Origin of the sequence: Microvirga sp. TS319 (genome assembly GCF_041276405.1) — a bacterium.
Lineage (GTDB): Bacteria > Pseudomonadota > Alphaproteobacteria > Rhizobiales > Beijerinckiaceae > Microvirga.
Genome location: NZ_JBGGGT010000002.1, coordinates 1,328,703 through 1,386,373 on the forward strand (window position 1 = coordinate 1,328,703; position 57,671 = coordinate 1,386,373).

The 57,671-nt window shown below is 61.9% G+C and carries 44 protein-coding genes and 2 tRNA genes (1 of these 46 only partly in view); 19 read left to right on the forward strand and 27 right to left on the reverse strand.

Features of this window, described 5'->3' with window-relative positions:
- Positions 1 to 300: 300 nt before the first annotated feature.
- The gene (locus tag AB8841_RS15810) at positions 301 to 1,863 is read left to right on the forward strand and encodes a 2-isopropylmalate synthase (RefSeq protein ID WP_370436782.1); all 1,563 of its coding nucleotides are present in this window, start codon (positions 301 to 303) and stop codon (positions 1,861 to 1,863) included.
- Between the two features lie 710 nt (positions 1,864 to 2,573).
- Here the strand turns inward: AB8841_RS15810 and AB8841_RS15815 are convergent.
- Positions 2,574 to 2,649, reverse strand: a tRNA-Lys gene (locus AB8841_RS15815).
- 97 nt (positions 2,650 to 2,746) lie between these two features.
- A complete protein-coding gene (gene phhA, locus AB8841_RS15820; RefSeq protein ID WP_370436783.1) occupies positions 2,747 to 3,604 on the reverse strand; it encodes a phenylalanine 4-monooxygenase in 858 nt (285 codons plus the stop codon).
- Positions 3,605 to 3,731: 127 nt separating this feature from the next.
- On the opposite strand from phhA, the gene AB8841_RS15825 reads away from it, so the two are divergent.
- Entirely contained in the window at positions 3,732 to 4,202 is a 471-nt protein-coding gene (locus tag AB8841_RS15825; protein ID WP_370436784.1) for an Lrp/AsnC family transcriptional regulator, read from the forward strand.
- A gap of 840 nt (positions 4,203 to 5,042) precedes the next feature.
- Positions 5,043 to 6,158: a GNAT family N-acetyltransferase gene (locus AB8841_RS15830; protein WP_370436785.1), complete on the forward strand. Its 1,116-nt coding sequence runs from the start codon at positions 5,043 to 5,045 to the stop codon at positions 6,156 to 6,158.
- A 1,199-nt stretch (positions 6,159 to 7,357) separates the two neighbouring features.
- Here the strand turns inward: AB8841_RS15830 and AB8841_RS15835 are convergent.
- Positions 7,358 to 8,623 carry a hypothetical protein gene (locus tag AB8841_RS15835; protein WP_370436786.1) on the reverse strand — a complete coding sequence of 422 codons (1,266 nt, stop codon included), beginning with the start codon at positions 8,621 to 8,623 and terminating at the stop codon, positions 7,358 to 7,360.
- A gap of 68 nt (positions 8,624 to 8,691) precedes the next feature.
- Positions 8,692 to 9,885, reverse strand: a complete 1,194-nt coding sequence (locus AB8841_RS15840) for an NAD(P)-binding domain-containing protein (RefSeq protein WP_370436787.1) — start codon at positions 9,883 to 9,885, stop codon at positions 8,692 to 8,694.
- A gap of 937 nt (positions 9,886 to 10,822) precedes the next feature.
- On the opposite strand from AB8841_RS15840, the gene AB8841_RS15845 reads away from it, so the two are divergent.
- The 4 genes from AB8841_RS15845 (at position 10,823) to AB8841_RS15860 (ending at position 13,164) form a co-directional block, all read left to right on the forward strand.
- A complete protein-coding gene (locus AB8841_RS15845) occupies positions 10,823 to 11,158 on the forward strand; it encodes an ArsR/SmtB family transcription factor (RefSeq protein ID WP_370436788.1) in 336 nt (111 codons plus the stop codon).
- 119 nt (positions 11,159 to 11,277) lie between these two features.
- The gene (locus AB8841_RS15850; protein ID WP_370436789.1) at positions 11,278 to 11,703 is read left to right on the forward strand and encodes a YeeE/YedE family protein; all 426 of its coding nucleotides are present in this window, start codon (positions 11,278 to 11,280) and stop codon (positions 11,701 to 11,703) included.
- 3 nt (positions 11,704 to 11,706) lie between these two features.
- Positions 11,707 to 12,165, forward strand: a complete 459-nt coding sequence (locus tag AB8841_RS15855; RefSeq protein WP_370436790.1) for a DUF6691 family protein — start codon at positions 11,707 to 11,709, stop codon at positions 12,163 to 12,165.
- Between the two features lie 75 nt (positions 12,166 to 12,240).
- Positions 12,241 to 13,164, forward strand: a complete 924-nt coding sequence (locus tag AB8841_RS15860) for an MBL fold metallo-hydrolase (protein WP_370436791.1) — start codon at positions 12,241 to 12,243, stop codon at positions 13,162 to 13,164.
- 129 nt (positions 13,165 to 13,293) lie between these two features.
- On the opposite strand, the gene AB8841_RS15865 is transcribed toward AB8841_RS15860, so the two are convergent.
- From AB8841_RS15865 to AB8841_RS15890, 6 genes are all read right to left on the reverse strand, one after another.
- The gene (locus tag AB8841_RS15865) at positions 13,294 to 15,354 is read right to left on the reverse strand and encodes an NAD(+) synthase (protein WP_370436792.1); all 2,061 of its coding nucleotides are present in this window, start codon (positions 15,352 to 15,354) and stop codon (positions 13,294 to 13,296) included.
- Positions 15,355 to 15,700: 346 nt separating this feature from the next.
- Complete coding sequence (locus tag AB8841_RS15870) at positions 15,701 to 16,615, reverse strand: LysR substrate-binding domain-containing protein (RefSeq protein WP_370436793.1); 915 nt, start codon at positions 16,613 to 16,615, stop codon at positions 15,701 to 15,703.
- 134 nt (positions 16,616 to 16,749) lie between these two features.
- Positions 16,750 to 17,985: a peptidase T gene (gene pepT / locus AB8841_RS15875; RefSeq protein WP_370436794.1), complete on the reverse strand. Its 1,236-nt coding sequence runs from the start codon at positions 17,983 to 17,985 to the stop codon at positions 16,750 to 16,752.
- A gap of 189 nt (positions 17,986 to 18,174) precedes the next feature.
- The gene (locus AB8841_RS15880; protein ID WP_370436795.1) at positions 18,175 to 20,451 is read right to left on the reverse strand and encodes a CDC48 family AAA ATPase; all 2,277 of its coding nucleotides are present in this window, start codon (positions 20,449 to 20,451) and stop codon (positions 18,175 to 18,177) included.
- Between the two features lie 186 nt (positions 20,452 to 20,637).
- Positions 20,638 to 21,429 (reverse strand): SDR family NAD(P)-dependent oxidoreductase, encoded by a 792-nt coding sequence (locus AB8841_RS15885; protein ID WP_370436796.1) that lies wholly within the window; start codon positions 21,427 to 21,429, stop codon positions 20,638 to 20,640.
- Positions 21,430 to 21,836: 407 nt separating this feature from the next.
- Positions 21,837 to 22,157, reverse strand: a complete 321-nt coding sequence (locus AB8841_RS15890; RefSeq protein WP_370436797.1) for a hypothetical protein — start codon at positions 22,155 to 22,157, stop codon at positions 21,837 to 21,839.
- Positions 22,158 to 22,186: 29 nt separating this feature from the next.
- Between AB8841_RS15890 and AB8841_RS15895 the strand changes: the two genes are divergently transcribed.
- The 8 genes from AB8841_RS15895 (at position 22,187) to AB8841_RS15930 (ending at position 31,138) form a co-directional block, all read left to right on the forward strand.
- A complete protein-coding gene (locus AB8841_RS15895; protein WP_370436798.1) occupies positions 22,187 to 23,011 on the forward strand; it encodes a transporter substrate-binding domain-containing protein in 825 nt (274 codons plus the stop codon).
- A gap of 52 nt (positions 23,012 to 23,063) precedes the next feature.
- Positions 23,064 to 24,350: an NAD(P)/FAD-dependent oxidoreductase gene (locus AB8841_RS15900; protein ID WP_370436799.1), complete on the forward strand. Its 1,287-nt coding sequence runs from the start codon at positions 23,064 to 23,066 to the stop codon at positions 24,348 to 24,350.
- Between the two features lie 229 nt (positions 24,351 to 24,579).
- Complete coding sequence (locus AB8841_RS15905) at positions 24,580 to 25,554, forward strand: amino acid ABC transporter permease (RefSeq protein WP_370436800.1); 975 nt, start codon at positions 24,580 to 24,582, stop codon at positions 25,552 to 25,554.
- A 46-nt stretch (positions 25,555 to 25,600) separates the two neighbouring features.
- On the forward strand, positions 25,601 to 26,389 hold the full coding sequence (locus AB8841_RS15910; RefSeq protein WP_370436801.1) for an amino acid ABC transporter ATP-binding protein: 789 nt from the start codon (positions 25,601 to 25,603) through the stop codon (positions 26,387 to 26,389).
- Between the two features lie 44 nt (positions 26,390 to 26,433).
- Entirely contained in the window at positions 26,434 to 28,041 is a 1,608-nt protein-coding gene (locus tag AB8841_RS15915) for a phytoene desaturase family protein (protein ID WP_370436802.1), read from the forward strand.
- A 200-nt stretch (positions 28,042 to 28,241) separates the two neighbouring features.
- On the forward strand, positions 28,242 to 29,309 hold the full coding sequence (locus AB8841_RS15920; protein ID WP_370436803.1) for a patatin-like phospholipase family protein: 1,068 nt from the start codon (positions 28,242 to 28,244) through the stop codon (positions 29,307 to 29,309).
- A 55-nt stretch (positions 29,310 to 29,364) separates the two neighbouring features.
- Positions 29,365 to 30,600 (forward strand): DUF763 domain-containing protein, encoded by a 1,236-nt coding sequence (locus tag AB8841_RS15925; protein ID WP_370436804.1) that lies wholly within the window; start codon positions 29,365 to 29,367, stop codon positions 30,598 to 30,600.
- A gap of 268 nt (positions 30,601 to 30,868) precedes the next feature.
- Positions 30,869 to 31,138, forward strand: coding sequence for a hypothetical protein (locus tag AB8841_RS15930; RefSeq protein WP_370436805.1), 270 nt, complete (start codon positions 30,869 to 30,871; stop codon positions 31,136 to 31,138).
- A 201-nt stretch (positions 31,139 to 31,339) separates the two neighbouring features.
- On the opposite strand, the gene AB8841_RS15935 is transcribed toward AB8841_RS15930, so the two are convergent.
- Complete coding sequence (locus tag AB8841_RS15935) at positions 31,340 to 32,500, reverse strand: cystathionine gamma-synthase (RefSeq protein WP_370436806.1); 1,161 nt, start codon at positions 32,498 to 32,500, stop codon at positions 31,340 to 31,342.
- On the reverse strand, positions 32,500 to 33,873 hold the full coding sequence (locus AB8841_RS15940; protein WP_370436807.1) for a pyridoxal-phosphate dependent enzyme: 1,374 nt from the start codon (positions 33,871 to 33,873) through the stop codon (positions 32,500 to 32,502). Before AB8841_RS15940 ends, AB8841_RS15935 begins: the two co-directional genes overlap by 1 nt.
- A 226-nt stretch (positions 33,874 to 34,099) precedes the next feature.
- On the opposite strand from AB8841_RS15940, the gene AB8841_RS15945 reads away from it, so the two are divergent.
- From AB8841_RS15945 to AB8841_RS15960, 4 genes are all read left to right on the forward strand, one after another.
- Positions 34,100 to 35,026, forward strand: a complete 927-nt coding sequence (locus AB8841_RS15945; protein WP_370436808.1) for a LysR family transcriptional regulator — start codon at positions 34,100 to 34,102, stop codon at positions 35,024 to 35,026.
- A 227-nt stretch (positions 35,027 to 35,253) separates the two neighbouring features.
- Positions 35,254 to 40,824 carry a HAMP domain-containing protein gene (locus AB8841_RS15950; protein WP_370436809.1) on the forward strand — a complete coding sequence of 1,857 codons (5,571 nt, stop codon included), beginning with the start codon at positions 35,254 to 35,256 and terminating at the stop codon, positions 40,822 to 40,824.
- Entirely contained in the window at positions 40,821 to 42,920 is a 2,100-nt protein-coding gene (locus AB8841_RS15955; RefSeq protein WP_370436810.1) for a response regulator, read from the forward strand. Before AB8841_RS15950 ends, AB8841_RS15955 begins: the two co-directional genes overlap by 4 nt.
- A gap of 100 nt (positions 42,921 to 43,020) precedes the next feature.
- Positions 43,021 to 43,605: a transcriptional regulator gene (locus tag AB8841_RS15960; RefSeq protein ID WP_370436811.1), complete on the forward strand. Its 585-nt coding sequence runs from the start codon at positions 43,021 to 43,023 to the stop codon at positions 43,603 to 43,605.
- 20 nt (positions 43,606 to 43,625) lie between these two features.
- On the opposite strand, the gene AB8841_RS15965 is transcribed toward AB8841_RS15960, so the two are convergent.
- The 15 genes from AB8841_RS15965 to hemN form a co-directional block, all read right to left on the reverse strand.
- Positions 43,626 to 44,303 carry a helix-turn-helix domain-containing protein gene (locus tag AB8841_RS15965; RefSeq protein WP_370436812.1) on the reverse strand — a complete coding sequence of 226 codons (678 nt, stop codon included), beginning with the start codon at positions 44,301 to 44,303 and terminating at the stop codon, positions 43,626 to 43,628.
- 110 nt (positions 44,304 to 44,413) lie between these two features.
- Positions 44,414 to 44,791 (reverse strand): response regulator transcription factor, encoded by a 378-nt coding sequence (locus tag AB8841_RS15970; protein WP_370436813.1) that lies wholly within the window; start codon positions 44,789 to 44,791, stop codon positions 44,414 to 44,416.
- Between the two features lie 238 nt (positions 44,792 to 45,029).
- On the reverse strand, positions 45,030 to 45,650 hold the full coding sequence (fixJ, locus tag AB8841_RS15975) for a response regulator FixJ (protein WP_370436814.1): 621 nt from the start codon (positions 45,648 to 45,650) through the stop codon (positions 45,030 to 45,032).
- Positions 45,640 to 47,181 carry a PAS domain S-box protein gene (locus AB8841_RS15980; RefSeq protein WP_370436815.1) on the reverse strand — a complete coding sequence of 514 codons (1,542 nt, stop codon included), beginning with the start codon at positions 47,179 to 47,181 and terminating at the stop codon, positions 45,640 to 45,642. Before AB8841_RS15980 ends, fixJ begins: the two co-directional genes overlap by 11 nt.
- Before the next feature lie 244 nt (positions 47,182 to 47,425).
- Positions 47,426 to 48,541, reverse strand: a complete 1,116-nt coding sequence (locus AB8841_RS15985) for a hypothetical protein (RefSeq protein ID WP_370436816.1) — start codon at positions 48,539 to 48,541, stop codon at positions 47,426 to 47,428.
- Positions 48,538 to 48,687, reverse strand: coding sequence for a cbb3-type cytochrome oxidase assembly protein CcoS (ccoS, locus tag AB8841_RS15990; protein ID WP_370436817.1), 150 nt, complete (start codon positions 48,685 to 48,687; stop codon positions 48,538 to 48,540). The genes AB8841_RS15985 and ccoS overlap by 4 nt, the downstream gene beginning before the upstream one ends.
- A gap of 2 nt (positions 48,688 to 48,689) precedes the next feature.
- Positions 48,690 to 50,939, reverse strand: coding sequence for a heavy metal translocating P-type ATPase (locus AB8841_RS15995; protein ID WP_370436818.1), 2,250 nt, complete (start codon positions 50,937 to 50,939; stop codon positions 48,690 to 48,692).
- Positions 50,940 to 51,047: 108 nt separating this feature from the next.
- Positions 51,048 to 51,539 carry a FixH family protein gene (locus tag AB8841_RS16000; RefSeq protein WP_370436819.1) on the reverse strand — a complete coding sequence of 164 codons (492 nt, stop codon included), beginning with the start codon at positions 51,537 to 51,539 and terminating at the stop codon, positions 51,048 to 51,050.
- Positions 51,540 to 51,551: 12 nt separating this feature from the next.
- Positions 51,552 to 53,012, reverse strand: coding sequence for a cytochrome c oxidase accessory protein CcoG (ccoG, locus tag AB8841_RS16005; protein WP_370436820.1), 1,461 nt, complete (start codon positions 53,010 to 53,012; stop codon positions 51,552 to 51,554).
- Positions 53,013 to 53,151: 139 nt separating this feature from the next.
- Positions 53,152 to 54,036: a cytochrome-c oxidase, cbb3-type subunit III gene (ccoP, locus tag AB8841_RS16010; protein ID WP_370436821.1), complete on the reverse strand. Its 885-nt coding sequence runs from the start codon at positions 54,034 to 54,036 to the stop codon at positions 53,152 to 53,154.
- Positions 54,037 to 54,040: 4 nt separating this feature from the next.
- A complete protein-coding gene (locus tag AB8841_RS16015) occupies positions 54,041 to 54,196 on the reverse strand; it encodes a cbb3-type cytochrome c oxidase subunit 3 (protein ID WP_370436822.1) in 156 nt (51 codons plus the stop codon).
- A gap of 10 nt (positions 54,197 to 54,206) precedes the next feature.
- Entirely contained in the window at positions 54,207 to 54,941 is a 735-nt protein-coding gene (gene ccoO / locus AB8841_RS16020) for a cytochrome-c oxidase, cbb3-type subunit II (RefSeq protein WP_370436823.1), read from the reverse strand.
- Positions 54,942 to 54,952: 11 nt separating this feature from the next.
- Entirely contained in the window at positions 54,953 to 56,617 is a 1,665-nt protein-coding gene (gene ccoN / locus AB8841_RS16025) for a cytochrome-c oxidase, cbb3-type subunit I (protein ID WP_370436824.1), read from the reverse strand.
- A 134-nt stretch (positions 56,618 to 56,751) separates the two neighbouring features.
- Positions 56,752 to 56,854, reverse strand: a tRNA-OTHER gene (locus AB8841_RS16030).
- 1 nt (position 56,855) lies between these two features.
- Positions 56,856 to 57,671: the 3' portion of an oxygen-independent coproporphyrinogen III oxidase gene (gene hemN, locus AB8841_RS16035; protein ID WP_370436825.1), read on the reverse strand. 528 nt of this gene lie beyond the right edge of the window; only the last 816 of its 1,344 coding nucleotides appear in the window; its start codon lies beyond the right edge, outside the window — the gene reads right to left on this strand; its stop codon occupies positions 56,856 to 56,858.

Genomic DNA, 57,671 nt, shown 5'->3' on the forward strand with positions numbered 1-57,671 from the left:
TGTTTCAACCGCTTGCCATTCCGGATCTCCCCCGTTACAAACGTGCCGTTCTTCGCGGCAGGGCCGCGGTCTTTGGAGGTTTGGGCAGCGATGGCAATCGGCTCCCACAGCGCTAGCCTGAACGGCGCCGCCCCGGCGGCCGGCCGCGCGCTCCTCCTTGGCCTTCTTCTCCTTAGTCGCCCCTGAGGGTCGGCTGGGCGCTGTCGCCTGGGCTCTCAGGGGTTCTGAAGATTAAAGAACAACCTTGAGCGCATGGCATTCGGACCTCGAACGGCGCTCCCTCCGAGAAGGACTGACACGATGACCGCTTCCACCACCGGCTCCTCCAAGGACCGCGTCCTGATCTTTGACACCACCTTGCGCGACGGCGAGCAATGCCCCGGCGCGACCATGACGCTGGAGGAAAAGCTCGAAGTCGCGGGGCTGCTCGACGCCATGGGCGTGGACATCATCGAGGCGGGTTTCCCGATCGCCTCCAACGGCGATTTCGAGGCCGTCTCCCTCATCGCCCAGCAGGTGAAGAACGCCACCGTCGCCGGTCTCGCCCGCGCGATCTCGGCCGATATCGCCCGTGCCGGTGAGGCTGTGCGCCAGGCCAGGAAGCCGCGGATCCATACCTTCGTGTCCACCTCGCCGATCCATCTGCAGCATCAGATGCGCAAGTCCGAGGAGGAGGTGCTGGAAATCATCACCACCACGGTGTCTCAGGCGCGCAATCTGGTCGAGGACATCGAGTGGTCGGCCATGGACGCCACGCGCACGCCCATCGAGTATCTGTGCCGCTGCGTCGAGGCCGCGATCAGGGCCGGCGCCACAACCATCAACCTGCCCGATACGGTCGGCTATGCGACGCCGGACGAGTATCGCTCCATGTTCCGCGCCGTGCGCGAGCGCGTTCCGAATGCGGACAAGGCCATCTTCTCGGCCCATTGCCACAACGACCTGGGCCTCGCGGTCGCGAACTCGCTCGCGGCTCTGGAAGGCGGCGTGCGCCAGATCGAATGCACGCTCAACGGCATCGGCGAGCGCGCGGGCAACGCCGCTCTGGAAGAGATCGTGATGGCGATCAAGACCCGCGGCGACATCCTGCCCTACGAGACGGGAATCGAGGCGACGATGCTGACGCGCGCCTCGAAGCTCGCTTCCGCCGCCACCTCGTTCCCGGTGCAGTACAACAAGGCCATCGTGGGCCGGAACGCCTTCGCGCATGAGAGCGGCATCCACCAGGACGGCATGCTGAAGAACGCCCAGACCTACGAGATCATGACGCCCGAAAGCGTCGGCGTGACCAAGACCTCTCTGGTCATGGGCAAGCATTCGGGCCGCGCGGCCTTCCGCAACAAGCTCGACGAGCTGGGCTATCAGCTGTCCGACAACCAGTTCCAGGATGCCTTCGAGCGCTTCAAGGCTCTGGCCGACCGCAAGAAGCACGTCTACGACGAGGATATCGAGGCGTTGGTCGACCAGAACATCGCTACCGCTCATGACCGCATCAAGCTGGTCTCGCTCTCCATCGTCGCCGGCACGCGTGGCCCGCAGCGCGCCACCATGCGTCTGCAGGTCGACGGCAAGACCATCATCGAGGAGCAGGAGGGCAACGGCCCGGTGGATGCCACCTTCAACGCCATCAAGGCGCTGGTGCCGCATGAGGCCGAGCTGGAGCTCTATCAGGTGCACGCGGTGACCGAGGGCACCGATGCGCAGGCCGAAGTGTCGGTGCGTCTCTCCGCCGACGGCCGCAGCGTGACCTCCCGCGCGGCCGATCCCGACACGCTCGTGGCCTCCGCGCAAGCCTATCTCGGCGCGCTGAACAAGCTGTTGAGCCGGGGCGTGAGCCTCCACGCCCAGCACGCGGCGGAATAGGCCCGCTTTCATAAGCCATTCCTTTGCGCCTTCGCATGAACCCTCATGCGAAGGCGTTTTTCATGATGGCCGAGGCTTGCTTCCTAGGCGAACGCCCGGAGCCCAGAAGCACTGACGGTGCTAGAGCATCGGACGTGAAAAGTGGAATCCACTTTTGGGATTGGATCCGATGCTCCCTTCTTAGATGAGCGCATCGTTGCGAGCGGACCCGAAGGGCCGCGTCAGCGAAAACCGGGTCCACTTTTCCACACGATTCGCTAGAGCATCGATCCCAAAAGTGGGAACCGGTTTTGCGTGAAAAGATGCTCAAGACCATAGACTTGCAGCGTCGGACGTGAGTTCGATGTCACGTCCGACGCTGTAGGGGAGACGCACCCCTGTTTTCGCCGTGAGAGAGCGACTTTTATAATCGATGGGGCTGCGGTGACGACTTGTGCAAACAATAATCTGGAACATCTGCCCGCACCGAGAGCTGCTTAGATAGCGTTCTTACGATGGCCGGTTAATCAGTTCACACTAGGCAGCTTGCGCCTGGGGCAACCGCCCACATGGCGTTGCACATTTCCAGCCGACAAAGGGGAAGATGCATCCTTTCCCCACTGAGCAAAGGAGTCTCCGAATTCAGCCGCAGCCGATATGCTTGCGATAGCTATAGGGTCGCTAGGTCTCACAAGGGAGACCCGCAATTTCACCGATGTCTCTGAAGAGAATGGTGGGTGTACAAGGACTCGAACCTTGGACCCGCTGATTAAGAGTCAGCTGCTCTACCAACTGAGCTATACACCCGTCGCCGAAGCGAATTCAGCGGTGCGTTCCCGCTGAAGTGGGCTGCGTGTAACAAACCGAATGGCCTCTGTCTAGCCCATTTGGAGAGGTTTTTCTCTCATGCGGCGGATTTCGGTTTCGCATGGTGATAGGAGCCGTCGCCGCGCGTCAGAACCCGATCCTCCGGCAGGATCTGACCGGGTTCGATTTCGGGCTGCTCGGCCAATTCCTGCCACAGTGGGATCAGCCGATCGACATCGAGGTTCGGCCAAGCTTCGATGCCGTCGAGGACAAAATAGGTCTCCTGATAATCGTCGATCCTGTATAGGGTGCGCATGACACGGCCGAGATCGAAGGCGACCCGGTTGGGCGACGCGCTCTCGAGCGCGAAGATCGTCTCGCCGGGCGACGAAGCGATCCCGGCTCCGACGATCCGCATGCCCTGTGGCGTCTGAGCAAGGCCGAACTCCACGGTGTACCAGTAGAGCCGCGCCAGATGCTTCAGCGCGCCATGCTCGGCCGCCACCAGACCGGCCCGGCCATAAGATTCGAGATATTCGGCGTAGATCGGCTGCATGATCAGCGGAACATGGCCGAACACGTCGTGAAAGATGTCCGGCTCCTCGATATAGTCGAGCTGCTCGGGCTTTCGGATCCAGAAGCCTGCGGGGAACTGACGGTTCGCCAGCATGCGGAAGAACGCCAGATCCGGAATCAGCCCCGGCACCGCCTTCACCTCCCAGCCGGTCGCCGCCTTGAGGCGCTCGTTCATGATCCTGAAGTCGGGGATCCCCTGCTCGCCGATGCCGAGACGGTCGAGCCCCTCCAGGAACTGGCCGGCGATCCGGCCCTTGAGGAGTTCCCGCTGACGCTTGGCCAGGGTGCGCCAAGTGGCGTGATCCGTCTCGGTATAGGTCTCGAAACCCTGATCACGGATGTAATCGCGGGGATCGTCGCTGCCGGTGGCCGTGTTCATGGGCTTCCTCCTTCTGTCATGTGGCGTAAGGATAGCACTCGCATCAGGTCATTATTCGCCGGATCTCGCCTGGAAAGCGCGCAAGACGGTCATAAAATGACCTACAGGCCGTAATCGTGAGAAACCCATGAAGCGTCACCTCTCCCCGTCCGACCGGAGGATCCTGCGTACCGTTCAGGGGGACGGGCGCATTCCCAACTCCGCCCTTGCCGAGAAGGTCGGCTTGGCGGCTTCCCCCTGCCTGAGGCGGCTGAAGGCGCTAGAGGAGGACGGAATCATCGAGGGTTATCGGGCCCTGGTGAATCGCAAGTCCCTTGGCTTCGAGGTCGAAGCCTTTGTGTTCATCAAGCTGGAGCAGTCGGAGCCCGGCTGGCGGACGCGTCTTGTGGACCGTCTGAAGGGCTACGAAGAGGTCATCGCCTGCCATGCCCTGGCCGGCGAGGTCGACATCATCGTCCATGCTGTGGCGAAGGATATCGAGAGCTTCGGCGAATTCACCATGAACCGTCTGCTCACCTTGCCCGGCGTCGCCGATGTACGCTCGAGCTTCGTGCTCTCGACCATCAAACCGCAGAGCCCGATTCCGGTCCCGGATTGATGAACGGGATCGGCGGCAACGCGGGGGGGGCGTCGGGGATTCTGCCCCTGCACGCCATTGCCGCGTCCCCCGTCGGCTTGCCTGTTCCCAGATGACCTCGCCTAGCGCATCGTGCGGACCCAACGGGTCGCGCAGGCGAAAAGTAGCCCCGGTTTCCACGAGCGTGGCCCTTCGCGTCCGCTCAAACAATGCCCTCATCTAAAAGGAGCATCGGATCGACGTAGATACTAAGGCCTCTGATTTCCGGATTCTACAGCATCGGACACGGGAAGGGGTTTGCACCTTTGGGACCTATCCGATGCTTTCGCCTTGAATGGGAGCATCGTTCGGGCGGCCCTCCGGGTCCGCACGATGCTCTAGAACTCTACGGTGTCAGTCAGAGCAGGATATATAAGCTGAACAATTTGCGTTGCATGCATTTACTTTAACGAAAATGCTCGCGATGTAAGAATATAAATTGGAAGTGAGTTTCAATGCTCTTTTAAACCAAATATTCATATAGAATACGTCTAAACTTAAGCTTGATAATCTTATCAAAATCTTCAGAATGTGAGATTATAAATTAATCATGAGTTTCTATGCCCCTGTCGGGCAGATATTTCACATGGTAAGTGTCTAATAAGTATAGGGTTTTAAAGTCAGAGAGATTTTGCCTTGAAACCGAACTGGCTGGGTCTAAGCTTGTTTCAGTCGTTGAATACTCGCGAAGATGCCAAACTCATCCCTTATTTTGGGGAATGGAATCTTTGCGGGTTTCGGTCAATGCTATTGATCTACCTTCAGGTCCATCGATTCAGGCATGGGGGATCTGCTCGATGGGCTGCTACTGGGAGACGTAACATGTACGTCAGTCGGCAGTGGCAGGACGAAAACCTTTCTTTAAACCTGGACGGGACGACAGCGACAGTTCAAGTGAGCAGCGCGCTCGTGCACCTTGAGGCCCTTGAAGAGCAGTGGCATGCACTAGCCCACGCCATCCCGTGGCCTATGGTGCAGTTTGAATGGATCATCTCGGCGGCTCGGACGCTTCGATGTGGTAGGCTTTGCATCGTAACCGTGCAGGAGGCGGGCGCCCTCCAGGCGATCGCTCCCCTTGTGCTCCGGCGCTACCGCCTGACTCACCAATTGGAATGCCTCGACTATGAGCTTTGGGAGCCTCAGCGGCTCGTCGCTCGAGACGGGCAGTACCTGCAGCTCCTGTTCATGGCCATACAAAAGCTGCGCTATCCTTTCATCCTTCGCGGAGTTCCCGCCGAGTGTCAGGAAGTTCAACATTTTGAATCGGTTTCTGGTCCTGGTCTGAGGCTGGTGACAGCAAGCGGCAGTCAGGACTCCTTCGTTCCATTCGACGGTCCGGATTCCGATCTCGAAAAACGCGTGTCGCCCAGTCGACGCAGCACCCTACGGCGCAAACGGAGGTTGGCCGAGAAGCATGGTCCCGTTCAGTTTGTCATCCTGCGTCCACGCCCTGGGAACCTTCCCGAACTTCTCGACGAGCTCTTTCGGGTAGAGTCTTCAGGCTGGAAAGGGAGGGCTGGAACGGGTCTGCAATACGATCCCCAGCGGGCTTCCTTTTTTCGGATGTATTGTGACCGGATAGCTCGCGCAGGATGCCTGCGCCTCGGCTTCATGAAAATAGGTGAGGTGACAGCGGCCGTTCGCCTCGATGTCTTGTGGGGCAACAAGTCATGGGAATTGAAGATCGGCTACGATGAACACTTCGCCGATTGCTCTCCTGGATTGCTGCTGTGCCATGAAGCTCTCAAGCATGGGCAGGCGGAAGGACTCCTCGGACATCATTTTCTCGGTTCTGCCGAACCATGGCACGATACCTGGACAGCGGAAACAACAGAAAGAGTAACTCTCCGATACTATCCTGCGACGGTAGATGGCGGAGCGTCTCTCCTTTGGGACGGAGGCTTGAAACTGGGACGGTCCCTTGTGAGACGATTTTAGGATCTCCGACCAGAAGGCCGTCACCATGCCGAGACTGGCCGCTCGGTTGGTGGCAGAGCCAAGCATGATCGCGGCATCCTCCATGCTCTCGCGCGTCCTGTGCCGGTGCGGTTTCTCATGAAAGACACTCATCGTCGCGGAGTGCTTACGCACCGATGTTTGGAATAAGAGCATCGGATGCAAAAGTGGGAACCGGTTTTGCGGGAGAGGATACTCCAAAACGTAGACTTAACGCGCCGACTGTGGGTCCGATTTCACGTCCGATGCTGTAGCGCCGCATCTGAACCGGTCGGCATCACGCCCGCATGCGTTTAGAGCACCGGATGTGAAAAGTGGCTTCCTCTCTTGCGATCGGATCCGATGCTCCCGTCTTGGAAAGACCGCATCGTTCCCGCGAAAAAACGGGGCCACTTTTTCGCACGATGCGCTAGAGCCTTTTCCATGAACTTCGGTTCACGGAAAAGGCATTTGTTGTTTGAGAAAGACGCCTTTTCTTCGCAAAACCGGCATCCACTTTTGCGGAAAAGGCTCTAGAGCCGCACCGGCTGGTGCTCTTGGAGGAGACATACATCGACACCAGGATGAGGCGCCTGCGTGTGGGCACTCTCTTCGCGCCTTGGGAAACCACACCTTTCTCGCCGGGATGCACTGTCATGCGTTGAATGCGGCCTGGATCATTGTTGGTTGGATCACCTGCTTGGCGTTTGAGACGGATATCGAGACGCAGCTTGCTCCGACGCTGCGCGAAGGCGACGTGGTGATCCACGACAATCTGGCCGTTCACGAGGGCGCCTAGAGCATTGTGCGTAGAAGTGGGAACCGGTTCTTCGCGAAAAACGATGCTTCGCCAGAGAGAAAGAGCAAGCATTCTGATCCCGTCAGAATGCAATTTGCTCTAGAGCCTTTTCCGCAAAAGTGGATGCCGGTTTTGCGAAGAAAAGGCGTCTTTCTCAAACAACAAGAGCCTTTTCCGTGAACCGAAGTTCATGGAAAAGGCTCTAGCCCGCGCAGCGTTGAAGCAAAAGGAAGCCTGTTCCTATTTCCGCCGGCTTGCAGTCCGAATTCGAACGCGATTGAGCAAGCCTTCGCTCAGATCAAAGAACACCTGCGCAAATCCCGGGCCCATACTTTCGATGTGCTCTGGCGAGCGCTCGGCCGAATCTGCAACCTGTTCGAGCCTCGGGAGTGCTGGAATCTCCTCAGGGTCGCCGGGTATGTGACTGATTAAACGTCTCAGGCTCTAGAGGGTGATTTCCTCGATGTTCTGCAAAGACCATGTCGAACACCCTGCCGAGAGCCATTTTTGAGTTTAAGGCCGACTGCAAAAGGGCCGGGGCAGGATCGTTCCAGCGCCAAAAAGCATTGTGGATCTGATAACCCGGAGGATAGGAAAGTCTGGTGCGAAGTTTCCTGGCAGCAAGGAAATCCCTAAATTCATCGCGCCAGACATGGTGCGGATCAAGTTCCAGGGGCGGGCGTGGCAATCCGGCAGCGTCGCAGTAGGCTATGTGACAGAGATTGATGCCACACAGGGCTGAGATTTCCACTTGTCCATCCGTCCGGCCTGCGGTTGGTTCGACCATGAGGAAGCGGCCATCACGCTGGTCACGCTTATATTCCATGCTGGCATAACCATTCGTAAGACCCACGGATTGAAAGAAGTGAATTGTCAAATCCTCCAGTTCCTGAGCGATATCCTGCGCTGGCCAGCAACTGGCAGTTATACCGATCTGGGGTGGCCATGAGCGGCCCTTGCGGCCGGTAAAGGCGACGGAGGCAGGTTCGTCCATGTAGCATAGGGAAAAGTAGATCGAGTCGTTTGGGCCCTCAATCCACTCTTGAACAATCACTTCTCCAACAGTGTCCAAGATCCGCTCGCAGAGTTGTCGGGCGACGGATCGTTTGTCGAGCCGATAGGCTTTCTTGAACAAGTCATGATAGGTTTTCGTATGGCTGTTTGGCTTCACGCACAAAGGAAGCCGAAGGTCATTCATGCCGGCCAAGTCGCTATACTTGCGCAGAAGCAGGGTTCTCGGCACTGGAAAGCCATTTTGTTGTGCGAGCTGGAAAAAACGCTCCTTGACCGTCAGATCGAGCAACAGCTGGTGGGATGGCATTTTAAAGTCGAAATAGGGCGCCAGACGGTCTCTTAATGGCGACAAAGCCAGTAAGGGGTCATCCTCGGCGAAGATCAGGGCACCGCCCTGCGGCAGCCGGCTTCGGAGCCGGATCATCTCGTTGAGGAGGGTTTCTCCATCGAAGGTCCCAGCCGTAACGGGGCGCGCATATCGAGATACGGCCGCAACGTCGAATAGTGAGGTCACCACGACCAATGGGGAGAGCCCGGCCTGAGCCAGACTGCGCACTGCACTCAAGCCATTTATGCCGCCGCCGACGACTATTGGCGCAGGCATGCAATCAGATACCGCTGGGTGTTGCTGAGCATAGATTGTTTGCTCAGGCATACTCATGCTCTTTCGGTAAGAAGACTCCGTCGATAGGCGTCTTCTGGTGAACATTCACACTTTGCGGATCAAACTCGCCGCTCCAAATGCCTTGATATTCTTCGTGAGGCAAAACCTGCTCCAAACACGAAACGCATCACGGGGCCAAATGTCGTGGCTGATACGAATCCCATGAAATACAGCCCCGGAACTGAACTTTCATAATTTACGGACAGCTGCGGAGTCTTTCCGGTAAGCCGCAGATGTTCAAGAATATCTGGCTTCAGGAAGGGCAGTCGATGCACATCAGCCTTATAGCCTGTTGCACAAATGACGTGATCAACCTCTACCGTTTCGGCGGATCCATCCTCGGTGTCTAAGCGTAGTTGCACGCCATGTTTGGCGGCACTGGCCTCCTGCAGTGAACGCCGTGCCAACAGAGGAACAGGTGCCGCCCGACTTTTCATATCCCATCCTCCCGCTGGGCCCAGAAAGGTTTGGGCTATCCGTATACGCTGCTGCTCTGGCAAATAGCGATAGAGCCAAGGGAGGTCAGCGAGCAGTCGCTGCTTCCATCCTGGTCCGATGCCCGACAAGGGATAGCGGATCTGCTCCAGCAAGGGACGTGAGCGTCCTCCCCAAGGACCGCTGAAAGCGATGGCCGGCTTGCGCGTGATCAGCTGAACATTTGCGTGCGCTTCGTGGAGGAGGACCGCTAAGTCAATGGCGGATGCGCCACCGCCAAGAACCGCCACGCGCTGGCCCTGGAACCGCTGAAGATCGTGATGCTCAGCAGCGTGTGAGACACTTTGACCGCGCAGAGGAGTAAGCAACTCTGGCAGGTATTGAAAGTGACTGAAACCTACCGCGATCACAACCTTGCTCGTCCTAAACGAAGTCCCGCTCCTCATGTGCAGGTCGAACCCGCCTGGAACTTTGTCTAACGCAACCAGCTCCTCATTCTCGACGTTCGGCACAAAGCGCTGCTGAAATGCGACCCCATAGGAAGAGAATGTCTCGAGCGGAATTGGACGATCGACATCCGCGTAGTCATAGCCGTGGTCTTTGTAAAACTCTCTGAGCGTAAAAGCCCGTTCAGGATCATGAAGGTTCGATGCGAAGCCGGCTGACTTGAGCAACATGCCTTTGGGCATCTTGCTCATCCAGCTCTCCATAGGTCTACCGATTATCCGATAATCGACGCCCAACCCGCCCAAGTGTGCCGCAAGGGACAATCCATAAGGACCAGCGCCAACGATAGTAACAGCGGTTGAAGCAGACATCGCTTGAACCTTTTGCTATCGGATAGGCTGCAAAAGTTACATCAAATGCGACTCAGCGCAATCGTACCCTGATGAGACGAGCTGGATAATTCGAGTGATGCGACGAAGGGGTGCGCATGCGCAGACAACGCGGCTCAGATGATGTTCCTGCACACGGTGTTGAGTGGGCTGATCCCACTTAGGCGGAGTGGTCCGTCCCCATCCTGGCAGGGACGCCTCAGCACGCCTCAGGGTAGGCGCATCCAAATTCTCCGGATCAGGCGGCAGCGCTGCCTGCCTAGATGAACGGCTCAGCGGATTTGAGCGTCGCATGCATGATGACCGCCAACTCGCAGGCCGATGCTAAAGCCGCGCTTGAAGCCGAGCTTCTCCCGCAACATCACCCCGTTGGCGCAGGTCGCTCTCGGCATGAGTGCACGCCAGCGGACGTGCGTCGCAAGCACGGCATTTCGGAAGCTACTCTCTGCAATCTGAAAGCCAATTACAGCTACGTCGAGGCATTCACTGGCCGCATGCGGGATGAACTGTCGAACGAGAGCCGTTCTTCGGTCGATCGGCCTCCACGTGCTCCTCTAGGAAGCGGTCATCCAAGGCGCTGATCGCTGGAGCGGAGCGATCGTTCTGCTTCCGGTCAGTCGGACCTTCCTCTGGGCTACAAGGCCGAGGAGGCGCTTAGCCTCGCATCTGGCGAGTTCATGCATCCAGGGAGAGCCCTGGTTGCCGATTGGGTACCAGCGCTGCCGACCTCCGACACGGAATTTGATAACGTAGATGCGGTCACGGCGCTGGCTCCGACATGGGCCCGACAATGCGCATTGATCGACTGATGTCCCTGGTTATCCCTCGATCCGGTTAGCATGATTGATTTTTAGGCAGGCCTCTTGAAGGTTATCAAGGTTGTGCTAAATTAGATCTATCTAATGTAGTGGGATATGCTGTGTCGAAGAGAGAATTGGACCTTCAGACTTTCGAGAGGCAGGCTGCCGAGGTTGCGGATATCCTGCGGGCGCTCGCCAACGAGCGGCGGCTGATGATATTATGTAAGCTGGTGCAGTGGGGCGAAGCCAATGTGACGTCGCTGGCGGAAGCCGCCGGCCTCTCTCAGTCCGCGTTGTCTCAGCACCTCGCCAAGATGCGCGACGAAGGGATTGTCACCTTTCGCCGCGAAAGGCAGACGATCTGGTACAGAATTGCCGATCCGCGCATCGAGCAGCTCTTTGCGACGCTCTACGGCCTGTTCTGTAAACAGGCGGAATCCAGGAGGTCCATTTAGCGCATTTTACTGACCTTCGGTGCCACTTCGATTGGTGGGCCGCTTGATCGACTGAGCATCGGAGCGATCCCATGAAAGCGGAGCCCATTTTGCGTTCGATGCTCCAGGTGGAGATTGTCATGGATCAGTTTACTCCCTTATCGGCGCTCTTAGGGGGCCTTCTCATCGGCGCGTCCGCGGCTTTGCTCATCGTGATGAACGGGCGTGTCGCGGGCATCAGCGGCATTCTCGGCGGCTTGTTGAGGCCCGTCCGAAATGACATCGGTTGGCGGATCTCCTTTATCGCCGGTTTATGTGCGGCTCCCATGATCTATGCTGCGCTCGGGGGCGTCTTGCCGAATGTCGAATTCACCGCGCCCATGTCCGTACTGACGGCAGCCGGGCTGATCGTCGGCTTCGGCACCCGGCTGGGGGCGGGCTGCACGAGCGGCCACGGTGTCTGCGGCATCGCGCGGCTTTCCCCACGCTCCATCGTTGCGACGCTCGTTTTCATGACGACCGCCGTCGCGACGGTCTTCGTCACCCGGCATGTGATGGGGCTCTAAGCTATGCGCACAATGATCTCCGCTTTCGCGTCCGGCCTGCTGTTCGGCCTCGGGCTGATCGTTTCGCAGATGGTCAACCCTGCGAAGGTGCTCGGCTTCCTCGACATTATGGGGGACTGGGACCCGAGCCTCGCCTTCGTCATGGGAGGTGCGGTGATGATGTCGGCGCTGGGATATTGGTTCGCCCGGCGTCGCGGCATCCCTGTGCTCGCTGCCCGTCATGAAATTCCGGCACGCCGCGATCTCGATCCTCGCCTGATCGCCGGAGCCGCTCTCTTCGGCATCGGCTGGGGACTGGTGGGGCTATGTCCCGGGCCCGCGCTGGTGGCGCTGACATTCGGCCCGCACGATGTGGTCGTTTTCGCCGCTGCCATGATTGCCGGCATGGCCATCTTCCGGTTCATGCCGGCGGGCTGGCCCCGGATTGCGCTCCGCCGCGAATCGTTGAGCCTCGATGGCTAACGCTCGGTCGCCGAGCGCTCAGGCTCGAAAGCTATCAGGATATCAGGTCGTTCGTTCAACTCAGGAGCAATCGCCATGTCTGCCGCTGTGTCCGCCCCGGGTTCCTCATCTCTGAGAAGCCGTCCTGTCGTGAAAGGCTTCTATGAGAAGCGCACCGGCAGTATTCAATATGTCGTCGCCGATCCCGAGACGAGGAAATGCGCCATCATCGACCCGGTGCTCGACTTCGACCCGAGTTCCGGCACGACAGCGACTGTCTCAGCAGACGAACTCCTGGCTTACATCGAACGCGAAGGGTATCGCCTGGAGTGGATTCTCGATACGCATCCCCATGCCGACCACTTCTCCGCAGCCGGTTACCTGAAGGACAAGACCGGAGCTCCCACGGCCATCGGCGAGAAGGTGGTCGAGGTCCAGAAGCTCTGGAAGAGAATCTACAACTGGCCGGACAGCTTCCCGACCGATGGCTCGCAATGGGACAGGCTGTTCGCCGATGGCGAGCGCTTCAAGGTCGGCAGCCTCGATGTGGAGGTGATGTTCACGCCCGGCCATACGCTGGCTTCCATCGCTTACCTCGTGGGTGACGCCGCCTTCATTCACGATACGCTCTTCATGCCGGACAGCGGCACGGCGCGGGCCGATTTTCCCGGAGGATCCGCGAAGGCGCTGTGGCAGAGCATCCTGCGCATCATGGCCCTGCCGGACGGCACGCGTCTGTTCACCGGGCATGACTACCGACCCGACGGACGCGCTCCGCAGTGGGAAAGCACGGTCGCTCTGCAGCGCCAGGACAATAAGCATCTCGTGAAGGCGAGGACGGAAGAAGAATTCGTCGCCTTGCGAGACGCCCGGGACCGTGAACTGCCGATGCCGAAGCTGATCCTGCAAGCCCTGCAGGTGAATATCAGCGGCGGGCGTCTGCCAAAGCCTGAAAGCAACGGCAGACGCTACCTCAAGATACCGCTGGATGCCCTCGAAGGGGCTCACTGGAGCGAGTGAGCCGCTCGGTGATCGAGAACATAGGCTTGCAGCATCGGATATGGATTCGAAGTCGCGTCCGATGCTGTAAGGCCGCGGCGTTCATGCCGCGTCCGGCGGACGCTTCTGCGCAGCTGCGGCGAGGTGGCGTCAGGCCGATGACGCTTCGCAATCGGGAACGTTGCTCTCCAGTTCGTCCAGCCAGACCTGTGGGCCTGCATCCGACGGCGCGCGCCAGTCGCCCCGCGGAGACAGGGATCCGCCGGAAGAGATCTTGGGGCCGTTCGGCATGGCGGTCCGCTTGAACTGGCTGGTGAAGAACCGGGAAAGGAAGATGCGCAGCCACCGCTTGATCTCGCCGAGATCATAGGATCGACGCGCGCTTGTCGGAATGTTCGGCGGCCATGTGCCATCCTGGGAGTCTTTCCAGGCATGCCATGACAGATACGCGATCTTCGACGGAAGGAAGCCGTATCGGGTGAGATAATAGAGGTTGAAATCCTGGAGTGCGTAAGGGCCTATCATGGCCTCGGTCGATTGGATCTGCCCTGCGGCATCCTGCGGGACGAGTTCCGGCGAGATTTCCGTTGCCAGGATCGCATGAAGGATCTCGGCCGTCCCGCCGTCGACATCGCCGGAGGCTGCAACGAAGCGGATCAGATGCTGAATCAGGGTCTTCGAGACCGATGCGTTGACATTGTAATGCGACATCTGATCGCCGACGCCATAGGTGCACCATCCGAGGCCCAGCTCGGAGAGATCGCCCGTGCCGACGACGATGGCCCTGTTGTGATTGGCGAGGCGGAACAGGTAGTCGGTTCGCAGGCCGGCCTGAACGTTCTCGAATGTGACGTCGTAGACCGGCTGCCCTTCGGCGAAGGGATGACCCATGTCCTTCAGCATCTGGCGGGCCGCAGGTCGAATATCGATCTCGGTCGGGCTGACGCCGAGGGCCCGCATGAGCGCCCAGGCATTGCCTTTCGTGCCTTCGCTCGTTGCGAAGCCGGGAAGCGTGTAGGCGAGGATGTTCGTCCGTGGCAGTGCGAGCTTGTCCATCGCACGGCAGCAGACGAGAAGCGCTTGGGTGGAGTCGAGGCCGCCGGAAACGCCGATCACGACCTTCTCGGTCCTCGTCGCCTGCAGGCGCTTCGCGAGACCTTGAACCTGAATGTTGTACGCCTCGTAGCAGTTCTCCGCGAGCTTCGAAGGATCGGATGGGACATAGGGAAACCGTTCGACCGGGCGACGGAGGACGAGGTTCTCGTCCGGTGCGTTCACCGTGAGCGATATTGTCCGGAAGTCGTCCGGCGTAGCATCCAGGACACGTCCGCAATCGCCGAAGGTGACGCGCCGCATCCGTTCCTGCCGCAGGCGTCCCACATCGACATCCGCGATCGCCATCGTGGAGCCCGACGGGAAGCGCTCCGTTTCAGCCAGGCGCAGTCCGTCTTCAAAGATTCCTCCATGGCCATCCCACGCGAGATCCGTGGTCGACTCGCCGGGACCCGCCGCCGAATAGGCGTAGGCTGCAATGCACCGCATCGACTGGGATCCGCACAGGAGCCGCCGATCCTCGGCCTTGCCGATAGTGATGTTGCTCGCCGACAGGTTCAACAGAATTTCCGCACCGGCGAGGGCGGCGACGGTGCTGGGCGGCTGGGGCACCCACATATCCTCGCAAATCTCCACATGGAACGTGAAGGCGCAGGTGCCGTCCGAGCGGAACAGAAGATCGACCCCGAAAGGAACGCGGTGTCCTGCGACATCGATCTCCTGTCCTCGGATCGTCGCTCCGGGCGCGAAGTAGCGACGCTCGTAGAACTCTCTGTAATTGGGCAGATAGGCTTTCGGAACGACGCCAAGAACGCGCCCGCCATGAATGACGACGGCAGCATTGTAGAGGCGGCCTTGCCAGCGGAGCGGCGCTCCGATCACGAAGCTGGGAAAGATCCCGGCGCTCTCGGCCACGAGATCGGCAATTCCCTGTTCAACGGCGCTCAGGAGGGCATCTTGTTGCAGCAGATCGTCGATCGCATAGGCGGATATGCCGAGCTCTGGGAAAACCATAAGGGCGATGCGCTCCCGGTCCCCCTGGCGCAGGAGTTCCAATGTCTGGCGAACATTGAAACGCGGGTTTGCCACGTCGGTCTGCGGGACGCAGGCCGCGATGCGAACGAAGTCGTGGCCGTAAGGCGAGAAAAACGGGATCATTCTGCACCCAATTCGATCATGCATGTCTCGATACCTTAACGCCGACGGAGCCTGAATAGTCCAGATCTGAGGACCGAGTTCCTCTGGAACCTCTCGGGGCATCCATCTCCCGGCCGCACCTCACGCAAAGGCGTCAGCTTCGGCGTCCGCCCCGAGCCCGGAGCGAGTGCGCTACAGCATCGGACGTGACATCGAACTCACGTTCGATGCTGTAAGTCTATGGCCTTGAGCATCTTTTCCCGCAAAACCGGTTCCCACTTTTGCGTTCGATGCGCTAGTGTTTCATGACGGGTGCAGGAAGGGACACCACCTTGGCCGAGAGCAGGGCGGTTTGGCCGCAATGGGGTCATTTTCGCGAAAGGAGCCCTGAACCATCATCGATGCCGCTGTCGAGCAATGCGTTGAAGGCTGCGGCTGCCGGGCTCGATTGCCGGTCGGGGATAAACAATCGGGTCAGGGACCGGCGGATGGTCAGACCCTGCACGGAGAGAACTCTCAATCTGCCGAGAGCCAGATGATCGGCAGCGACAGCAGAAGACACGATGCCGACGCCAAGTCCCGCCGTGACGACTCTCGCGATCGCCTCGTTGCTGCTGACTTCCAGAATCCGCTGCGGTGTCCATCCGGTCGAAAGAAGAGCATCCCATGCCACATCGCGCGTACCGGATCCGCTTTCACGCATGACGATGGTTTCTTCCGCAAGCTCCGACAGTCGAGCGGAGCGCTTTCGTCCGGTGAGAGGATGCTCGATCGCCGCGATGAACACCAGTTCGTCCTCGCGCCAGGGCTCGGCGACGAGCTCGGTCGCATCGACCGGACCTTCGACGAGCGCGACATCCAGGTCTCGTTGAAGCAGCAGGTCGGCAATCGTCGACGTATTGGCGCTGGTCAGACGGAGCTCGACGGCCGGGTGCATCCGGTGGAAAGCACCCAGAAAAGGTGGCAGGAAATACGTTGCGATCGTCGTCGAGGCTCCGATACGCAGCGTTCCCTGCTGAAGCCCCCGCAACGCGTTGAGGCTCTCAAGGGCCGACTGCTCGGCCGCGAACAGGTCCCTGGCATGCTTGAGCAGGAGACGTCCTGCCTCCGTCGGATGCACCCCCTTCGGGCCACGCTCCAACAAGGGAATGCCCAGCTGGCTCTCGAACTCGCGAACCGCCTTCGATACGGCGGGCTGGCTGATATGCAGCGCTTCGGCCGCGCGGGAAAAACTTCGGTGCTGTGCAACAGCACTGAAGATTCTGAGCGCGTGAAGGTTCATGGATATCCGATATTCAGACGAAATCGACGCATAGAGGCATGTTAATTGCGCTCAAAGGCGAGTCAACGTGCTCGTCGAAACGCGCCGGACTGCCTCGAACATGCGTATAGAGGCACCGATGCCAAATGCGTCGGCTACGCGCGCTCTTCCCAGAGCTTGGCAAGTTCGACGATGGTCTTCACGGCCTTTTCCATGTCCTGGCTGCTGACGAATTCCAGCGGGGAATGGAAGGCATGGCCGCCCGCAAAGATATTGGCGCAGGGAAGCCCCATGAAGGAGAGCCGCGAGCCGTCGGTTCCGCCTCGAATGCTGCCGCGCACCGGCGTCATTCCGGCCCGCCGGACCGCCTCGACGGCATGTTCGACGATTTCCGGATGCCGGTCGAGCACGACTTTCATGTTGCGGTACTGTTCCCTCACCGTGAACGTATAGCGGGAGCCGGGATAATCCGCCATCACGCCCCGGGTGATCTCTTCCAAAAGGGCCTCCTTGCTCTTGAGGCCGTCTTCCGTGAAGTCGCGGATGATGAAGCTCAGGCTGGCCTTTTCCATGACGCCGGAAACGCCCGTGGGGTGGATGAAGCCGTCACGATCCTTCGTTGTCTCCGGGGCCATGGTCTTGGGAAGACGCGCCAGAATGGCGCCCGCGATTTTAATGGCATTTTCCATCCTGCCGTAGGCGAAGCCCGGATGGATCGCGACGCCGGTGATCGCGATCTCCACCGCATCGGCCGAGAAGGTCTCGTCCTCGACGACGCCGGCGGTCTCGCCGTCCATCGTGTAGGCGAAGTCGGCTCCCAGCTTCTTGAGGTCCACCTTGTCGACACCACGTCCGATTTCTTCGTCCGTGGTGAAGAGGATGCGGATCGTGCCGTGCCGGATGTCGGGGTTATGGATCAGGTGCTCGGCCGCCGCCATGATCTCGGCAATTCCCGCCTTGTCGTCGGCGCCGAGGAGCGTCGTGCCGTCAGAGGTGACGATGTCGTGGCCGATCAGGTCGTTCAGGACGGGATGTTCGGCGACCCGGATGATCTGGTCGGGATTTCCCGGAAGCCGGATGTCGCCTCCCTGATAATTTTTGACGACCTGCGGCTTGACGTTGGTGCCGCTGAAATCCGGTGCGGTATCCATATGGGAGCAGAAGCAGATGACTGGAACGTCGCTCTTGGGCGTGTTCGATGGGATGGTCCCATAGACATAGCCGTGCTCGTCGAGATGCGCATCGGACACGCCGATCTCGCGAAGCTCCTCCACGAGAAGGCGGCCGAGGTTCTTCTGCTTCTCCGTGGACGGCTGGGACGCGGAAGAGGCGTCGGACTGGGTGTCGATGACGACGTAGCGAAGAAAACGATCGGTAACGCGAGTGGCCATGGAGCACGATCCGGGTTGCGGCGGGGAGCAGGGCCTTGTAACGGGCCCGGGCTCCGTCGTAAATGGGGCCCGCTTTCGCGGGTCCCAGAGGGTGATCGGGTCAGGCTTTCCTCCCGGACCGACAATCACTCGTCGACCTTGTCGCGAGCCGATGAAACCGGGGCGTCCGCTCCGGAGGCAGGCCTGCCGTCATTCGGCCGCCCGCGCGAGCGGAAGGAAGCCGATGGACTGGCGCTGCGGGCCCTCCTGCTTCAGGGTGCGCAGCAGATCCTCGTATTCCCGCTCCATCTCGGGCGTGACCGACGGGCGCGTTTCCCGTAAGGCCTGCTCGAAATGAGCCATGGTGACCGTCTGGGCCTCCAGGGATTCCCGCAGCGCGAGCAGGCCCGCTCTCCGGGTGAGGTCTTCGAGATCGGCACCTGTGAAGCGGTTCGTTTGCTCTGCTACCGCATCGAGATCCACATCCGGGGCCAGCGGCATGGACTTGGTGTGAATGCCCAGGATGTGGCGGCGGCCTTGCGCGTCGGGCACGGGCACGTAGATCAGCTCGTCGAAGCGCCCCGGCCGGAGAAGGGCGGGGTCGATGAGGTTGGGCCTGTTGGTCGCCGCCATCACGACGACGCCCTGCAACTCCTCAAGCCCGTCCATCTCGGCCAGGATCGTGTTGACCACGCGCTCGGTGACGGCGGGCTCTCCGAGGCCGCCGCCACGTATTGGGGCGAGCGAATCGATCTCGTCGATGAAGATGACGGTCGGCGCGACCTGGCGAGCACGGGCGAACAGGCGGGAGACCTGCTGCTCCGACTCGCCATACCATTTCGAGAGAAGATCGGAGGATTTCGTCGCCACGAAATTCGCCTGAGCCTCACGCGCCACCGCCTTCGCCAGCAGGGTCTTGCCCGTGCCGGGCGGGCCGAAGAGCAGGAAGCCCTTGGCGGGCCGGATCCCGAGCCGGCGGAACGATTCCGGGCTCTTGAGCGGAAGCTCGACACCTTCGCGCAGGCGGGTTCTCGCTTCCTCGACGCCGCCGATGTCGTCCCAGGTGACGTTGGGCACCTGGATCATGATCTCGCGCAGGGCGGAGGGCTGGATCCGCTTCAGCGCATTCTGGAAATCCTGCCGGATGACGCTCAGGTTCTCCAGCACCTCCGAAGGAATGCCTTCCTTCAGATTCACGTCCGGCAGAATGCGGCGTAGCGAATCCATCGCGGCCTCGCGGGCAAGCGCGGAGAGGTCCGCGCCGACGAACCCATAGGTGGTCCGGGCCAGCTCATCCAGGTTCACATCCTCGGCGAGCGGCATGCCGCGGGTGTGGATCGTGAGGACCTCGCGGCGTCCGGCCTCGTCAGGAACGCCGATCACGATTTCCCGGTCGAAGCGGCCCGGCCTGCGGAGCGCTTCGTCGATCGCCTCGCGCCGGTTGGTCGCGCCGATCACGACGATGTTCTGGCGAGGCTCGAGACCGTCCATGAGCGTGAGCAGTTGCGCCACGATGCGTCTTTCGACCTCTCCGGTCACTTCCTCGCGCTTGGGCGCGATGCTGTCGATCTCGTCGATGAAGATGATCGCCGGCGCGTTCTGCTGGGCTTCCTGGAAAACCTGCCGCAGCCGCTGCTCGGACTCGCCGTAGTGACTGCCCATGATCTCCGGCCCGGCGATGTGGAAGAACTGGGCCTCGGTCTCGTTCGCGACGGCGCGTGCGAGAAGCGTCTTGCCGGTGCCGGGAGGGCCGTAGAGCAGGACGCCCTTCGGTGGATCGATGCCGAGACGCTGGAAGAGTTCGGGATGGCGAAGCGGGAGTTCGACCATTTCACGGACCTGATCGACCGTGTTCCCGAGCCCCCCGATATCGTCATAGGTGACGTCTGCGCGGCGCGCCTCTTTCGGTTCCTCGAATTGCGGGCGCAGCTCGAACTCCGTTTCCGCAGTGACCTGAACAATACCTCGCGGCTGGGTCGAGACGACGACGAGGCGGATCTCCTGCAGCCCGTAGGCAGGGACGTTCAACAGGCCGCGCAGTTCTTCCGGAAATCTCGGATCGGCCGCCCGCGGCGAATACACCGAGGTCGAGATCACGTCCCCTGCGGCGAGGGGACGGTGATGAAAGGTGCGCCTCAAGGCGTCGCCCGAGCCCTGGAGGCGCAGCCCCTTTTGCGCGGGGGCGAGCACGATCCGGGTGGCCGGGCGGGTCTCGGCAGGTTTGATTTCGACGAAGTCGCCGCCGCTGACGCCGGCATTGACACGCTGAAGCCCGTCCATGCGGACGATGTTCAGGCCTTCGTCCTCCGCATAGGGTGCGACCGCGAGAGCCGCCGTATGTCGCTTGCCGATGATTTCGATAGCCTGGCCTTCCTGCAGGCCCAGGGTCGACAGGACCTGCCGGCTCATGCGGGCGATGCCGCGGCCCGCATCGCCCGGCCTCGTGTTCGCGACCTGAAGGCGGACGACCTTTCCATCATCTGACATTGCTGTGCTCCCCTGCTGCAGGTGGCGGTTACGTGGAGTGTCGCCCCCTCATGAGAAAAAACTGTTCTCCCCGTGGAGCGCCGGAAAGCCGAAGCGGCTGCCCCGCAAACGAAGGTCAAACGCGACATGGTCGGATTTGTTGCAGGTCCCGTCCGCCGCATTGGACGGCGATACCGGGTGCCGCTCCTACTTCTCTCCGGAGCCTGGCTCCGCCATCTTCCGATGCTGCTCGGCCAATACTCCCGCGGGCGTCACGGCTGCGATGGCGGTCATGAGCTTGTTCTTCAGCCCCGTCACGACGTCGCCTTCGCCCTTCATCATGGCCTCGAAGCCGGTCTTGGCCACGTCTGCAGGGTCGTCCTTCTTGGATTGGCCGACTTGGGTATCCATCATGTCGGCCCGTTCGAAGAACTCGGTCTCGGTCGCGCCGGGCATCAGGCAGGTCACCGTGATGTTGGTGTCCTTGAGTTCGTTGCGAAGCGCGAACGAGAAGGAGTCCAGAAAAGCCTTGCTGCCGTTATAGGCGGCCTGGAAGCTTCCCGGCATGAAGCCCGCGATCGAGCCGGTGATCAGGATCCGTCCGGAATTGCGGGACCTCATGTCGCGTCCGATCTTCTGGATCAGGTACAGCGTGCCGGTAATGTTCGTCTCGATGACGTCCCGAACCTCGTTAAAGTCCTGATCGAGAAAGGCCTTTCCCAAGCCGCGGCCCGCATTCGCCAGCAGCGCTTCTACGGGGCGGTTCAGAGTGCCGATGGCCTGGTAGAGCTTGTCCACGCCCTCCAGGGTCGCCAGGTCGGCCTGCACGGGTTCCACCTTGGCGCCGAGCTTGCGGAAATCCTCGGCTGCGTCGTTGATCCTCGGCTCGTCCGCCGCGACGACGAGATCGAAGCCGTTCTCGGCGCAGCATCTCGCCAGTTCGTAGCCGATGCCCGTGGAGGCTCCGGTCACGACGGCAAGGGAGCGATCTTCAGCCATAGGAACCTCCTGGGACGGTGTCGAAGCGGGGGACTTCGCCGTGTCCTCCCAAACAGCCACATCGGAGGAAATGTTCCGGCCGTGCGGGAATGCCGGATTGTTCCCTCGGCCGCGCCGGCCTCGGGACCCGCGCCAGGCGTGCGATCAGCGCGCGGTGCTTTTGGACTGCCATGGGACAGGATTCATCCGGGCCGGGCGGGCACGCCGGTGAAATGGAGAAAAGCCGATTCATGGCCCACCGGCAGGAGAACGGTTGCGGTTGCGAAATCTCTGGCCTTCGCGCCCCGCCGGTTGATAGTTCGGCTTCCCCTACGTCCGTAGACTTGACAGCAAAAAGGATTAATCGTCTGCTGCCAGACAACAATAAGGGTGGAAGTGCCCGAAGGGAGGCCTTATGGCTAAGTTTCTCATTCTTCTGAAGAATTCTTCGCGCGCCACGTGCTGAGCCGCGTTTTGGGCAGCGTGCGCGGACCGCTGGACGACATGCCGGATGGCGACGATGCCGGCCCTCTCGGCCGGCCGGTGAATCCGCCTTCCAGGCGGAAGGCGGCAAAGGCTGTCATTCGCCGTCGTTCGAGCCGCGCGCAGCTTTTCGGGACTTCCCAAGAATCCCGAATGAATCGTTTTCCATGATTTTCCACGCCCAATGCGGCGCGGATTCTTTCGACGCCCGGCCGATCGGGCGTGAGCTTCGGCTCCAAGAAATAGGAAAACCTATCGCTTTTCACTCCAATCACCAGAAGAGGGAAGATGAAGGATGCGTAAGCGCTTTCTCGGTACAATGTTGGCGCTGGGACTCGTCTCGGCGGCAGGCGCGGCTCAGGCCGGTCCGACCATGGATCGCGTCACGAAAGCCGGAGAGATGAAGGTCGCGACCAATAGCGGCTGGCCTCCGCAGAGCTATCTCGATGACAACAACAAGCTCGTCGGCTTCGACGTGGACGTGGCCAACGAGATCGCCAAGCGCCTGGGCGTGAAGGTGAGCTTCGAGACGCCCGAATGGAACGTGATGACGGGCGGCCGCTGGCACGGGCGCTTCGATGTGGCCGTCGGGTCCATCACCCCGACCAAGGCGCGGTCCCAGGTCATCGATTTCGCCGGCATCTATTACTTCAGCCCTTACGTCTTCGTGGTGCACAAGGACAGCAAGGCCACCTCGCGTGACGATCTCAACGGCAAGAAGATCGGCGTGGAGACCGGGACGACCTCCGAGGATTACATCAATCGCCGTCTTGAGATCGATGCTCCCGGCGTGGCGCCGATCCAGTACACGCTGACCCCGGGCGAGGTGAAGACCTACGCCGATTCGATGCTGCCGTTCGACGATCTGCGGCTTGGCGACGGCGTGCGCGTTCACGCGGTGATCGCACCCGAGCAGACCGCGCAGAACGCGATCAAGAACAAGTATCCGGTCAAGATCCTGCCCGGTGACGCCGCTTTCAAGGAGCCGCTCGTGGTGGTGACGGACAAGGGCGATCCGGAATGGACCGCCAAGCTCGGCAGCATCATTCAGAGCATGAAGGACGACGGCACTCTCAGCAAGCTGACCACCAAGTGGTACGGTAACGACTACAGCAAGTAGACGCACCGCTTCGTCCGATCCGATCCCCATCCGCAACACGACACGACCCATTATGTCCTACATCGAAACCTACTATCGTCGAGCGCTCGGTCCGAACGCCGTCCAGAGACCGCTGCTCGAAGGAGGCATCAAGGTCGATGTCTGTGTTGTGGGTGGGGGGCTCGCCGGCCTGACGGCGGCTCTCGAACTCGCCCGGAAAGGCCGCAAGGTCTGCGTTCTGGAGGCGAACCGCATCGCCTGGGGAGCCTCCGGCCGCAACGGCGGATTCGTCAGCCCCGGCTGGGCCGCCCGTTACAAGAACATCCGGCGCATGGTCGGCGAAGACCATGCGAAGGAGCTGCATCGTCTCTCGATCGAGGGCGCGGAAGCGGTTCTCGCGAACGTTCGCAGCCTCGCCATCGAGGGCGCGGGGCCGACCCACGGCATCATGGGAGCCGTCCGCTACGAGGCGACGGACGACCTCAAGGCGCATCAGGACTGGCTCGAAAAGGAATTCGGCTACAAGGTCGAGTTCAAGAGCCGGGACGAGGTGCGGCAGATGCTCGTCTCTCCGCGCTACTACCAGGCTCTGTTCGATCCCAACGCCTTCCATTTCCATCCCCTGAACTATGCGCGGGCGCTCGCTGCGGAAATCGAGCGGCTCGGGGGAGCCGTGTACGAGGGCTCCGCCGTCGTCGCGACCGCATTGAACGGCGCGACCAAGGTGGCCAAGACGGCGCACGGATCCGTCGAAGCCGATCATCTGGTGATCGCGTCGGGCGGCTATACGGGCAGCCTGGTGCCGCAGCTCCAGCGCAGCTACCTGCCGATCGCCACCTATGTGATGCTGACGAAGCCCGCTCGCGAGCTGATCGCGAGCGCCATCCGCACCGATGCGGCCATCGGCGACGACCGTCGCGCCGGCGACTATTACCGTGTGGTCGACGGAGGCGAGCGCATTCTTTGGGGTGGCAAGATCACGACCCGCACGACGGAGCCGCGCCTTCTCGGCCGCCTGCTTCACGAGACGATGGTCTCCACCTATCCGCGATTGAAGGATCTGGAGGTCGAGATCGTCTGGTCGGGCCTCATGTCCTATGCCCGGCACATGATGCCTCAGATCGGCCGCCTGCAGCCGGGAGTTTGGTATTGCACGGCTTTCGGCGGCCATGGCCTCAACACGACGTCCATCGGCGGGCGCGTGATCGCGGAGGCGATCGCGGGTGAGAGCGACCGCTACAAGCTGTTTTCTCCTTTCGGTCTTGCCTGGAACGGCTGGATCGCCGGGCGCGCGGCGGTCCAGCTGACCTACTGGGCCTATCAGGCGTCGGACTTCCTGCGCGAGCGGAAGTCGGCCTAGAGCATCGAACGCGGGAAGTGGGAACCGGTTTTGCGTGAAGAGATGCTCAAGCAAGGAGAGCATCGAACGCGGGAAGTGGGAACCGGTTTTGCGCGAAAAGATGCTCGGGACCATAGGCTGACAGCATCGCATGTGGGTTCGATTTCACACCCGATGCTGTCGGGCATGTTTCGGCGCAGCGCGCAAGCCGATGCAGCGCGCATTGTGAGATTGGGGAGAGAAGGGTCCGATGCATTACGCCGACAACGTTGATTACCCCAGGCTGCTGTCGCGGCCGTCCGTCTATGGTCCGGGCCTCGGCCTGCTGTTCGGCGTTCTTCTCTACGCGCAGGCGGGGGCGACGTCGCTGGGCCAGGCGCTTGCGGGCCTGTTCGGCCTTGCGGAAGGGTCGCCCCTGGCGGCGAACCTAATCGTCGCTCTCATCGTGACCGCCGTCGTCGCGGTCAATGTCGCCGTGGTGATGCGGTTGAGCCTCAAGCATCAGGTCTATGTCGTCTGGGTCGAGCTGGCGCTTCTCGTCCTGCTGTTCTTCTATTCGTTCGATCTCAGCTTCGAGTTCATCCGCCGCAAGATCGGCTTTCTCCTGACGCAGGGCCTGGTGACGACCCTGTATGTATCGGCGATCTCGATCGTCATCGCGTCCGTTCTGGCGATGATCGGCGCCGTTGCGAAATTGTCCTCCAACGGCATCGCGCTGGGCATCGCGAATTTCTATACCTCGCTCTTCCGCGGCCTGCCTTTGCTGATGCAGATCTACATGATCTATCTCGGCCTGCCGCAGCTCGGATACGTCATCAATGCGGTGCCCGCCGGCATCCTGGCGCTGTCGCTCTGCTACGGCGCCTATATGACCGAGATCTTCCGCGCCGGCATCGAGAGCATTCCCAAGGGCCAGTGGGAGGCCTCGCGGGCTCTCGGGTTGAAGCCCCGGGATACGCTGACGCGCATCATCCTGCCCCAGGCCATGCGCATCATCATTCCGCCGACCGGCAATCAGTTCATCGCCATGCTCAAGGACAGCTCGCTCGTATCCGTGGTCGGGGTCTGGGAGCTGATGTATCTCGCCCGCACGCAGGGACAGACCGAGTTCCGCCACGTGGAGATGATGATCACGGCCTCGCTGATCTACTGGATTTTGTCGATCGTTCTGGAGCTGATCCAGGCGCGCATCGAGCGCCGCTTCAACAAGGCCCATGTCCGATGACGAGCGGCGCAATCGAGACCGGTCACTTACGAGAGGAGATCTACTCGTGATCCAGAACAGGAAGCTCTCTCTCGTCGAAACGACCCCCGAGACGGCCGGAACCGTTCCTGCCGTTCGGATCCGAAATCTGTCGAAATGGTATGGCAGCTTTCAGGCCTTGAAGAATGTCGATCTCACCATTGCCCGCGGCGAGAAACTCGTGATCTGCGGTCCCTCGGGCTCCGGAAAGTCGACCCTCATCCGGACCGTGAATGCGCTCGAGAGCTTCCAGGAAGGGCAGATTGTCGTCGACGGCGTCGAGCTCACGCGCAAGCCCGAAGCGGTCGAGGCCGTGCGGAAACGGGTCGGCATGGTGTTCCAGCAGTTCAACCTCTTTCCGCACCTCACGGTGCTGGAGAACTGCACCCTGGCCCTGCGGCTCGTGCGCGGCGTTTCGCACAAGGAGGCCGAGGAGCGGGCGCTGTACTATCTCGGCAAGGTCCGCATTCCGGATCAGGCCCAGAAATACGCCTCGCAGCTTTCCGGCGGCCAGCAACAGCGCGTGGCGATCGCGCGGGCTCTGTCGATGCAGCCCGACATCATGCTGTTCGACGAGCCGACTTCGGCTCTCGACCCCGAGATGGTCAAGGAGGTGCTCGACACCATGACGCAGCTAGCCGGAGAAGGCATGACCATGGCGGTCGTCACCCATGAGATGGGCTTCGCCCGTCAGGTTGCGGACCGGGTCGTGTTCATGGATCGCGGGGAGATCGTGGAGCAGGGCATCCCGTCCGAGTTCTTCTCCAGCCCCAAGGAGCCGCGGGCTCAAATGTTCCTGAGCCAGATCCTTCACTGATCGCGGCTCGAGGATCGGACAACAGCGACGAGTGGAGTGCGTGCGTGGCCAACGATTGTGATGTGGTCGTCATCGGAGCGGGGCACAACGGGCTCGTCTGCGCCTTCTATCTCGCCGCGGCCGGATACAAGGTGAAAATGTTCGAGCAGCGCTCCGTCGTGGGCGGCGCGGCCGTGACCGAGGAGTTTCATCCGGGCTTTCGCAATTCGGTTGCCTCCTACACAGTCAGTTTGCTCAACCCCAAGATCATCCGCGATCTCGATCTGCCCCGCCACGGGCTCAGGGTCGTGGAGCGCCGCCTGTCGAATTTCCTGCCGCTGCCGAACGATCAGTACCTGAAGACCGGGGAGGGCGTGACGCGATCCGAGATCGCTCGCTTCAGCCCCAGGGATGCGGAGCGTTACGACGCCTATTCCGGCGAAATCGACGCCATCGCGGACGTGCTGCGCGACCTCGTTCTCCAGCAGCCTCCGAACCTGGTCGCCGGTGGCCTGCGCGCGACGCTGACGGAGAGCTGGCGGGCCCTGATGACAGGAAACCGCCTGCGCGGCCTGTCCATGGCGAACCGGCGGGCGCTGCTCGATCTCTTCGCCAAATCGGCGGGCGACTATCTCGACGGCTGGTTCGAGACCGATTGCGTGAAGGCGGCGTTCGGCTTCGATTCCATCGTGGGCAACTTCGCGAGCCCCTACACGCCGAATACCGCCTATGTGCTGCTTCACCACGTCTTCGGCGAGGTGAACGGGAAGAAGGGGGCGTGGGGTCACGCCATCGGAGGCATGGGGGCGATCACCCAGGCCATGGCGAAAGCCGCGCGCGAGCGCGGCGTCGAGATCGAAACCAATGCGCCGGTGCATGAGGTCATCGTCGAGAAGGGCAGGGCCGCCGGTATCGTCTTGAAGGACGGACGCACCATCCGGGCCCGTGCCGTGGCGGGCAATGTCCATCCCGGGCTGCTGTTCGACCGGTTGGTGCCCGAAGGCGCCCTGCCGGCCGACTTCTTGAACCGCATGCGCCGCTGGAAATCGGGCTCCGGCACGTTCCGGATGAACGTGGCGCTGTCCTCGCTGCCGAGCTTTACGGCTCTGCCCGGACGGGAGGTCGCGGATCATCACACCGCCGGCATCATCATCGCCCCGTCTCTGGCCTACATGGACCGCGCCTATGACGATGCGAAGCAGTTCGGATGGAGCCGCGAGCCGATCGTCGAGATGCTGATTCCCTCGACCCTGGACGACAGCCTCGCGCCACAGGGCATGCACGTGGCGAGCCTGTTCTGCCAGCATGTCCAGCCGAGCCTCTCGGACGGGCGCTCCTGGGACGATCACCGCGAGGAAGTGGCCGATCTGATGATCACCACCGTCGACCGCCATGCTCCCGGATTCAAGGAGAGCGTCATCGGCCGGCAGATCATGAGCCCGCTCGATCTCGAGCGCACGTTCGGGCTCATCGGCGGCGACATCTTCCACGGTGCGCTGACCCTCGATCAGATCTTCAGCGCCCGCCCGATGCTGGGGCATGCGGATTACCGCGCGCCCATAACGGGGCTGTACATGTGCGGCGCGGGCACGCATCCGGGCGGCGGCGTCACGGGGGCCCCGGGCCACAATGCCGCCCGCGCGATGATGGCCGACATGCGCCGCCTGAGATGACATTCTGCATCCCGGCCGCCTGACTTGTACTGAAAGCCTCCTTAGAGCATCGGACGTGAAAAGTGGATTTGCACTTTTGGGATTGAATCCGATGCTGCCTTCCTGGAAAGTGCGCATCGTGCGGAAGACCGGGTCCACTTTTCGCGAGCGCGGCCCGCCGGGTCCACACGATGCGCTGGGCAGGTTCGCGGGAGGCCGGAATGACGGGGCGTGCGGCAAAGCAATCCACGAAGCTCCTCGGCCTGGTCGGGCCCAACGCCGAGAAGACCGTTTCCCTGGCGCTTCAGGGGGGTGGAGCGCATGGGGCGTTCACCTGGGGCGTTCTGGATTATCTGCTGGAGGATGGCCGTCTGGCCATCGAGGCCATCACGGGCGCAAGCGCAGGGGCGATGAACGCCGTCGTCCTCGTGGAGGGCTGGCTCGAGGGAGGGCGCGACGGCGCACGGGAGCAGCTGCGGACATTCTGGAAGCGCGTCAGCCTCGACGGTGGTCTCTCGCCCGTTCAGCGCTCTCTGTTCGATCAATTCCTGAGCTATTGGGGCGGGGCGCGGGCGTCCGCGCCGCTTTGGACGGACGCATGGGCCAATGTCACGAGCCCCTACGATCTGAACCCGCTGGACATCAATCCGTTGCGGGATGCGCTTGGCGAACTGATCAATTTCGAGCGCGTCAGGAGCTGCACGGAGACGAAGCTCTTCATCTCGGCGACAAATGTCTGGACGGGAAAGATCCGCGTCTTCTCGGCTCCCGAACTGACGGTCGATCATGTCCTGGCCTCCGCGTGCCTGCCGACGGTCTTCAAGGCCGTGGAGATCGATGGAGAGCCCTATTGGGATGGCGGCTACACGGGAAATCCCGCGCTGTTCCCGATCTTCTACGAAGCGGAATCCGACGACATCGTGCTGGTTCAGATCAATCCCATCGAGCGCCGCACGACGCCGCGCACGGCACAGGAAATTCAGGGCAGGCTGACCGAGATCACCTTCAACGCGAATCTCCTCTATGAACTGCGCGCCATCGGCTTCGTCGGGCGCCTGATCGATCAGGGAAAGCTTTCGACGGACGACTACAAGCGCGTTCTGATGCACCGCATCCATGGTGGCGCCGCGCTCGATGCCTATGCTGCGTCATCGCGTCTCAATGCGCGCTGGGATTTCTTCAAGAAGCTGAAGAATCTGGGCCGCTCGTCCGCCCGCCATTGGCTGGCCGAGCACTTCGAGGCTCTCGGACGGGAGAGCACGCTTGATCTCACCAATGCCCAGGCTTAGCTAGCTCGGGTACGTCACATCGGATCGCGAGATCCCGCGAAAGGCCTTATCTCTCATGGCGAGAAAAGCAGGCAGTGCGGACCTGCCGCTGCACGGCGGGCATGTGCCCAAATGGCTTGCGGACCGCATGACGCGCCTCGGCGCCGTGATGAGCGAGGCCATCGTTCATCATTACGGCCGCGATGAATTGCTGCGCCGACTGGCGCATCCTTTCTGGTTCCAATCCTTCGGAGCCGTCATGGGGATGGATTGGCATTCGTCCGGCATCACCACCAGCGTGATCGGCGCCTTGAAGCGGGGCCTGACTCCCCTGTCGCGGGAACTCGGCATCCATGTCTGCGGCGGGCGAGGACGCCATTCGCGACAGACGCCGCAAGAACTCGTCGCCATCGGTGAGCGCGTGGGCTTCGACGGCTCGGCTCTCGCGCAGGCAAGCCGCCTGGTCGCCAAGGTCGACAGTGCCGCGATCCAGGACGGTTTCGACCTCTATCTGCACGGCTTCATCGTCACCGATGACGGACGATGGGCCGTCGTTCAACAGGGCATGAACGACGCGCGTCGGCAGGCGCGCCGGTATCACTGGCTGTCGGAGGATCTCAAGAGCTTCGTCGACGAGCCGCATAAGGGGATCGACGGGGTCGGGCAGGGGCGGATCGTCAACCTGACGGACCGGCGGGCCGAGGCCTCGCGCCGGGCCCAGATCGACGTCCTCGGCACGCTCGGGCCGGACGGCGTCGCGCGGCGGTTCGTGGCTCTGAGCGAGAGGGAGGTGGAGCCCTCGCCGCAGCCGCTGCTGCCCCATCTCGTCATGCCGGAGCATCACGATGTCCGGTCCAAGGACGTGGTGCTGCGTCGTCTGCACGGCAGTTTGGCGGCGGCCGCGGATCGGGGCCCCGAGGATTTTCCCGACCTTCTTCTGACCCCCGGCGTGGGCCCGCGAACCGTGGAGGCGCTGGCGATGGTGGCCGAGGTGGTTCATGGGGCGCCGTGCCGCTTCACCGATCCGGCCCGGTTCTCCTTCGCTCACGGCGGCAAGGACCGGCACCCCTTCCCGGTGCCGGTCCGGGTCTACGACGAAACCATCCGGGTGCTCAAATCGGCCGTTCAGAAAGCAAAGCTCGGACAGCAGGATGAGCTTTTCGCCTTGAAGCGGCTCGACGATCAAGCCCGCACCCTGGAGAGCGTCGCCGGCGGTCCCGGTTTCGACGCGCTGGTGGAGGGAGAGCGGGCCAAATCCCATCGCTATGGCGGCCGTTCCGTCTTTGGCGATGAGCCGCCTCCGTCGGCCTAGCGCATCGTGCGAACTAGCGCATCGTGCGAAGAAGTAGCCGGGTCGTTCCCAAGAACGATGCGTTCCTCTAGGAAGGAGCAACGAATTCGATCCCAGAAGCGGAATCCACTTTTCACGTCCGATGCTCTCGCGCATCGGCGTCGGGTGGGATGAGACGCCGCACATCACATGCGTGCCATGTGCTTGCCGGGCAACGGCATTTCCCCCATGCTCCGAGAGCGGCCGAGCCATACAAGGAGATAACCGGCTGCGCATGGGGCATGACGCTATGGACAGTCAGACAACAGTTCTCGGAATTCTGAAGAAGGCCCGCGAGCTCGTCGATGCGGGGCAGCATGGAGGCATCATCGAGGCCATCAGCGCGCTTAAAGGCGAGGCCAGCGGGCCGAAGCGCGATCTGGCCTATTACGCGGTCCTGGAAACCGCGAGTGCCGGTCGCGGAGAGGTCGGAATGTCAGCCTTGTCGGCCGCAAGCCGGGATGCGGCCATGGCCCTGCTCGATGCGACCATCAGGCGAATGACCTCGAAGCTGCATTAGAGCATCGGACGGGAAAAGTGGATTCCACTTTTAGGATCGAATCCGATGCCCCACTCCTTGGATGGCGCATCGTTTGAGCGAAAAACCAGGGCCACTTTTCGCTCGCGCGGCCCCGGGACGATACGTGAGAGGATGCCCGCTTCGTCATCCCGGAACAGCCTTTGACTGCCCAGGGCGACGGGGTGCGGAACGGAGTCCTTTTTACGCGAGGGCCGAACGCAGATCTTGGATCAGGTCGTCCGCGTCTTCGATGCCGACCGACAGGCGAACCAGTCCGTCGTCGATTCCGAGTTCCGCGCGCACCTGCGGCGGAACGGATGCGTGGGTCATGATCGCCGGGTGCTCGATCAGGCTCTCGACGCCGCCGAGGCTCTCGGCCAGCGTGAAGAGCTGGCAGCGCTCCAGGAGGCGCGTCGCGCCGTCGAGGCCACCCTTGATGCGTGCCGTGATGATGCCGCCGAAGCCACGCATCTGGCGTTTGGCCAGTTCATGCTGCGGATGGGAGGTGAGGCCCGGGTAAATCACGCCGTCCACCTGGGGATGCGCCTCGAGGAATTCCGCGATCTTCAAGGCCGATGTGCAATGCCGCTCCATACGCAGCGACAGGGTCTTCAGGCCGCGAAGGGCCAGGAAGCTGTCGAACGGGCCCGAGATCGAGCCGACGGCATTCTGCAGGAAGCCGATCTTTTCGCGAACCTCTTGGTTCTGGCCGACCACCACAACGCCGCCGACCATATCGGAATGCCCGTTGAGGTACTTGGTCGTGGAATGGATCACGATATCGAAACCGAATTCCAGCGGGCGCTGCACCCAGGGGCTGGCGAAGGTGTTGTCGGCGACCAGGAGCGTGCCGTGTCCGCGCGCCGCCTGTGCGATGGCTTCGAGATCCGCGAGCTTCAGGAGCGGATTGGTCGGTGTTTCCACCCAGACGAGGCGCGTGTTGGGGCGCAGGGCCGCTTTCACGGCATCCGTGTCGCTGAGATCGACATAGGTGATGTCGAGGCCCGCGGATTGCTTGCGCACCTTCTCGAACAGCCGGCGCGTGCCGCCGTAGAGATCGTCCGATGCGACGATATGCGAGCCGCTCTCCAGCATGTCGAGGACCGTGGCGCTCGCGGCCAGCCCCGACGAGAAGGCGAAGGCGGCGGAGCCGCCCTCGAGATCCGCGATGCAGCGCTCGAAGGCCATTCGGGTGGGGTTCTGGGAGCGTGCGTATTCGTAGCCCTTGTGAACGCCGGGGCTTTCCTGCGCAAAGGTCGAGGTCGCATAGATCGGCATCATCACCGCGCCCGTCGTCGGGTCAGGCGATTGGCCCGCATGGATGCAGCGGGTGGAAAAGGCGAGTTGGTTGCGAGTGGTCATCAGGCTTGAATCCGGAAGAAGTTGATGAGGTCGATGCGGGTGGCGAGGCCGACGAAGGTGTCGCTGTCCATGATGACCGGAACGAGACCTGCGGCAAAGAGCGGCAGGAGGTCGTTCACAGGCGCTTGGGCGGATACCGTCTGGAGGCGCGTGACCATGATCTCGCGCACCGGCTTGTTGAAGACGCTTTGCGGATCGTTCTCGTTCGCCACCAGAGCATCGAGAATGTCGCTTTCGTCGACGAGGCCGACGACGCGTCCGTCCTCGATCACGGGCAATTGCGAGATGTCGGAGGAGCGCATCCGCGCGAAGGCGGAACGAAGCGTCTCATGAGGGGAGACGAAGATCGTCGCGCCTTCGCCGAAGGGGTTGATGACAACGTCGCGCGCGGTTCCGGTGGCCTTGCGGTCGAGCCAGCCTTCCTGCGCCATGAAGGCGTCGTTGAACACTTTCGACAGATACTTGGCGCCCGTATCGCAGACGAGCGTCACGACGCGCTTGGCCTCGCTCTGCTCGCGGCAATAGCGCAAGGCGGCGGCGAGCAATGTGCCGGACGACGAGCCGGCGAGGATTCCTTCCTTGCGGAGCAGATCGCGCGCCGCCGAGAAGCTTTCCTTGTCGCTAATGGAATAGGCCTTCCGGACCAGGGAGAGATCGCAGTTCGGCGGCACGAAGTCCTCGCCGATGCCCTCGACAGCCCAGGACCCGGCCTCCGTCATCTCGCCCGTCTCGACGAGAGGGGCGAGGATCGAGCCGGCCGGATCGGCCAGAACCATCGCCGTCTTGGGTGAGGCCTTCTTGAGATAGCGCCCGATGCCGGTCAGGGTGCCGCCCGAGCCGACACCGACCACGACGGCGTCCACATCGCTGTTCATCCCGTCGAGAATCTCAGGTCCGGTGCTGGCTTCGTGCGCGGCCGGATTGGCCGGGTTCTCGAACTGGTTGATATAGACGGCGCCAGGGGTCTTGCCGGTGATCTCCAGGGCGAGGTCCTGATAGTAATCGGGATGTCCCTTGCCGACATCGGAGCGCGTGATGACGACTTCCGCGCCGAGCGCCTTGGCATGCAACACCTTCTCGCGGGACATCTTGTCTGGAACGACCAGGAGCGTGCGGTAGCCCTTGCTGGCCCCGACCAGGGCGAGCCCGACGCCGGTATTGCCTGCCGTCGCCTCGATGATGGTGCCGCCTGCCTTCAGGCTGCCGTTCCTTTCGGCGGCCTCGATCATGGCGCGGGCGGGGCGGTCCTTGATGGAGCCGCTCGGGTTGGCGCTCTCGAGCTTCAGGAACAGACTGCAGGGACCCGTATCAAGGCTTGTCACCTCCATAAGTGGGGTCCGACCGATCAGGTCGAGGGCTCCGCGAGCGGCCATTTAACATAATCCTTATGTATAATAAGTCTTCGCTTCTATATAAATGTGAAAATCGTTCCTGCCTATAGTCACTGGAGGAAACTTGTAGGCTTCCACCGGGCACTTTCAATCCGAAGCTTCCTTGTTGGAAGGAGCGATGCGCGCTTTCCGGTTCGCCGACACTTCATTCCTCGCATTGCCAATTCGGGCCGAACGGATAAAACCTCACCTGTCTGGAGTGAGATCCATGCTCGACCGCATTACCGGGATGCAGATTTTCGTGCGGGTCGCAACCCTCGGCAGCCTCTCCGCGGCCGCGCGCTCGCTCGGCATTTCACAGACCATGGCGACGAAGCATGTCGGTGCCATCGAGGAGCGCCTGGGCATCAAGCTCCTGCACCGGACGACCCGGCGGCTGACTCTGACCGAGGCCGGACGACGCTATCTCGAAAGCGCGGAGCGCATACTGGCGGAGGTCGAGGAGGCCGATGCCGCGGCCTCGGCCGAGCGCGTCGAGGTACGGGGCATGCTGAGGGTGAACGCTCCCCTGTCTTTCGGCGTCCGCGAGGTCGCACCCCTCATGGCCGAGTTCTCGCGCCTCCATCCCGCCGTGACGGTCGATCTCGGCCTGAACGATCGTTTCGTCGATCTGATCGACGAAGGGTGGGACGTGGCCATTCGGATCGGGCGGATGCGGGACTCGACCATGGTCGCCCGCAGAATCGCGCCGTGCCGCCTCGTGCTTTGCGGATCTCCCGCCTATCTTGCCGAGAAAGGAACGCCGAGCACGGTCGCGGATCTCCAGCAGCACAATTGCCTGGGCTACACCCTCTCCCAAGGCGTCGGACCGGACGGGTGGTCCTTCGGCGCCGATGGCAGGGTGAAGGTGCCGATCAAGGGCAACCTGCGCATCAACAATGGTGATGCCCTGGTGGCCGCGGCCGTTGCAGGGCAGGGGCTTATCTATCAGCCGACCTTCATCACGAGCCATGATCTGCGCGAGGGGCGGCTGATCGCATTGACCCTCGACCATCCTCCTCTCGATCTGCCGGGCATTTTCGCCGTCTACCCATCCGACCGTCATCCTCCTGCCAAGGTACGCGCCTTCGTGGACTTTCTCGCACGGCGCTTCGGATCCAATCCCCCTTGGGACAGGGGCCTTAAGCGCGCGTAGGTCGAAATCGGCGGGCCGCAAAAACTCAAAGTTGCGGCGAGGGGCAGCACAGCGATCATTCGAGTCCTACGGCGTTGAAAAGAGTCCTTCCCCTTTCGGAACTTTTCTTTGGTCCCTAAGTTATCGATGGTCGGCATCCGTCCAGAGCGGTGAGAACACCCGTCGGTATGTCCGTAGAGCAAGGGGATCCAGGTCAGTTGCCTGGAACGGTGTTACGAGGGGGCTTCATGCCGCAAGTTGAATCTGCCACATCGCAGCTTGATCCCAGGCTGCTGCTCAAAGTCCTGCGCGCTTTCCGGAAAGGGGACTTTTCGGCGCGCCTGCCATCCGACCTGATCGGAATCGACGGAGAGATTGCTGAGGCCTTCAACGATATTGCCGATCTCAATCAAGGGCTTTCCAAGGAGCTCGACCGCGTTGCCAAGGTGGTCGGCAAGGAAGGTCGCATCAGCGAGCGTGGTCAGCTGGACGGGGCGACGGGGTGCTGGAGCGAATGCATCAATTCCGTGAATGCCATGATCGGCGACATCGTGCAGCCCACTATCGAGGTGGCCCGTGTGATCGGCGCCGTGGCCAAGGGCGACCTCAGCCAGACGATCGAACTCGAAACGGAAGGGCGTCCCCTGCGCGGCGAGTTCCTGCGAATCGGCAAGGTGGTCAACACGATGGTGGGTCAGCTCGGCAGCTTCGCCTCCGAGGTGACGCGCGTGGCGCGCGAGGTGGGCTCGGAAGGCAAGCTCGGCGGGCAGGCCAAGGTGAAGGGCGTAGCCGGCACCTGGAAGGACCTGACCGACAACGTGAACCTCATGGCGGCGAACCTGACCGGTCAGGTGCGCAACATCGCCGAGGTCACCACCGCCGTCGCCATGGGCGACCTCTCCAAGAAGATCACCGTGGAGGTGAGGGGCGAGATTCTCGAGCTGAAGGACACCATCAACACCATGGTGGACCAGCTCAATTCCTTCGCGGGCGAAGTGACGCGCGTGGCCCGCGAGGTGGGCACCGAGGGCAAGCTCGGCGGTCAGGCGCAGGTACGTGGCGTCGGCGGCGTCTGGAAGGACCTGACCGACAACGTGAACATGATGGCCGCGAACCTCACCGGCCAGGTGCGCAACATCGCGGAAGTCACGACGGCGGTCGCGAGAGGCGACCTCTCCAAGAAGATCACGGTCGACGTCAAAGGTGAAATTCTGGCCCTGAAGTCGACCATCAACACCATGGTCGATCAGCTCAACTCCTTCGCGTCGGAAGTGACGCGCGTGGCCCGTGAGGTGGGCACCGAGGGCAAGCTCGGCGGACAGGCGCAGGTGGAGGGCGTCGGCGGCGTCTGGCGCGACCTCACCGAGAACGTGAACATGATGGCGGCCAATCTGACCGGCCAGGTGCGTAATATCGCCGAGGTCACGACGGCGGTCGCGAACGGAGACCTCTCCAAGAAGATCACCGTGGAAGTTCGCGGCGAGATTCTCGAACTCAAGAACACCATCAACACCATGGTGGACCAGCTCAACTCCTTCGCGTCGGAGGTGACCCGCGTGGCCCGAGAAGTGGGCTCGGAAGGCAAATTGGGCGGACAGGCGCAGGTGCGCGGCGTGGCCGGCACCTGGAAGGACCTGACTGAAAACGTGAACCTCATGGCGGCGAACCTGACCGGTCAGGTGCGCAACATCGCGGAGGTCACGACGGCGGTCGCGAACGGCGATCTGTCCAAGAAGATCACCGTGGAAGTCCGCGGCGAAATTCTCGAACTCAAGAACACCATCAACACGATGGTCGATCAGCTCAACTCCTTCGCGGGCGAAGTCACTCGCGTGGCCCGCGAGGTGGGCTCGGAAGGCAAGCTCGGCGGGCAGGCCCGTGTGGAAGGCGTAGCCGGCACCTGGAAGGACCTGACCGACAACGTGAACCTCATGGCGGCGAACCTGACCGGTCAGGTGCGCAACATCGCCGAGGTCACCACCGCCGTCGCCATGGGCGACCTCTCCAAGAAGATCACGGTCGCGGTCGAAGGCGAGATCCTCGAGCTGAAGAACACCATCAACACCATGGTCGATCAGCTCAACTCCTTCGCGGGCGAAGTGACGCGCGTGGCCCGCGAGGTGGGCACCGAGGGCAAGCTCGGCGGTCAGGCGCAGGTACGTGGCGTCGGCGGCGTCTGGAAGGACCTGACCGACAACGTGAACATGATGGCCGCGAACCTCACCGGCCAGGTGCGCAACATCGCGGAAGTCACGACGGCGGTCGCGAACGGAGACCTCTCCAAGAAGATCACGGTCGATGTCCGCGGCGAGATCCTCGAACTGAAGTCGACCATCAACACCATGGTCGATCAGCTCAACTCCTTCGCGTCGGAAGTGACGCGTGTGGCCCGCGAGGTGGGCATCGAGGGCAAGCTCGGCGGACAGGCGCAGGTACGTGGCGTCGGCGGCACCTGGAAGGACCTGACCGACAACGTGAACATGATGGCGAACAACCTCACCAGTCAGGTGCGCGGTATCGCCAGCGTCGTGACGGCGGTTGCGGAAGGCGATCTCAAGCGCAAGCTCGCGGTCGATGCGAAGGGCGAAATCGCGGCCCTCGCGGACACGATCAACGAGATGATCGATACGCTCGCGACCTTCGCCGACCAGGTGACGAACGTGGCCCGCGAGGTGGGCGTCGAAGGAAAGCTGGGCGGCCAGGCAAGGGTGCCGGGTGCGGCCGGCCTCTGGCGTGATCTGACCGACAACGTGAACCAGCTGGCCGCGAACCTCACCACCCAGGTGCGCGCCATCGCGGACGTGGCCACGGCTGTGACGAAAGGCGATCTGACCCGGTCGATCTCGGTGGAGGCGTCCGGCGAGCTCGCTTCTCTCAAGGACAACGTCAATGAGATGATCCGCAACCTGCGCGACACGACGCTCAAGAATGCGGAGCAGGACTGGCTCAAGACCAACCTCGCCAAGTTCACCCGCATGCTCCAGGGCGAGCGCGATCTCACGACCGTGTCGAACATGATCCTCTCGGAGATCGCTCCGCTGGTGAATGCACAGCACGGGGTGTTCTACTCCGTCAACACCGACGACAGCGAGCCGATCCTCGAGCTCGTCGCGTCCTATGCCTTCACGCAGCGCAAGCACCTCAACAACCGCTTCCGCCTGAAGGAGGGCCTCGTCGGCCAAGTGGCTTACGAGAAGAAGCGCATCCTCATCGGAAATGCCCCGAGCGACTACATCACCATCAACTCCGCGCTCGGTGAGGCTCCGCCGCTCAACATCATCGTTCTTCCGGTTCTGTTCGAGCAGGAGGTCAAGGCCGTCATCGAGCTGGCCTCGTTCAGCCGCTTTTCCGAGACGCACCAGTCGTTCCTCGATCAGCTGACCGAGTCGATCGGTATCGTGCTCAACACCATCGCGGCGAACATGAGGACGGAAGGCCTGCTCAAGCAGTCGCAGCTCCTGACCATCGAGCTGCAGAGCCAGCAGGAGGAGTTGAAGAACACCAATGACCGCCTGGAGCAGCAGGCCGCTACGCTCCGGCAATCGGAGGAGCTCCTGCGACAGCAGCAGGAGGCGCTTCAGCAATCCAACGAGGAACTCGAAGACAAGGCGCGCCTGCTCGAACTCCAGAAGCATGAGGTCGAGGGCAAGAACCGCGAGGTTTCCATGGCCAAGACGGCCTTGGAGGAAAAGGCCGAGCAACTGTCGCTGACCTCGCGGTACAAGTCGCAGTTCCTGGCCAACATGAGCCATGAGCTGAGAACGCCGCTCAACTCGCTTCTCATCCTCTCGAAGCTCCTGACCGAGAATCCGGAAGGCAATCTCAGCGACAAGCAGAAGGAGTTCGCCAAGACGATTCACGCGGCGGGCTCGGATCTGCTCTCGCTCATCAATGACATTCTCGACCTCTCCAAGATCGAGTCCGGGACTGTGAGCCTGGAAGTGACGAAAGTCGGCTTCAGGGATCTCGCCAATCACATGGACCGCACCTTCCGCCAGATCGCGGAGGAGCGGAAGCTCGACTTCATCATCGATATCGATGAGAGCCTTCCTTCCACGATCCGCACTGATTCGAAGCGACTGCAGCAGGTTTTGCGCAATCTCCTGTCCAATGCCTTCAAGTTCACCGAAAAAGGCGGAGTCAGGCTCAAGATCGGGTCCGCAGAAGGATCTCCTCTGCGCGCCGGGAGTCGGTGGATCTCGGTTTCCGTGACGGATACGGGCATCGGCATTCCCGAGGACAAGCAGCGCATCATCTTCGAGGCCTTCCAGCAGGCGGACGGCACGACGAGCCGCAAATACGGCGGAACGGGCCTCGGCCTGTCGATCAGCCGAGAGATTGCCCGTCTGCTGGGCGGCGAGATCGTCGTTTCGAGCGCACCGGGGCAAGGCTCGACCTTCACCCTGTTCCTCCCGCTCGAGCCCCCCGCCAATCACAGCGCTCCGGCTCAGGCCTCCAGCGCGCGGACCAATGGCATCGGAACGGCGACCGGAGCAGGCGAAGAGGTTCCATCGGCCATTCTGCGCCAGCCATCGGCTCCCATGGCGCTCTCGGCATCGCTCGATGACAGGCATGCGATCGTATCGGGTGATCGCGTCGTCCTGATCATCGAGGATGACGCGATGTTCGCATCCGTCCTTCTCGAACTCGCGCGCGAGCAGGGGTTCAAGGGCCTCATCGCCATGGATGGCGCCACGGCCCTTGCCCTGGCGCACCGCTACAAGCCGCATGCGATCACCTTGGATATCGGTCTGCCCGACATGGATGGCTGGGCGTTGCTCGATCTTCTCAAGCATGATCCGCGGACACGCCATGTGCCGATCCACGTCATCTCCGTGGATGATCAGAAGAAGCGTGGCCTCAAGGCGGGAGCCTTCGGCTTCCTCGAAAAGCCGGTGGATCGCGAATCCCTGATGACGGCCCTCAACCGCACGAAGGACTTCATCGACAGGCCGGTGAAGAAGCTGATCCTTGTCGAGGACGACGACAACCAGCGCATGAGCATCTCCGAACTCATGAGGGGCGAGGAGGTGGACATCACGGCTGTGGCCACCGCAGAGGAAGCATTGGAAACCATCCAGGCGCGCCGGTTCGATTGCGCCGTGGTGGACCTCGGGCTGCCGGACCTTCCGGGGGCGGAGCTCATCGAGCGGATCCGAAGGACGAAGGGAGGCGAGGACCTTCCGATCGTCATCTATACGGGGCAGGATCTGAGCCGCGCCGACGAGCGTCGTCTCGAGCAGATCGCCGCAACGGTGATCCTGAAAGGCGAGGGATCGTCGGAACGGCTCCTCAATGACACAGCCCTGTTCCTGCATCGCTCCATCAACGCCATCCCCGAGGAAAGCCAGATCATTGTCGAGCCGAAGGGCGAGGCGACGCTCGAAGGGCGGAAGGTGCTGATCATCGACGATGACATGCGCAATATCTTCTCGTTGACGAGTGCTCTCGAGCAATATGGCCTCACCGTCATCTTTGCCGAGAACGGACTTGAGGGTATTGAAAAACTGAAGGAAACGCCGGATGTCGACCTCGCCCTCGTCGATATCATGATGCCGGAAATGGATGGCTATGAAACGATGCGGGAGATCCGAAAGGAGCCGCGCTACCGCGACATTCCGCTCATCGCCGTCACGGCGAAGGCCATGAAGGGCGACAGAGAGAAGTGCCTCGAAGCGGGTGCGACCGACTATGTCTCGAAACCTGTGGACATCGATCAACTTCTCGCTGTCTTGCGCGTTCAACTCAGTCGAAGCACTTATGTCCCTGAGGGAAAGACACACCCGAATGGAGCAGCAGAGACTGGCCCGATGACATGATGGAACGTTATGGACAAGGCGTGCCCGAATCTGGTCTGAAACCTCAGGTTTCTGGGCACGCCGCGTCTCATCCCGTGCCGGCGAAGATTCTGGTGGTCGATGACGACCCCCGGAATCTCGTTGCTGTCGAGGAGATCCTTCGGGGGCCCGGGATCGAAATCATCAAAGCCGATTGCGGCGAGGCTGCTCTGCGGCAGGTTCTCAAGCACGATTTCGCGGTGATTCTGCTCGACGTGCAGATGCCGCGGCTGGACGGTTATGATGTTGCGGGCCTCATCCGCAACCGGCCCCGGTCCTCGCGGGTTCCGATTTTGTTCCTTACAGCTTTCAACAAGGACGACATGCATGTCTTTCGCGGCTACTCGGCCGGTGCGGTCGACTATGTGTTCAAGCCGATCGAGCCGCTCATCCTGAAATCGAAGGTCGACATCTTCGTCGACCTCTATCGGAAAACGGAAGAAATCCGCCGTCAGGGAGAAGAGGAAAGACGCCTGCTGATGGAGAACCTGCGCGTCCGGAGCGAGAAGCTCAAGACCGAGCAGGCTTTGCGTCGCCGCGAGGAGCATCAGTCAATCGTTCTGGAATCTCTCCCCATCGCCCTTTATACGGCGTCCGTTCAGGAGGACCACCGGCAGCTGCATTTCACCAACGAGAGCATCGAGCGGATCACCGGGTTCTCGCCGCAGGACTTTTTGGGGAAACCGGACTTCTGGTTATCCCGCCTTCATCCGGATGATCGGGATCGCGTTCTGGTCCAGCTTCAGGAGTTGACCGATCGAGGCACGGTCACCTTGGAATATCGCTGGACCTGTGCGGATGGAAGCGAGCGGTTTTTCCTCGATCAGACCATGCTCATGCATGACGACGACGGACGGCCGCGTGAGTTTTTCGGCATGTGGTTCGACGTCACTGAGCGCAAGCAGATGGAACAGAATCTGCTTCATGCCAGCAAGCTGGAGGCCGTGGGACGCCTGACGGGCGGCATCGCCCACGACTTCAACAATATGCTGAGCGTCGTGATCGGCAACCTCGACCTGCTTCAGAGATCCATCAAAGGCAATGCAAAGGCCGAAACCAGGGTGCGGATGGCCCTGGAGGGGGCGCAACGCTGCGCCGACCTCACGCATCGGCTTCTTGCCTTTTCGCGGCGCCAGCCCTTGCAGGTATCGATCATCGATGCCGGCGCACTGATGCCTGGCCTCCTGGAGCTGATGCGCCGCACCTTGGGCGAGCGTATCAATGTCAGCCTCCAGCTCGAGGAGGGCGCCCATCCGATCGAGGTGGACCGAGCGCAGCTCGAGGCGGCCCTGCTCAACCTTGCGGTCAATGCACGCGATGCCATGCCCGAAGGCGGCGACCTCTCGATTGCCGTCGGCACGCAAGTGCTGGAGGAAGGCAAGGTCGATCATCCCGGCGAATTCATCGTGATTTCGGTTCAGGACACGGGGACCGGTATGCCTCCGGAGGTTCTGCAGCGTGTCTTCGAGCCGTTCTTCACGACGAAGGAGAGCGGCAAGGGAACCGGCCTCGGCCTCAGCATGGTCTACGGTTTCGTGCAGCAGTCTCATGGGCAAGTGGAAATCGACAGCACGCCCAACGAAGGCACCACGATCCGCATCCTCCTGCCGCGCGCTCATGGAAAGGTTGTGAGCCTGAACGACAGGCAGGCGAACGACGCGACCCCTTTTGGGGCCGGACAGACGGTTCTCGTCGTGGAGGATAATCCCGCGGTCCGGCAGGTCGCGATCACGACCTTGCGCTCTCTCGGTTTCACCGTGATCGAGGCCGAGACAGGTGATGAGGCGGCAGCCTTGTTGCGGGAGAACGATCGTGTGCGATTGGTTCTGTCCGACGTTCGCATGCCTGGCGGGCTGAGCGGGATCGATCTTGCGCGCATCATCAAGAGCGAGAAGCCGGCCGTACAGGTTCTCCTGACGACCGGATATGTCGACAGCAACGAGACGATCGAGGATGTGGACATCCTCTACAAACCTTATCGCGCAACGGATCTTGCAGAAAAAATCCAGTCCCTCTTGGACAAGCCTCAGCCTCTGGGGAAAAATATCATCCCGATGCGGGCTGCCGCGTCCGTTTGAGTCGGTGTGCCGCTGTCGTCCTGCCGGGGAAGGTCGATTCAACACTTCGCCGAGCTGAAGACGCGGGGCTCATGAGAGGATTTCACTCGGAGCGGATCCGATGAGCATGCAACCGGATGTCGTCTTCCTCGACTTCGAGGCCTCTTCGCTCGACAAGGAGAGTTATCCGATCGAGGTAGGGTGGATTTTCGCTTCCGGACGGGAGGAGAGCCATCTCATCAAACCTGCACCGTCATGGACGGACTGGTCTGCGGAATCGGAGGCGACCCACCATCTCACGCGAGAGCGGCTCATGGCAGAAGGTACGCCGCATGACGTCGTCGCCAGGCACATGCTGGATGTGCTGTCGGGCCATGCTCTCTTCGCGACGGCGCCTTCGTGGGACGGCCATTGGCTCAGCCGATTGCTGCGGGCGGCCGGACTCCCGCGGCACGCCTTGCGGCTGCAGGACACGGATGTCGCGCATCTGGACGCCGTTTCCCGGATTTTGCGGAAGTCCGGCGTACCTGAGGATACGCTTAGCGCTCACGCGAAGGCGATTCTGACCGAAGCCCGTCTCGCGGACGAAGAAGAGGGCGCCCCCGATCACCGGGCGCTTGCGGACGCAAAACGCGAGTTGCGCCTATGGCGTGACGTGCAGGGCCGAGCGGAGGAACACGCGAAGAGCCTCGGGCAAAGGCCCTGAGGCTTTTCCGCAGGCGTGCTTCAGGCTTTGAGGCGCCGAAGAGCGGCCTTGTCGCGCAGCACGATCGAACGGCGATGGGCAGGCAGTTCGATGACGCCCTGACGTTCCAATTGGGTGAGCGAGCGCGAGACCGTCTCGATCGTCAGGCCGAGATGATCGGCGATGTCGATTCGTGACATCGGCAGATCGACGTGACCGTCCTTCGCGAGACGCTCGGACAAAACCAGCAGGAAGGTGGCAATCTTTTCAAGAGCATGCTTGCGGCCCAGCAGGAGCATGTGATCCTGGGCGCGCTCGAGCGTGCGCATCACGGATGAGGTCACCTGATGGGCGAAGGCCTGATCCCTCGAAGCCAGAGCCTCCAGGCTGCAGCGGCGGTAGGCGACGATCGTGGCCTCGCCGAGTGCTTCCGCGCTGAAGCGGTGCTCATCGCCGAGTTCCATGCCGAAGATGTCGCCGGGAAGATGGAAGGCGTCGATCTGGCGGCGGCCGTCGCTCAGGAGCTTGAAGGTGCGCACAGCGCCCGAAACCACCTTGTAGAAATAGGCAGTCCTGTCTCCCTCGGCGAAGATCTCTTCGTCCTTGGACACCGTTCGTGCCGTGCCGAGTTCGGGAGCGGTACGAGGTGCCGGCAGAGTGCGCAGGAGCGCGACGTTCGGAACAATCTGAGTGCTGAGGGAAGCGTGCGCGGTCTGCATGGAACTCTCGTCGGGCGTTTGGTTGACGTGAGCTCAGGATTAGCCGTCGACCGGGCCGGGCGAAATTCAGATGCTCTCCTAAGGAATATCCCGGAGGCGAGCATAGCCGCTCAGGCGTGAGTATTCAGCGCTCCACGGATGCCGTCGAGCAGAGTGCTGTCTTCCAGAGGTTTTTCAATGACTTGCCGGAAGCCGGAGCGAGCCGCGCGCCTGCGCATATCGTCCGTCATGCGGGCGGTGATCAGGATCGCGGGAAGGCGAACCAGCCGTCCGCGGAGCCTGTCCATCAGCTCGACCCCGTTCATGGACGGCATGTAGTAATCCACGACGAGGCAGCCCGAGGTCGGCAACTCCGGATCGGCGAGGAGTTCGGCGCCGCTCTCATAGGTGCGCACGTTCATCCCCTCGAGCTCGAGGGCGAACTTCAAAGAGTGTCGAACGGCGGCATCGTCGTCCACGACGATGACCGGTCCTGGTATCATGGACATGGGGCGTCCTAACGGGTCCCTGGCTCTCGGATCTCGCTCAGATCTAATCCAACCGGAAGATCGGGGGCTTGATATGGGTCAATCCGGGATTGTCTGCGAGCTCCGGAATGTCCCTTAGGGGCTTTCGCCTGCGCTAGCGCATCGTGCGAAAAAGTGGATCCGGTTTTTCGCAAGAACGATGCGCTGTTCCATAGTGGGAGCATCGGATCGATCCCAAATGTGGGTCCACTTTTGGGTCCTATGCTCTAGGCCGAACGCCGACAAGAAGGGCCATGCGGACAAGCTCCGAGAGGCTGGAAGCCTGCATTTTCGTCATCACGTTCGCCCGGTAAATCTCGACGGTCCGCGGGCTGATGCCGAGATCGTAGGCGATCACCTTGTTGGCCTTGCCGGCGACGAGACCCTCCAGAACCTGGCTCTCCCGCTCCGACAAGGCCTCAACGCGCGTCCGCACTTCGGCCGTCTGCGCATCCTGGTGCGCCTGCTTTTCCTGACGCCTGAGCGCGGCACGGACGGCCGCGAGGAGGAGCTCGTCATCGAAGGGCTTTTCGATGAAGTCGATGGCTCCTTCCTTCATGGCTTCCACCGCAAGGGGCACGTCCGCATGGCCGGTCATGACGATCACCGGCAGGGTGAAACCGTGGCCCTTGAGGCGCCGCAGGAACTCGATGCCATCGATGCCGGGCATTCGGACATCCGTGACGATGCAGCCGTCGGAGGCGATCTTCACGCTGTCCAGAAACGCGGAGGCCGACTCGTGGAGGCGGACCGGCAAACCATCCGAGGCGAGCAGGAAGGAGAGGGACTGGCGCACTGCCAGATCGTCGTCCACCACATGCACAATCGCTTCACTCGGCATTCGCTAGTTCCTCCTGACTGACAGCCCGCAGGGTAAATCGGAATACCGTGCCCTGGCCGACTTCCGATTCGATCCAGATCTTCCCACCATGAGATTCGATGATGGTTCGGCAGATCGACAGGCCGACACCCATGCCATGTTTCTTCGTCGTCACGAAGGGCTGGAACAGACGCTTCAGAACCTCGGGCTCGATCCCCGTTCCCGTATCCCCGACACTGACTTCGACAAGGCCATCCTGAGGCAGGGCCTGGCTGGCGATCACCAGCTCGCGTTTGGGCGCGTCCTGCATGGCCTCGATGGCATTGCGGATGAGGTTCAGGAGGACCTGCTGAATCTGAATCCGGTCCGCCAGGACAAGGGGCGCATTCGTATCGAGCCGGTATGAGACGCGCACACCCTTTTCACGAGCCCCGACCAGCGCAAGGGCGCTCGCCTCCTGGATCAGCTTGGGCAGGTTCTCGATATGGCGTTCGCTCTCGCCGCGCGCCACGAATTCGCGCAAGTGACGAATGACCTGGCCGGCCCGCAGCGCCTGCTCGGCGGCCTGATTCATGGCGCCTTCCAGCATGGATGCGTCCTGGCCTTCCATGCGTTGCAGGATGCGACGGCAGCCCTTCAGATAATTCGCGATGGCCGTGAGAGGCTGGTTGATCTCGTGGGCCAGGGTCGAGGCCATCTCGCCGAGTGCCGTGAAGCGGGACATGTGAACGAGCTCGGACTGCAGCTCCTGCAGGCGGGCTTCCGTCTTCTGCCGCTCAGTCAGATCGCGGATGAATCCGGTGAAATAGCGTTGGCCGCTCGAGCGCATCTCGCCGACGGCCAGCTCGATGGGAAAGGTGGCTCCGTCCTTGCTCTGTCCCACGACGACCCGGCCGATGCCGATGATGCGTCTCTCGCCCGTCGTGAGATAGCGGTGCATGTAGCCGTCATGTTGCTCCCGATAGGGATCCGGCATCAGGAGCTTGATGTTCTCGCCGATGACCTCAGAGGCCTGGTAGCCGAACAGCCTCTCGGCGGCGGCGCTGAAGAATTGAATGCGGGCCTGCTCGTCGATGACGATCATGGCGTCCGGAACCGTCTCCAGAATCGACCGCAGATGGGCCTCGCGGGTCTTCAGAGCTTCCTCGGCCGCAACGCGTTCGGTGATGTCGCGGATGACCTTGGCGTAGCCGAGGAGCCCGCCTGTCCCGTTCTTCAACGGAGTCAGGCTGACATGCGCGATGAAGCTCGATCCGTCCTTGCGCAGGCGAAGGCCCTGTTCTTCAAAGCGTCCGTTGTCCCGAGCGATCTCAAGGGTGAGAGCGGCCTTGCCGGAGGCAAGATCTTCCGGTGTATGAAAGATCGAGAGGTGGCGGCCGAGGATCTCGTCTCTGCTCCAGCCGCAGATGTGCTCGGCACCCGTGTTCCAACTGATCACGCGGCCCTCGGTATCGAGCATGCAGATCGCGTAATCCGTCACGGCGTCGACCAGGAGCTGGAGGCTGATATCCTGTTGCGGCAGTGCGATGGGAGGAAAAGCCGAGGCAGTCAAAGGAAACTCCAGTCTGGGATCATTCTCCCGCCGCCGATCGAAGTCGGCACCGGGAAAACTGTCGCCATTCCTACGGCGTTCCTAAAGCATCGGGCCCAAAAGTGGAATCCACTTTTGTGATCGCATCCGATGCTGCCTTCTTGGTGAGAGCGCATCGCTTGAACGGAACGGCCGGGTCCGCACGATGGGCTAGCACAGGCATGAGAGCGTTCATGCAGGCGTATATTGTCGCAATCGGCGGTGACTATCGGACAAGGCCCGCCGCCATGGCTCCCAAGAGAGCACAGCCGAGGAGCATTCCGTCATGAAGGCCAAGAAGCCAGCGGGAGGGCTCGCCCTCTTCATGGATCCAAAGCGTTGTCCCCATGGTCACGAGGGACCAGCCGATTCCGAGAAGCGCCGCCGAGAGGGTGAAGGCGCCGGTCGTCGCGGCCAGCAGAAAGACCGCCGCCGCCGCCGAGAGAAGGATGCCGCCGCCGAGGGCGATCCAAAGGGGGCGGATCCGCTTGGGAATACCCGCAAGCGCCAGAGAGGGAGCGTACATCGCGATCACATGCCACGCGATCGCGCCTGAAACCGCCTCGCCAAGGCCGCATCCGACCATGGCGATCGGGGTCGCCCCCATGAGAGCCGTCATGGCAAACCAGGCCAGGGCTGCCAGCAGGGTAGGCCACAGAATACGCTGCCATCCCTGAAGGGGAGAGGCCTCCGTGCGGATCCGGCGGGCCCGACGATGCGGGAGAAGCGCTGTGATCCCGAGCGACGCGACATGCGCGAGGGCCGCGGCGACCGCCATGCCGACCATTGCATGCGGAACGGCAAGGCTTTCGGCGAGGCCTGCCAAGCTCGGCGCAAGAAGCCCCGCCGCAGTGGCAGCCCCGAAGACCAGCAGAACGGGTCCCGTTCCCTTGGCTCCGAGAGGCGCCGCCGCATGCCGGTAGAACAGGCTGAAGCCGCTGGCGATACCGAGCCACAAGGCTCCCAGAACTAGGCCCGTGAACTGCCATTGCAGGAGGGACCACGCGGTGAGCAATCCTCCGGCGACGCCCAAACCGGCTCCCAAGGAGAAGGCGGCCCGGCGGCCGAAGGAATCGAGGAGGAGAGAAGCCGGCAGGCTGGCCAGCGCCGCTCCGGCGTAAAACGCCGCATAGGGCAGGGTCGCCCAGGCTCCATCAGGAGCAAGGGAGAGGCCCGCGATCGGCAGGATGGTCAGAGTGAATACCTGCGAGAGCACGGACAACGCGAAGGCGGCCGCGAGGAGCGCCGTTCCGCCGTGATCAGGCGTGCCGCCGGCGGCACCGATTGGCTCGCAAAGGCAGTCGAGCCGCCCCGCCCGCGGAATGGCAGACGATGTGCTCATGGCCTCACGTCGTCATCCTTCAGGACGCGAATGGCCGCGCCGTCCACGTCGTCGAACTGCCCGTTGTTGAGCGACCAGAGAAAGGCCGCGAGGCCCGTGAGTCCCAGGACCAGGGCCATCGGCACGAGATAGATCAGAACTTCCATGTTCATGCTTCCTGCAGGGTTGGAACGGTTTCGGCCGTAGCGGCACGCGAGGATGCTGCCGCCGCGGATCCGGCTTTGACGCTCCGGGCGCGAAGCGCGTTCAGCGTCACGAGGCTTGAGGAACCGGACATCGCCAGCGCGGCCACCAGAGGGGTCACATAGCCAAGGAAGGCCAGGGGAACCGCGACGAGGTTATACACCAGCGCAATGAGCAGGTTCTGGCGCATCAAGGCGCGGGCGCGGCACGCGATGGTCACGGCATCCAGAACGGGCGAGAGCCTGTCGCCGAGGAAGACCGCATCCGCTTGGGCCTGGGTGATATCGGCTGCCGTGATTGGCGAGATGGACACGTCGGCTGCCGCGAGGGCGGGGGCGTCGTTGAGGCCGTCGCCAACCATGAGCACCCTGCGGCCCTCGGCCTTAAGAGCTTCGATCGCCGCGATCTTCTCGGCGGGCTTCGCACCGCCGCGCCACTCGCGAATCCCGAGGGAGGAAGCGATCGGCGCGACGGCCTCGGGGCGGTCGCCGGACAGGATCCGGCAATCGATACCGAGACCTCGCAGGGTCCTGACCGTGGCGGCGGCATCCGGGCGCAGCGCCTGACGCACAAGCAGAATGGCGAGGTCATGACCGTGTGAGAAAGCGATCATGGAGACATCGGCCTCCTTGTCCGCGCACTCGGCCGCGAGATCGGCGGCCCCACAGAAGCTCGGGCTTCCGAGACGAAGCTCCACCCCGGCCACAACGGCTCTTACGCCTTGTCCGGCCACCTCCGTCGCCTCATCGTAGGGACGACGCTCATTCGCCTCCTGCGCCAGGGCCGACGCTAGCGGATGGTGGCTGGACAAAGCGAGGCGCGCCGCTGCCTCGAGCAGATCGGGGCGGATCGTGCCGGCATTGGCCACGCGCATCTCCGGAAGAGTCAGCGTGCCCGTCTTGTCGAACACGACCGTGTCGATGCGGGCGAGGCGTTCCAGGGTATCGCCGGAATTGAGGAACACGTTGGAGCGGAACAGGGCGCCTGAGGCCACGACCTGAACGACGGGAACGGCGAGAGCCAGCGCACAGGGACAGGTGATGATGAGCACGGCGACGGCTGTGATGATGGCATCGTGCACCGAGGAACCCATCACGACCCAGACGATCGCCGTGATGGCGGCGGTGAGGTGCACGACGGGTACATAGGCCCGCGCCACCTTATCGGCCAGCTGCACATAGCGGGACTTGGCGGCGGATGCGGATTCAAGAAGCCGCTCGACCTCATCGAGAAGGGTGCCTTTGCCGGCTGCCGTCACCGTCAGAATCAGAGTGCCGTCGTAGTTCATGCTGCCGGCATAGACATGGTCGCCGTTCGTGGCGGCCCGCCGCACGGTCTCGCCGGTCACGAGGCTCTCGTCGAGCTCCGAGTTGCCGGAAAGGACGATCCCATCGACGGCGATGCGTTCGCCGGGGCGCACCAGGACACGATCGCCCGGGTTGAGCGCCGCGGTGGGAACGAGAATGGTCTCGCCACGCTCATCGATGCGATGAGCCACCTCGGCCTTGAGCGCCGCGAGGTTGCCCGCGACGGCGCGCGTGCGGCGGCGCATGGCCTGGTCGAGATAGCGGCCGCAGAGGAGAAAGAAGAGGAGCATCACGACGGAGTCGAAATAGGTATTCTCCGCGTGATTGATCGTTTCCACCACCGACACGGTGAGAGCCAGCAGAATGCCGATGGTGATCGGCACGTCCATGTTGGTGCGCCTGGCCCTCAGCGCGCCCAAGGCGCTGCGGAAGAACGGTTGCCCCGCATAGGCAACGGTCGGAAGAGCGATGAAGGCGGCAAGCCAATGGAAAAAGTCGCGGGTTTCCGGCGTGATGTCGGTCACGTTGCCCGACCAGACGGAGACGGCAAGGAGCATGATGTTCATGGAGGCGAAGCCCGCAACCGCCAGGCACCTCAACAGCCATTGCGAGCGGCGCGCTTCCTCTTCCTCGACCAGACGCGCCTGGTAAGGGTGGGCGCGATACCCAAGGCGATACAACTCGTCGACAATGGCGGATGGGACAATGGCGCCCTCCTGCCACTGCACGGACAGGCGGTGCGTCGTATAGTTGAGGCGCGCATCCACGACGCCGTCCAAACGGCACAATCCACCCTCGATCTCGTCGATGCAGGCGGCGCAATCGATGCCCTCGATCGCCAGATCGAGATGCGATGTCCCGTCATCCTGTGGCTTGACGAAAACGGAGAGATCCAGCGTATCGGCCATGATCGCGATCTTTCTGCTAGAGCATTTCTCGGCGAAGTGGATCCGGTTCGCCGTCGAAAACGCGGCAAACCAAGGAGAAGAGCTGATTCCATGACAGTGGAAACGGCTCTAGAGCGAAATGCGGCTCTTCGAGCGGAAGACGACGTGGTCTCCGCGCTTCAGGTTGATGACGAGATCCCAGCGGCCCTCGGGAAGCGGGCCGAGACTGCCGTATCGCCCGGTGGAAATCTCCGCAAAGTCGAGGGAAACGTCGTTGCGCTTGTCTGTCGGGTGGGCAAGGAGAACCTGCGCGGCGAGGCCCGCGAGAGGCTGATCCTTGGCGTCACGGGCCGTGATGACGATGCCGCGGGCCGGGGCGTGTTCGAGCTTCGCCTCCACGGTCCAGTGAAGAGCATCCTGCGCGTGGGCCGCCGCCACATCGTTCTCGAAGGTGAGGCCCGCCTTGTACGAGCTCTCCGTCTCCACGCCGCTGAAACTCGACACGGCAACGCGGACCATCACGAAATTCACGGCGAAGATCACGCCGAAGAAGGAGACCAGATAGATGAGAACCGCGCGTCCGGTGAGAATACGAGGGGGGCGTTGTGCCGTCGTGGCCATGGCTTGATCCTTTTAAGGCGCCTTGAAGTAATCGCTCATCCGAGCCGTATCGCCCGTGGCGAGATCCGTGAGCGTGAAGTGGATATCGGTCGAGGGAGGAACATCCGACCCCTGCGAGCTCACCAGGACACGGGCTTCCAGGGTCTGATCGGGTCCGACCTTGACGACGACCTGGCCCTGCTGGTCGATTTCTCCGCCGACGATGTCAAGCTTGGCACCGGACAGGCCCTCGACCGTGAGAGCGTAGCTGCGCTCGTCGAGGTTCTTGTTGGCGACGCGAACGGTGAATCCGTTTCGGATCGAACCGTCGGAGAGGTGGACGTAGAGCGGATTGCGATCATGCATGACGCTCAGGTAGACGGTTCGGCGCATGGCGAGGGAGCCGATCATCGTCGCGCCGACGAGGGCAATGATGGCCGCATAGAAGATCGTGCGCGGCCGGACGATATGGCGGGTTTCCGACCGCCCCTCGATGCGGGCCTTCACGTTCATCTCGGTATCGTAGGCGATCAGGTTGAGAGGGCGATTGATCTTCTCCATCACCGTATTGCAGGCGTCGATGCACAGGCCGCACTGAATGCAATCGAGCTGCAAACCTTTGCGGATATCGACCCCTGTCGGGCAGACATTGACGCATTGATAGCAATCGATGCAATCGCCGGCCGGCTGCCCCTGAAGCCTCATGGCCTCGTTCTTCTTCATTGACCCGCGCGGCTCTCCGCGGTCGTAGCGATAGGTGACGTTGAGGGCGTATTCGTCCGTCAGCGCAGCCTGAATGCGCGGCCAGGGGCACATATAAGTGCAGACCTGCTCACGCATGAATCCGGCGAGTGTGTAGGTGGTGAAGGTGAGAATGCCGATCCAGACATAGGCGATCATCGGGGCCTGGAACGTCGCCAGCTCACGGACCAGGGTCGGAGCGTCGGCGAAGTAGAGCACCCACGCGCCACCTGTCCACCAGGCGATCATCAGCCAGATGAAATGCTTCAGGCTCTTCTGCGCCGCCGTCTTGAGGGTGAGCTTTTCCCTGTCCTTGCGCATCCGGTCGCGGCGATCGCCCTCGATCCACCGCTCGACGGCATAGAAGAGATCCGTCCAGACCGTCTGCGGGCAAAGATAGCCGCACCAGACGCGGCCGGCGACGGCGTTCATCAGGAAGAGAACGAGGGCCGCCAGCACCAGCAGGCCCGTAAAGTAGTAGACCTCCTGCGGCCAGATCTCGATGAAGAAGAAGTAGAAGCGGCCCTGAGCCAGATCGACCAGGATGGCCTGGTCGGGAGCATGGGGCCCCCGGTCCCAACGGAGGAAGGGGAGCAGGTAATAGATGCCCAGCGTGACGGCCAGCACGACCCATTTGATCGTGCGGAAGCGGCCTTTCACGGCCTGCGGGTAAATCTGCTTGCGCGGGGCGTAGAGCGGGGCGTCTTCGGGGCCTGAATTCGTAAGGGAGGGGGAAACTGGAGCGTCAGCCATCGAATCCGTCACAGGTTCTCGTCAAGAGAGGACTGGATAGGGGAGACGTCGGGGTTCCGCCTTGATTTGGGTCAAGCAGGCGGCCGGAAATGGTTCTCCGGCCGCCAGTATGAATACGGATAGGGTGCTTTGCCGCAGCTTACGGATTCTGTCCCCCGCCCAGCGAGTGGACGTAGAGCGTCAGGGCCTTGATGGTCGTGTCGTCGAGGCGCCCCTGCCATGTCGGCATCACGCCGCCGCGGCCATTGTTGATGCCTTCGACGATGACCGCCTTGTCGGATCCGAACAGCCAGATCTTATCCGTGAGGTTCGGCGCGCCCATCTCCTGCATGCCTTGCCCGGTGGTGCCATGGCAGGCAGCGCAGTTGTCGGCGAAGATCTTCTCGCCGGCGGCGAGATCGGCGCCCTTGTCGGTCGGCAGGCCCGACAGGGAGCGAACGTAATCCGCCACCTGCGAGATCTCCTCGCGCTTGAGCATTCCATCGCGGCCGAATGCAGGCATGCTGCCGGAATGGCCCTCGTCGCTGGTGGAGCGAACGCCGAACCGGATGGTCTGCTGGATCTGCTCCAGCGAGCCGCCCCACAGCCAGTCGTCGTCGTTCAGATTCGGGTAGCCCTTGGCGCCGCCGCCGCCGGCCCCATGGCAGGGCGCACAATTGTCGCCGAAGGCTGCCTTGCCCTGAGCGCGGGCGAAGGCGAACATCTCGGGATCCTGCTTGATCTCATCGAGAGAGCTTGCCGCGAGCTTCGCCGTCATGCCCGAGCGCAGATCCTTGAGAGCCGCGAGTTCGACCTCCACGGCGTCTCTGGACTGCCATCCGAGAACGCCCTTGGTATAGGAGGACACGAGCGGCCAGGCCGGATAGGCGATGCAATAAGCGATCGCCCAGACGATGGTGAAATAGAAGGTCCACAGCCACCAGCGCGGCAGAGGATTATTGAGCTCCTCGATATTGTCCCAGCTGTGCCCGGTCGTGGTCACGCCCGAGACGGCGTCGACCTTTTCTTGAATATCATGGGCCATGGGATCAGTCCTCCTGGAGAGGCATGCGGGCGGCCGCGTCGAAACGCTCCTTCCGCGAGGGGGCGAGGGCGTAGACCAGGACCACCAGGAACACGCCTACGAAGTAGAGCAATCCCCAGGTCTGGGCGAATTCAGCGAAGAATTTGTATGCGGCTGGCATGGCATTGTCCTCAGCGCACGTTGGCCTTGTTGTCGTAGAGCTTGAAGTCGACCTGCGTGCCGAGCATCTGCAGATAGGCGATCAGGGCGTCCGCCTCGGTCACCGTCTGCGGGTTACCGTCGAAACTGCGCGACTGAGCGTTCGGGTAACGCTTGGCAAGATCCTCGGCGTTCGGGTCGTCCGCATTGGCCTGGATGCGAACGTCGCTTTCCGCCTTCTTCACCATCTCCTCGGTATAGGGCACGCCGAGCATGGCCTGGACTTTCATGTCCTCGGCGATGGAGGACACGTCGAGTTCGTTCTTCTCGAGCCAGGGATAGCCCGGCATGATCGAACCAGGAACGACAGCGCGGGGATCCTTGAGGTGGTCGCGGTGCCAGTCGTCGGAGTACTTGTTGCCGACGCGGGCGAGGTCCGGGCCCGTGCGCTTGGACCCCCACTGGAACGGACGATCGTACATGCTCTCGGCGGCGAGGGAGTAGTGGCCGTAGCGTTCCACCTCGTCGCGCATCGGACGGATCATCTGACTGTGGCAGTTGTAGCAGCCTTCACGCACATAGATGTTGCGGCCGGCCAGCTCGAGAGGCGTGTAGGGACGCACGCCATCCACTTTCTCGATGGTGCTCTTGAGATAGAAGAGAGGCACGATTTCCACGAGGCCGCCGATCGAGATGACGAACAGCACGCCGATGACAAGGATGATCGAGTTGGTCTCGAAGATCTTATGACGGGACCAGAATGACATGATCGGTTCCTTTACTCCGCTGCAACGAGGGCGGGCTGAGCGGGAAGAGCTTCTTCCTCGACAGCTTCGGCTGTGGTGATCGTCTTCCAGACGTTCCAAGCCATGATCAGGCTTCCGGCAACGAAGAGAGCGCCGCCGAGTGCACGGATGACATAGAAGGGGTGCATCGCTTCCACGGTTTCGATGAAGGAGTATTCAAGGAAGCCGAGGTTGGTATAGGCGCGCCACATGAGGCCCTGCAGGATGCCGGCGACCCACATGGACGAGATGTACAGGACGATGCCGAGGGTCGAGATCCAGAAGTGCCAGGAGACGGCCTTGATCGAATAGAGCCCCTTCTTGTTCCACAGCCACGGAACGAGGCAGTAGACCGCGCCGAAGGAGATGTAGGCGACCCAACCGAGAGCGCCGGCATGAACGTGCCCGATGGTCCAGTCGGTATAATGCGACAGGGAGTTCACGGCCTTCACGGACATCAGGGGACCTTCGAAGGTGGCCATGCCGTAGAAGGCGACGGACACCACCATGAGGCGCAGCACAGGATCCGTGCGGAGCTTGTCCCAGGCGCCCGAGAGGGTCATGAGGCCGTTGATCATGCCGCCCCAGGAGGGCATCCACAACATGATCGAGAAGACCATGCCCAGCGTCTGCGCCCAGTCGGGCAGGGCCGTGTAGTGGAGGTGATGCGGGCCAGCCCAGATATAGATGAAGATCAGGGACCAGAAGTGGATGATCGAAAGGCGGTAGGAATAGACCGGCCGCTCGGCCCGCTTCGGGATGAAGTAGTACATGATGGCGAGGAAGCCGGCCGTGAGGAAGAACCCGACGGCGTTATGGCCGTACCACCACTGGACGAGAGCGTCCTGGACGCCGGACCATACGATGTAGCTTTTCGGCGAGAAGATCGAGACGGGGATCGCCGCGTTGTTGCCCAGGTGCAGGACCGCAATCGTCAGGATGAAAGCGAGATAGAACCAGTTCGCCACATAGATATGGGGCTCTTTGCGGCGCATGACGGTTACGAGGAAGACGAGGAAGTACGTCACCCACACGATTGTCAGGAAAAGGTCCGCGTACCATTCCGGCTCGGCATATTCCTTGCTCTGCGTGATGCCGACCAGATAGCCGGTTCCGGCGATGACGATGAAGAAGTTGTAGCCGAGAACGACGAACCAGGGCGCGATGTCACCCGCCAGACGGGCCCGGCAGGTCCGCTGCACCACATAGAACGAGCTGGCGATCAGCACGTTGCCGCCGAAGGCGAAGATCACCGCGGAGGTGTGCAGGGGGCGCATACGTCCGAAGGAGAGCCAGGCCGTGTCGAAGTTGAGAGCTGGAAAGGCCAGCTGAAGGGCAATGAGAAGCCCGATCGTGAAACCCGCGATGCCCCAGAAGACGGAAGCGAGCGTCGCAAATTTCACCGGGCCCATATTGTAGTTGGGCTTTCCGTTGATCGTCAGCGTGGGGAGAGCGGCGGGCCGCTCGTAGTAGCGGTTGACGATTGCGAAGACAGCCGCAACGCTCGCGGCCGCGAAGAGATACGCATGGAATGCATATTCGGGCGTGTAAGCCTTCGCTGCGATGATGATGCTGAGAAAAGCCAAGGCGGCGAATGCAAGAGAAGATCCTGCCTCGCCGATTGTCATTCCTTTGGAATTTGTTGCCGTTTGAGCCATAGGTCTCGACCGTTCTAAAGTTTGGCGAGGCCCAGGGCATCGCCATCAGTTTTCCTCACTAGGTGGGGGAGTGGAAAGGGGCATTGATGCAAATCAATCGGACGCTCATGCCCTGCTTCCGCTCGTCGAGGCACTGGAGCATCGGACGGGACATTGAACCCGCATCCGATGCGGTGAGTCTCTGTTTTCGAGCATTTTTTTCACGCAAAACCGGTTCCCGCTTTTCACGTCCGATGCTCTAGACGGCGCGCGAATGACGTGCGGTTCCTGTTTCGAGATATCGGTCGAAGGCCGCGCAGACGTTTCTGACCAGCAGACGGCTGTCCTTGGGAACGTCGATGGAAAGACCATCGCGCCTGACGAGGCCGTCGCGGGCCAGTTCGTCGATCGCGAGGAGTTCCGTTGCGAAATCGTGTTGTCCGGCCCCGGGGGCAATCTTGGCGAGATCGACGGAGAAATCGCACATCAGGCGCTCGATGATTCTCCGGCGCAGGCGATCGTCCTCCGTCAGGGCCAGGCCTCGCACGGTGGCAAGGCGGCCTTTCGTGACGGCCTCCCGATAAGCGACGGTGCTCGGAGCGTTCTGGACATAGCCTTGCGGCAGCGAGCCGATGGCGGAGGTTCCGAAGCCGATGAGGGCTGTGGTCTCGTCCGTGGTGTAGCCCTGGAAGTTCCGGTGCAGCCGTCCCTCGCGCTGGTGCAGGACGAGCGGATCCTCGGGCTTCGCGAAATGGTCGATGCCGATTTGGACGTAACCTGCCTTCAGGAGGGCAGAGGCCGCCGCCGTGCTCTGCTCGACGCGCTGAAGGGCGTCCGGCATCGCTTTCTCCGGAAGGAGCGCCTGATGGCGCTTCATCCACGGAACGTGGGCATAGCCGAATAGAGCGATGCGGTCCGGATCGAGCCGCAGGGACAACTCGACCGTGCGCAGGACGCTCTCGGTCGTTTGATAGGGAAGGCCATACATGAGGTCGAGGTTGAGTCCGGCGACACCTGCCCGGCGCAGCCAGGCGGCAACCTGTGCCGTTTGCTCGAACGACTGGATCCGGTTGAT

What these genes read in the sequence shown, in the direction of transcription:
- AB8841_RS15955 (WP_370436810.1), top strand. Translation starts at nt 40,821, where the DNA reads ATGATGGAACGTTATGGACAAGGCGTGCCCGAATCTGGTCTGAAACCT.
- AB8841_RS15945 (WP_370436808.1), top strand. Translation starts at nt 34,100, where the DNA reads ATGCTCGACCGCATTACCGGGATGCAGATTTTCGTGCGGGTCGCAACC.
- AB8841_RS15995 (WP_370436818.1), bottom strand. Translation starts at nt 50,939, where the DNA reads ATGGCCGATACGCTGGATCTCTCCGTTTTCGTCAAGCCACAGGATGAC.
- AB8841_RS15965 (WP_370436812.1), bottom strand. Translation starts at nt 44,303, where the DNA reads ATGCAGACCGCGCACGCTTCCCTCAGCACTCAGATTGTTCCGAACGTC.
- AB8841_RS15925 (WP_370436804.1), top strand. Translation starts at nt 29,365, where the DNA reads ATGGCGAGAAAAGCAGGCAGTGCGGACCTGCCGCTGCACGGCGGGCAT.
- AB8841_RS15985 (WP_370436816.1), bottom strand. Translation starts at nt 48,541, where the DNA reads ATGAGCACATCGTCTGCCATTCCGCGGGCGGGGCGGCTCGACTGCCTT.
- ccoO (WP_370436823.1), bottom strand. Translation starts at nt 54,941, where the DNA reads ATGTCATTCTGGTCCCGTCATAAGATCTTCGAGACCAACTCGATCATC.
- AB8841_RS16000 (WP_370436819.1), bottom strand. Translation starts at nt 51,539, where the DNA reads ATGGCCACGACGGCACAACGCCCCCCTCGTATTCTCACCGGACGCGCG.
- pepT (WP_370436794.1), bottom strand. Translation starts at nt 17,985, where the DNA reads ATGGCCACTCGCGTTACCGATCGTTTTCTTCGCTACGTCGTCATCGAC.
- AB8841_RS15950 (WP_370436809.1), top strand. Translation starts at nt 35,254, where the DNA reads ATGCCGCAAGTTGAATCTGCCACATCGCAGCTTGATCCCAGGCTGCTG.
- AB8841_RS15835 (WP_370436786.1), bottom strand. Translation starts at nt 8,623, where the DNA reads ATGCCTGAGCAAACAATCTATGCTCAGCAACACCCAGCGGTATCTGAT.
- ccoG (WP_370436820.1), bottom strand. Translation starts at nt 53,012, where the DNA reads ATGGCTGACGCTCCAGTTTCCCCCTCCCTTACGAATTCAGGCCCCGAA.
- AB8841_RS15935 (WP_370436806.1), bottom strand. Translation starts at nt 32,500, where the DNA reads ATGACCACTCGCAACCAACTCGCCTTTTCCACCCGCTGCATCCATGCG.
- AB8841_RS15930 (WP_370436805.1), top strand. Translation starts at nt 30,869, where the DNA reads ATGGACAGTCAGACAACAGTTCTCGGAATTCTGAAGAAGGCCCGCGAG.
- AB8841_RS15825 (WP_370436784.1), top strand. Translation starts at nt 3,732, where the DNA reads ATGAAGCGTCACCTCTCCCCGTCCGACCGGAGGATCCTGCGTACCGTT.
- AB8841_RS15855 (WP_370436790.1), top strand. Translation starts at nt 11,707, where the DNA reads ATGCGCACAATGATCTCCGCTTTCGCGTCCGGCCTGCTGTTCGGCCTC.
- AB8841_RS15865 (WP_370436792.1), bottom strand. Translation starts at nt 15,354, where the DNA reads ATGATCCCGTTTTTCTCGCCTTACGGCCACGACTTCGTTCGCATCGCG.
- AB8841_RS15885 (WP_370436796.1), bottom strand. Translation starts at nt 21,429, where the DNA reads ATGGCTGAAGATCGCTCCCTTGCCGTCGTGACCGGAGCCTCCACGGGC.
- ccoN (WP_370436824.1), bottom strand. Translation starts at nt 56,617, where the DNA reads ATGGCTCAAACGGCAACAAATTCCAAAGGAATGACAATCGGCGAGGCA.
- AB8841_RS15960 (WP_370436811.1), top strand. Translation starts at nt 43,021, where the DNA reads ATGAGCATGCAACCGGATGTCGTCTTCCTCGACTTCGAGGCCTCTTCG.
- ccoS (WP_370436817.1), bottom strand. Translation starts at nt 48,687, where the DNA reads ATGGAAGTTCTGATCTATCTCGTGCCGATGGCCCTGGTCCTGGGACTC.
- AB8841_RS15840 (WP_370436787.1), bottom strand. Translation starts at nt 9,885, where the DNA reads ATGTCTGCTTCAACCGCTGTTACTATCGTTGGCGCTGGTCCTTATGGA.
- ccoP (WP_370436821.1), bottom strand. Translation starts at nt 54,036, where the DNA reads ATGGCCCATGATATTCAAGAAAAGGTCGACGCCGTCTCGGGCGTGACC.
- AB8841_RS15940 (WP_370436807.1), bottom strand. Translation starts at nt 33,873, where the DNA reads ATGGCCGCTCGCGGAGCCCTCGACCTGATCGGTCGGACCCCACTTATG.
- AB8841_RS15970 (WP_370436813.1), bottom strand. Translation starts at nt 44,791, where the DNA reads ATGTCCATGATACCAGGACCGGTCATCGTCGTGGACGACGATGCCGCC.
- AB8841_RS15905 (WP_370436800.1), top strand. Translation starts at nt 24,580, where the DNA reads ATGCATTACGCCGACAACGTTGATTACCCCAGGCTGCTGTCGCGGCCG.
- AB8841_RS15830 (WP_370436785.1), top strand. Translation starts at nt 5,043, where the DNA reads ATGTACGTCAGTCGGCAGTGGCAGGACGAAAACCTTTCTTTAAACCTG.
- fixJ (WP_370436814.1), bottom strand. Translation starts at nt 45,650, where the DNA reads ATGCCGAGTGAAGCGATTGTGCATGTGGTGGACGACGATCTGGCAGTG.
- phhA (WP_370436783.1), bottom strand. Translation starts at nt 3,604, where the DNA reads ATGAACACGGCCACCGGCAGCGACGATCCCCGCGATTACATCCGTGAT.
- AB8841_RS15810 (WP_370436782.1), top strand. Translation starts at nt 301, where the DNA reads ATGACCGCTTCCACCACCGGCTCCTCCAAGGACCGCGTCCTGATCTTT.
- AB8841_RS15900 (WP_370436799.1), top strand. Translation starts at nt 23,064, where the DNA reads ATGTCCTACATCGAAACCTACTATCGTCGAGCGCTCGGTCCGAACGCC.
- AB8841_RS15880 (WP_370436795.1), bottom strand. Translation starts at nt 20,451, where the DNA reads ATGTCAGATGATGGAAAGGTCGTCCGCCTTCAGGTCGCGAACACGAGG.
- AB8841_RS15920 (WP_370436803.1), top strand. Translation starts at nt 28,242, where the DNA reads ATGACGGGGCGTGCGGCAAAGCAATCCACGAAGCTCCTCGGCCTGGTC.
- AB8841_RS15870 (WP_370436793.1), bottom strand. Translation starts at nt 16,615, where the DNA reads ATGAACCTTCACGCGCTCAGAATCTTCAGTGCTGTTGCACAGCACCGA.
- AB8841_RS15895 (WP_370436798.1), top strand. Translation starts at nt 22,187, where the DNA reads ATGCGTAAGCGCTTTCTCGGTACAATGTTGGCGCTGGGACTCGTCTCG.
- AB8841_RS15860 (WP_370436791.1), top strand. Translation starts at nt 12,241, where the DNA reads ATGTCTGCCGCTGTGTCCGCCCCGGGTTCCTCATCTCTGAGAAGCCGT.
- AB8841_RS16015 (WP_370436822.1), bottom strand. Translation starts at nt 54,196, where the DNA reads ATGCCAGCCGCATACAAATTCTTCGCTGAATTCGCCCAGACCTGGGGA.
- AB8841_RS15850 (WP_370436789.1), top strand. Translation starts at nt 11,278, where the DNA reads ATGGATCAGTTTACTCCCTTATCGGCGCTCTTAGGGGGCCTTCTCATC.